The organism is Desertibaculum subflavum (assembly GCA_003576705.1).
GTDB lineage: Bacteria > Pseudomonadota > Alphaproteobacteria > Ferrovibrionales > Ferrovibrionaceae > Desertibaculum > Desertibaculum subflavum.
Map to the genome: position 1 here is coordinate 1 of QOZS01000018.1, position 56,866 is coordinate 56,866.

Genomic DNA, 56,866 nt, shown 5'->3' on the forward strand with positions numbered 1-56,866 from the left:
GCAGGCGCGGCGGCCGGCGCCGCAGCCGCGGGCCTCGGCGCCGCTTTGGGCGCCCCGCCGGCCAGCGCCGCGTCGATATCGGCCTTGACGATGCGGCCGTTCGGGCCGGATCCGGCAAGCGCCGCGAGGTCGATGCCGGCCTGCTCCGCCATCCGCTTCGCGAGCGGCGAGACGAAGATGCGGCCGCCGTCACGCGCCGCTGCGGCCGCCGGCGCCGCTTGCGCGGCGGCAGGCTTCGCCGCCGGCGGCGGTGCTTTAATATCGGCTGGCTTCTCTTCGGCGACTTTCGCCGGCGGAGCCTTCGCCTGCGAGGCCTTGGCCGCGGCGCCGACATCCTCGCCCTCTTCCGCCAGCATGGCGATCGGCGCGTTGACGGCGACGCCCTCGGTGCCTTCGGCGACCAGGATCCTGGCGACGGTGCCTTCGTCGACCGCCTCGACCTCCATGGTCGCCTTGTCGGTCTCGATCTCGGCGATGATGTCGCCGGGGCTCACCTTGTCGCCTTCCTTGACCATCCACTTGGCGAGCTTGCCCTCGGTCATGGTCGGCGAGAGGGCGGGCATGGTGATGGTGATCGACATCGCTGTTCTCCCCCGCCTTACGCCCGGTAGCAGACCTGTTTCGCCGCGGCGACGATGTCCTCCACCTGCGGCAGCGCGAGCTTCTCGAGATTGGCCGCATAGGGCATCGGCACATCGGCGCCGGCGACGCGGGCCGGCGGCGCGTCGAGCCAATCGAAGGCCTCGGCCGTCACCGCGGCGGCGATCTCGGCGCCGATGCCGGCATAGGCCCAGCCCTCCTCCGCCGTGACGATGCGGTTGGTCTTCTTCACCGAGGCGATGATCGTCGCGGTGTCGAGCGGGCGGAGCGTGCGGAGGTTGATCACCTCTGCCTCGATGCCTTCCTTCGCCAGGGCTTCCGCCGCTTCCATCGCCTTGCCCACCATGATGGAGAAGGCGACGATTGTGACGTCGCTGCCCGGCCGTTCGATCTTCGCCTTGCCGATCGGCAGCACGAAATCATCGATCTCCGGCACCTCGAAAGTGCGCCCGTACAGCACCTCGTTCTCGAGGAAGATCACCGGGTTGGGATCGCGGATCGCCGCCTTCAGCAGGCCCTTGGCATCCGCCGCCGACCACGGCGCGATCACCTTCAGGCCGGGGATATGCGCGTACCACGAGGCGTAGCATTGCGAATGCTGCGCCGCGACGCGGGCGGCGGCGCCGTTCGGGCCGCGGAACACGATCGGGCTCGATTGCTGGCCGCCCGACATGTAGAGCGTCTTCGCCGCCGAGTTCACCAGCTGGTCGATCGCCTGCATGGAGAAGTTGAAGGTCATGAACTCGACGATCGGCCGCAAGCCGGCATAGGCCGCGCCGACACCGAGACCGGCGAAGCCCTGTTCGGTGATCGGCGTGTCGATCACCCGCCGCGGCCCGAACTCCTCGAGCAGGCCCTGGCTCACCTTGTAGGCGCCCTGATATTCGGCGACCTCTTCGCCGATCAGGAAGACTTTCGCGTCGCGCCGCATCTCCTCGGCCATGGCGTCGCGCAGTGCCTCGCGCACCGTGATGGTGCGGGTCTTGGTTCCTTCCGGATAGTCCGGCGCGCCCATCGGCAGGTCGACCGTGGCGGGCTTTGCCTTCAGCGCAGCGGCCGGCTTCGCCGCGGGCTCGGCTGGCGGCTGCTTCGGCGCCTCAGCCTTCGGCGCCGGCGCCTTGGCGGCGGCACCGGCATCCTCGCCTTCCCCGGCCAGTGTCGCGATCGGCGTGTTGACCGCGATGCCCTCGGCGCCCTCCTCGACCAGCAGCCTGGCGACGGTGCCTTCGTCCACCGCCTCCACTTCCATCGTAGCCTTGTCGGTCTCGATCTCGGCGATGATGTCGCCCGGCTTGACCTGGTCGCCCTCCTTGACCATCCACTTGGCGAGCTTGCCCTCGGTCATGGTCGGCGACAGCGCCGGCATCAGAATCTCGATCGGCATCCCCGCCCCCTCAGGCCTCTATGTAGACGTCGGTCCAGAGCTCGGAGGGATCCGGCTCCGGACTCTCCTGCGCAAAGTCGGCGGCATCGGTCACGACAGCGCGCACCTCCTTGTCGATCTCTTTCAGCGCGTCCTCGGTTGCCGCGCCGCCCTCCAGGATGCGGCGGCGGATCTGGTCGATCGGGTCGTGCTCGGCCCGCATGCGCTGCACTTCGTCCTTGGCGCGGTATTTCTGCGGGTCGGACATCGAGTGGCCGCGATAGCGATAGGTCTTCATCTCCAGGATCATCGGCCCCTTGCCGGCGCGGCAATGCGCCACCGCCTCGTCCGCGGCCGCGCGCACCGCCAGCACGTCCATGCCGTCCACCGGCCTGCCGGGCAGGTTGAAGCTTTCGCCGCGGCGATAGAACTCCGCCTGCGCGCTGGAACGCTTCACCGAGGTGCCCATGGCGTACTGGTTGTTCTCGATGATGTAGATCACCGGCAGCTTCCAGAGCTCGGCCATGTTGAAGCTCTCGTAGACCTGGCCCTGGTTGGCCGAGCCGTCGCCGAAATAGCAGCAGGTGACGCGGTCGGTGCCGTCGTATTTCTGCGCGAAGGCGAGCCCGGTGCCGAGCGGCACCTGGGCGCCGACGATGCCGTGGCCGCCGAAGAACTGCTTCTCGCGGCTGAACATGTGCATCGAGCCGCCCTTGCCCTTGGAATAGCCGCCGATCCGCCCGGTGAGTTCGGCCAGCACTCCGCGGGCGCTCATGCCGGTCGCCAGCATGTGGCCGTGATCGCGGTAGCTGGTGATGACCCGGTCGCCCGGCTCCAGCGCGGCCTGCACGCCGACGACGACCGCTTCCTGCCCGATATAGAGGTGGCAGAAGCCGCCGATCAGGCCCATGCCGTACATCTGGCCGGCCTTCTCCTCGAACCGGCGGATGAGCAGCATGTCCCTGTAATATTTGAGCAAAAGCTCCTTCTCGGCGGCCGGCGCGACTTCGGTCGCTTCGGCCTTCCTGGCGGCACGAGCCATGGGACCGGAACCTCCTCCCTAGCGCTTCACGCCCTTGATCCGGGGCGGCCTTGCTCAATGCGGGCGCGGCGGTGTCAGTTCACCCTGAACCGCCGGGGGAAGGCAAGTTGCTTGAATTAACTGAAATCGAGTTAATCAGCGCCGATCGACGATGACCACCTCGTCGGGGCCGATCAGGTCGAGGACGCGGCGGGACTGCTCGTCCAGCATGTCGAGGTCGAGCGAGGTGCTGCGCAAGAGCTTGACCCGGCGCTCGAGCTTGAGCCGCTCCTCCGAGACGGAGGCATAGGCGGTTTCCGCCCGGCCGATCTCCGCCGACAGCCGGGCATAGGCTTTCAGGCCGCGATCGCCCTCGACCATATGGTAGCCGAAATAGCCGATCATCCCGGCGCACAGCACCGGGACAATGACGCCGCGCAGCCGGCGGCGGATCTCATGGATGATCAGCATGCGACTCGAATGAATCACGGTCGATTCGCCGGGTCAACATCGCCTGCGTAAGATTGCGGGATCTTTTTGGGAGAAGCCTCAGATGCCGCGCCACATCGTCTGCCTGTCGTTCGATTTCGACGCGCTGTCGCTGCCGATCGCGCGCGGCACGGTGACGCCGACGGCGATGTCGCGCGGCGAGTTCGGCACCGTCGCGGCGCCGCGCCTGGTCGATCTGCTGGGTGCCCACGGCATCCGCGGCAGCTGGTTCGTGCCCGGCCATACGCTCGAGACCTTCCCGGAGATCTGCCGCGCCATCCACCAGGCGGGGCACGAGATCGGCCATCACGGCTGGCGGCATATCGCGCCGGCGAGCCTGGACCGGGCCGGCGAGGAGGCCGAGCTCACGCGCGCCAACGAGGCGATCCGGAAGCTGACCGGGCGGTTCGCGCGCGGCTACCGCTCGCCGGCCTGGGATCTGAGCCCGCATACGGTCGAGCTCCTGCTCGCGCACGGCTTCGACTACGACAGCAGCATGATGGGGCACGACTACCTGCCCTATTTCGCCCGTGAGGGCGACCAGTACCCGGCGGATCAGCCGGCGGTGCTGGGCCGGCCGACCAACCTGCTCGAAATGCCGATCAGCTGGAGCCTCGACGACTACCCGCATTTCGAGTTCCAGATTTTCAAGCGCGGCGTGCTGCCGGGCCTGCAGACGGCCGACGGCGTGCTGCGCAACTGGTCGGACGACTTCGACTACCTGACCGAGATCCTCGACTGGGGCATCCTGACCTACACCTTCCATCCCTTCGTCATCGGCCGCGGCCACCGCATGAAGATGCTGGACCGCCTGATCCGGCACCTGAAAGCAAGGGGCGCCGTCTTCCTCACCATGGAGGAAGCCGCGGTGGAGGCGCGCGGCCGGTTGGAGGGTCGTCGCGCCGCCGCGGAGTGAGCCGGCACAAATATCCGTGAGAGGCGGTCCCGGCGGAAGAGACGCGCCTGGCCGGCGTTAGTGTCGGCTGGGGCTATGCGTCTCGACCAAGGAGGACTTCACGCATGGATGCGGATCTGTTGAGCTTGCGGCCGCTGGCCGCGCCGAACCGACGCGGTTTTCTCACCACGACGCTGATCGCGGGCTTCACCGTCGCCGCCGGGCCGGTGCAGGCGCAGACGGCGATCTCGACGCCCGCCACCGGCCTGACCGCCGGCGAGGTGGAGATTCCGGTCGCCGGCGGCAAGCTGCCGGCCTACCGCGCCATGCCGGCCAGCGGCGGGCCCTTCCCCGTCGTGCTGGTGGTGCAGGAGATTTTCGGCGTCCACGAATACATCAAGGACACCTGCCGCCGCTTCGCCAAGGAAGGCTATATGGCGATCGCGCCGGAGCTCTACGCCCGCCATGCCGATGTAAAGGCGCTGAACAGCATGGATGCCGCCCGCGCCGCCATGGGCAAGGTGCCGGACCAAGAGGTGATGGCCGATCTCGACAGCGCCGTCGCCTGGGCCAAGTCGACCGGCAGCGGCAATACCGACAAGCTCGCCATCACCGGCTTCTGCTGGGGCGGGCGCATCGTCTGGCTCTACACCGCGCACAACCCGAACGTCGATGCCGGCGTCGCCTGGTATGGCCGGCTCGAAGGCACGCCGAGCCCGATCAACCCGACGCATCCGATCGATCAGGTGGCGAAGATGCGCGGCGCGGTGCTCGGCCTTTATGGCGAGGCCGATGCGGGCATCCCGATGGCCAGCGTCGAGAAGATGCGGGCCGCGCTGAAGGCGGCCGGCAAGGCGGACGAGATCGTCACCTACAAGGACGCGCCGCACGCCTTCCACGCGGACTATCGCCCGAGCTACCGCAAGGAGCCGGCCGAGGACGGCTGGAAGCGCGCACTCGCCTGGTTCAAGAAGCACGGCGTCGCCTGAGCCACGCACCGTTGCTAGGGTGAGGGCGGCCCATTCGGGCCGCCCTTTTTCTATGTCCGCCGTGATCCTGCTCCTCGAATTCCTCGGCCGGCACGCGACGCGCTTCATGTTCGGCAGCGTGCTGCTGGCGCTGGCGCTGCCGGGGCTCGCCGCGCTGGCCCGGCCGTGGCTGATCCCGGGGCTGGTCATCCCGCTGGTGATCGCGCTGATGCGGCTCGATCTCGGCGCCGCGGTGCGCTACGGGCGGCGGGTCGGGCTGGTGGCGGCGCTGACCGCCTGGTTCGTCGTCATCTCGCCGGTGCTGGTGGCACTCGCCACCGCGCCGCTCGGCCTGCCGGAGGGGCTGCGCGCCGGGATCGTGCTGATGGCGGCGGCGCCGCCCTTGGTCTCCGCGCCGGCGCTCGCCTTCATCCTCGGGCTCGACGCGGCGCTCGCCGTCGTGGTCGTGGTGGTCGGGACCCTGGTCGTGCCGCTGACCCTGCCGCCGCTGGCGCTCGGCCTGCTCGGACTGGAGGTGAACCTGCCGGCAGCCGAGCTGATGGGCCGGCTCGGGCTCTTGGTCGGCGCGCCGTTCGCGCTAGCGCTGCTGCTCCGCCGGCTGATCCCGCAGGCCTGGATCCAGCGCAACGGCAAGCGGTTCGACGGCATCGCCGTCCTGTCGCTGATGGGCTTCGCGCTCGGCATCATGGCCGGCGTCACCGAGACGATAGCCGCCCGGCCGGGCTTCGCCGCGCTGACCATCGCCTGCGCCTTCGCGGCGAACCTGATCCTGCAGGCGGTCGGCGCGGTGGCGACGCTCTGGCTCGGAACGCAGCCGGCGCTGACCATCGGGCTCGCCACCGGCAACCGCAATATGGGCCTGGTGCTGGTGGCGCTGGCCGACCGCGGCGACCCGGCGATCCTGTTCTACTTCGCCATGGCGCAGTTCCCGATGTACATGCTGCCGGCGCTGCTGGCGCCGCTGTACCGCCGGCTCAGTGCTGCAGGCGGCGGCGGACCGAGCGGATCAGCCAGCCGATGAGCGGCAGCCGGGCGTAGAACTGGGCGCCGGAATCCCAGTGGTCGAGATGCACGGCGACCTTGCCCTCGGCCGTCAGGTGCACCTCGCTGACGCCCTCGACCCGCCAATCCGCCGCGCCGCCGAAGCGCCGGGGCCGGAAATGCATGCGCCAGAGGATGAAGCCGCGCGGGCCGCGCCGGGCGAGGTCGATCACCTCGAACCGCATCGACCTCGTGTCCTCGAAGCCCGACTGGAACACCTCGATCATGCGGTCGATCCCGGCGACGTCGTTGAACGGGTCGCGGAAATGAACGTCCGGGTCGCAGAGGCCGCGCAGGCCGTCGAGCGTCGCGGGGGTCAGGCCGAGGAAGAAGGCCGCGTAAGCCCGGAGCGCCGCGTCGAGCCGGCGGGCCCGAGCCCCGTCCTCCGCCGGATGATCGGGAAGTAGAGGCGGTAGGGCAGGATCCGCAGGCACTTGAGCACCCAGGTGAAGCGTCGGGGGAAGCTGATCTCGAAGCCCGAGCCGTCGAGGCCGCGGCAGATCCGGTCGGCGGCGGCCTCGGCCGAAATGAGGAACGGCATCGGGAAGCGGTTCTTGGCAGTGAGCGGCGTTTCGACGAAGCCGGGATTGACCAGGCGGAGGTCGATGCCGAGCGCCGCGAGCTCCGGCCGCAGCGCCTCGGCCATATTGATCAGCGCCGCCTTGCTGGCGCCATAGGCCGCGGCGGTGGGCAGGCCGCGCCAGCCGGCGACCGAGGCGACCACGGCGATCTGGCCGCGCCCCCGGCCCTGCATCGGCGGGATCAGCGCCTCGAGCCCGTGCACGGTGCCGATCACGTTGGTCTGCAAGAGCGCCTTGAACGGCGCCGCGCTGAACCGGTCGGCGGTGACCGGCTTGTGGGTGCCGGCATTGAGCACGGCGCGGTCGATCGGGCCGAGCGCGCGCTCGATCTCCGCCACGACGGCATGCAGGGCCGGCCCGTCGGTGACGTCGAGCGGATAGGCCGCGACGGTGCCGCGCGGCGCCTCGGCGGCGAGCCCGGCGAGGGCGTCGGCACCCCGGGCGCTGGCCGCGACCCGCCAGCCTTCGCGGGCCAGTTGCAGCGCCACGGCGCGGCCGATGCCGGAACTGGCCCCGGTGACCCAGGCGACGCGAGCGGGAGCCGTCGCCATGCCGAAACTAGAATCGGATGAAGGGGTTGAGCAGCCGGCCGAAAGTGCCAGTCAACTTGAGCGGCGCGTCGGTGACGGCGAGCGCGATGCAATCGGCATGCGCCCCGGCGACCGGCTGGTGGTCGACCGTATCGTCGGTCAGGGCGAGGTCGCCGGCGCCGTAATGGCCGGTCTTGTCGTCGAAATCGCCGCGCAGCACGAGCGTCATCTCATGGCCGCGATGGGTGTGCTGGGGCATCGCCTTGCCGGGGATGATGCGGAGCAGGCTGGCCATGCCCTGGTGGCCGGGCAGGTCGAGCTTGTACTCGTAGAGGCCGGCGATGACCTTGCGCCAGGGCAGGTTCTCCGCGTCGGCCGGCAGATAGGCGCGGAGCGGGCCGGGGATGTCGCGGTCGCGGGAGCCGGCGGTGAGCCGCTCCTCCGCCGGCGGGGCCGGCTGGTCGAGCCGGGCAAGCAGCCGGTCCAGCGCGCCGGCCTGCATGGCGACCGGCGGGGTCGCCTCGACCAGCGCGCCGCCGATGGCCTGGGCCCGGGCGAGCTCGGCCCGGCAGGACGGGCAGAGGGTGAGATGCGCCGCGGCGACCAGCGCCACCGCCTCGCTCAGCCCGCCGGTGGCATAGGCGAGCAGCAGCTCCTCGGAGAGGTGGTGCGCCGGCTGGCCGCCGGGCCGGAATTGTGGGATTGCTGCTGCCACCATGGAGAAGGCTCGTCACTCGCTCGAAGGGGCCGAAGCCCCAGGGTTACACAGCCTTACGCCCGGATGGGCGGATTGGATCACTGCGGCGGCGCATCTGTTCCTCTTCTCCCTCCCAAGCGCCGGAGCCGGCCGGGGCGGCGCTTCTGTTCCCCTCGCCCACCCGTCCGGCGGCGCATCTGTTCCGCGGCGCATCTGTTCCGCGGCGCATCTGTTCCGCGGCGTATCTGTTCCCTCTCGGCCGCCCGGCTCAGATCGCCTTCTCCGGCGAGGCGACCAGGGAGCAGCCGTTGATGCGCCAGGTGCCGTCGGCCTGGCGCTCCATGGTGTAGAGGGCGATCTGGGCCCGGCCGTCGGGCCCGACCACCAGCACCTGTTGCACCACGATCTCCGCCACGGTGACGAGCGCGCGGAACTCGACCTCGCGCGGGCGGTAGACCGCGGCGTATCCGTTCCGCACCATGCCGAGGAAGTTCTCCGGCGTGCCGAACATCTCGCGGATCGCCGGCGCGGCGAAGGCGAAGGCGGCGGCGGCATCGTCGCGCCCGAAGGCCTCGATCTGGCCGCGGATGGTGCGCTCGATGGCGGCACGGTCCGCCCCGGAGAGCTCGGCCTCGGCGGCGAAAGCGGCGGGCAGGCCGGCCGCCACCGTCAAGGCGCCGGCGGCCCCGGCGGCGAGCGACAGAAAAGCGAGCGCCGCCAGCGCGGCCTTGAACTTGCGCCTGACCAGCTTGCGCATGACCCACCCCCTTCGGGCGACCTTCGATCTCATTATACGCCGGCGCGGCGCGGCCGGATGCGGCGCGGACAGGGCCGGCGGGTTTGCATCTTGCGCCTATGGCTGCCTATGGCGGCCAATGAAAGCCTGTGGCGGCCTATGGGAGCCTATGATTGCCTATGGCGTCCTATGATTGCCTATGGGAGCCAATGGAATCCTATGATGGGGGGCGCACCCTTCAGATAAGTATCTGATTGAATAGGAAAATAATTTTCGGAGTGATCCCCGGGGTCAGTACGCGCGCCATCTGCGCCTGCCCGACTGAGTTTCGGACTGTCTGCGGACTCTCTGCACACATCAAAAGAGCGGGTCCGGGATCGGACGAACCGCGGATTATATATTGTACATAGAGGTAAATCAAGGGCGCGTGGCATGCCGGCTGTTCTGAAGCTTGGCCAGCGAGGTTGCGATCGATGGCCGGCCTATGCCAGTAGGCGCGCGCCCGCGATGGTTGCTACTGTTCTGGGCGGGGGCGCCAAAGACGAAGGGGGCCACTGTCCGAAGCAGTGCGAGCCGGAACACGGCAGCACGGCCTCTGCTTCGGCATCACTCATGAACCGACAGAACCGGGGATCACGTGCTAAGCGAACGGCATAAGGAAATAGCCGGCAAGATCTGGGAAATTGCGAACCGTCTTCGGGGACCCTATCGCCCGCCGCAGTACCGGCTCGTCATGTTGCCAATGGTGGTTCTGCGCCGCTTCGACTGCGTTCTCGAACCCACCAAGGACGCGGTTCTGGATGAACACAAGCGGCTTGTCGCGGCGAAGACGGCCGAGAACGCGCTGCCCCGCCTCCTGACCAAGGTGGTCGACGCGAAGCGCAAGCAGCCGCTCTACAACACCAGCCCCTATACCTTCGGAAAGCTGCTCGGCGACAGCGAGAACATCGCGCCCAACCTCGTCGCCTACATCAACGGCTACTCCGACACCGCGCGGCGCATCTTCGAGAAGTTCAAGTTCGGCGAGCAGATCGAAAAGCTCGATGCCAGCAACCGCCTCTTCAACATCGTCAAGGCGATGTCGGAGATCGACCTGCACCCCAACCGGATCAGCAATCTGGAAATGGGTTACGTCTTCGAGCACCTCGTCATGCGCTTCAACGAACAAGCCAACGAGGAAGCGGGAGACCACTTCACGCCGCGCGAGGTCATCCGCCTGATGACGCACCTCGTCTACACGGGCGAGGAAGATGTCTACAGGCCCGGCGTCTACCGCGAGATCTACGATCCCGCCTGCGGCACGGGCGGCATGCTCTCCGTCTCGGAGGAGACGATCCGCGCGGGCAACCAGGCCGCGAACCTAGGTCTCTATGGCCAGGAATACAACGACGAGTCCTGGGCGATCTGTTGCTCGGACATGCTCATTAAGGACGAAGAGACAGATCACATCGTCCTGGGCGACACGCTGGGCGATGGCAAGACGTTTGACGGCTTCCAGGGCCGGCAGTTCCACTTCATGTTCGCCAACCCGCCCTTCGGCGTGGAATGGAAGGACCAGCAAAAGGTCGTCACCAAGGAGCATGAGGAGCTCGGCTTCGGCGGACGCTTCGGCGCGGGCCTGCCGGCCATCAATGACGGCTCGCTGCTTTTCCTTCAGCACATGATCTCGAAGATGCACCCCTCGCCCGAAAACGGCGGGGACGGCTCGAAGATCGCGATCATCTTCAACGGCTCGCCGCTCTTCAGCGGCGATGCGGGCTCCGGCCCCTCGAACATCCGGCGTTGGATCATCGAGAACGATTGGTTGGACGCCATCGTCGCACTACCGGACCAGCTTTTCTACAACACCGGCATTTTCACTTACGTCTGGCTAGTGACAAACCGCAAGAAGCCCGAGCGCCGCGGCAAGGTTCAGCTCATCGACGGCACGCGCTTCTTCCAGAAGATGAAGAAGAGCCTCAACAACAAGCGGAACGAACTCTCCGAAGCGCATATCGACCGCCTGACGGAAATCTACGGCAACTTCCGGGATGGCGAAAAGGAGCGCGTCCAGATCAACGGTGAGCGGGAGGAGCGCGTTGTCTCGCGCATCTTCGAGAACCCCGAGTTCGGCTTTCTCAAAGTGACGGTCGAGCGCCCCTTGCGCCAAAATTTCGAAGCGACGCCGGAGCGCATCGCGCGCCTGGACGACCAAACGGCCTTCGCCAATCTCGCCGTATCGAAGAAGCGCAAGGACGCCGAGGCCGCCGCTGCCGAAGAGAAGGCAGGTCAGGAAGAGCAAGACGCCATTCGCGTCATGCTCGCCACGCTGGCGAAGGGCGGACGCTACATGGACCGTGAAGCGTTCGAGGCCGATCTCGATAGGGCGGCCAAGCGTGCCGGCCGGAAACTCCCGACGCCTATGAAGAAGGCTATCTTCGCGGCGCTGGGTGAGCGCGATCCGAAAGCGGAAATGTGCCGTGACAGCAAGGGCGCGCCAGAGCCAGACAGCGAATTGCGCGACACCGAGAACATCCCGCTGCCGCGCGGAACGAAGCTGCCTCTGCCCATGCAATTCGGGCCGGACATGCCGAATGATGAACTGCTCGCAGCGATGAAGCCCGCCATCGACGCCTACATCGAAGCGGAGGTGCTGCCGCACGTGCCCGACGCCTGGGTGGATTATTCCAAGACCAGGGTGGGCTACGAGATCCCGATCAATCGGCACTTCTACGTCTACAAACCACCGCGCCCACTCGCCGATATCGAGAAGGACATCATCACACTCGAAGGCGAGATCGCGGAGTTGCTCAAGGGGCTGACGTGATGAGCGTCCGTTCTGGTTCCCTTCGATACTTCGCGAAGATTAAGAATGGGAGCACGCCCGCTAGCGGCGAGCCGGCCTATTGGGACGGAGACATCGCGTGGGCTACTCCAGACGACCTGGGCAGACTCGCCGGAAATTTTATCTCGGAGACCAAGCGCAGCATCACGCCATTGGCCGTGGCGGAGAACAATCTGAACGTGGTGCCCCCTGATACGATTCTCTTATCTACCCGTGCTCCCATCGGTCACATGGCGATTGCGACTTCGCCGATGGCGTTCAATCAGGGCTGCCGAGCGCTTATTCCCCAGGCCGAAACCCACGGCCCATACCTCTTTTATCTGTTGAGATCGCGAGTGCCGGAACTCAACGCCTCCGCGAATGGGACGACTTTCGTCGAACTCTCGAGAGATGACCTAGCCTGCGTTCGAATCTCTCTTCCTTCTCTCGACATCCAAAAGCGCATTTCGGCTTTTTTGGATGAGAGAACGGCGCGGATCGATGCACTGATTGCGAAGAAGCAAGCGCTGCTCGCGCGATTGACCGAGAAGCGTCAGGCGATCGCCACGCGGGCGATCACGAAGGGTCTCGACCCTGCCGTCCCAATGAAGGACAGCGGCCTCGCCTGGCTTGGCCAAATCCCCGCGCATTGGGAGGTGCGTTCGCTGCGCTACGCCGTCGAGAATCTAAACAGGATGCGCGTCCCGATTGCTGCGGAGCTTCGAAAAGGCGTTGAGCGCCTTTATCCCTATTATGGCGCATCAGGTATCATCGATTATGTAGACGAGTTTCTTTTTGACTTTCCGACCGTGCTCGTCGCGGAAGATGGCGCCAATCTTCTGTCTCGTTCAACGCCGCTCGCCTTCTCCGCGTCGGGACAATACTGGGTGAACAACCACGCGCATATATTGCGCCCCATCGATCTGACTATCTGGTTCTGCACGTCGCAATTGGCGCTGTATCCTCTCGATCCTTACATCTCAGGATCAGCCCAACCAAAGCTGACCAAAGACAACCTTATGTCACTGCCGGTTTGGATTCCGCCGCTGGAGGAGCAGGTTCAGATCCAGGCGAACGTCGGCACGCACCTCGACGCGCTTGATCTAGTAGTGGAGAACTGCAGGATCAGTGTAGAGCGCCTAGTCGAATATCGTTCCGCGCTCATCACCGCCGCCGTCATGGGGCAGATCGAGGCGTAACGATGCCCCTCGATGCCACCAGCTATTTCGATCATCTCCGCGCCTACATCGCGCCTGCATACGTTGTGGACGACGGAACCACTGGAGCAGTCTCGCTGGTCGAGAAGTACTATCCGGAGGGATCGACGAAGAAGGCTACCCGCAAAGTCATACTGCCGTTTCAGGGTAGAGCCTTCGCCATCAAATTAGATGGCCGCAAAGAATCGCTGTTTCACTTCTTGGATGACAACGGCAAGCAGTGGTCCAAGCGGTGCGATTTTGTCGTTTTCCAATGCTTCCACCGCCATGTCAACGCCTTTCTGTTCGAGTTCAAGTCGCGCAGCCTTGAAGCACAATCGATCATCGATCAACTCAAAGCGGGTGTTAGCTGGTGCGCCAGTCTGCGACGCGTAATCTGTCAGTATACGGGGGATGATCGCGGTATTCGTGTTCGCAAGTTTGTGGTTACCGAGAACGAAAATCCGAGTCCGTATCTTGACGGAGCGGGGAAATACCTCGCCCGCGATCCATCCATTCGTCACTATCACTATGACCAGTTGAAAGGGCTGACGCTCGATACGTTAGAGAACGGCTCAGTACGGACCGTTTAAGGGGGATGCATGCCTGGCCACACAGAGCTCATTTTCGAGAGGGCGATTGAGGTGGGCCTCACCTCGACCGGCGGCTATCGAACGAGCAGCCCCAAGGCTTTCGACGCCGCCGTCGCGCTCTTCCCGGATGAAGTCCTCGCGTTCATCCGCGCCAGCCAAGCGGCGCGCTGGTCGGAACTCGAAGCCATGCTCAAGGACCGCACCGAGGCGACGGTTCTCGACAGCCTGACCAAGGAACTTACCACCAAGGGCGCACTCGGTGTCCTGCGGCACGGGTTCAAATGCTATGGCAAGCAATTCCGGCTCGCTTATTTCCGTCCCAACACCGGCATGAATCCTGAGGCACAGGCGCGCTACGCTGCCAACCGCTTCACGATCACGCGCCAGGTCGGGTTCCTCTCCGAGGTGCTGAAGCGCCCGGACGGTGGCAAGCGCAAATGCATCATCGATGTCGTGCTTTCCGTGAACGGATTGCCGGTGGTCACCGCGGAACTGAAGAATCCGCTCACCGGCCAGCGGGCGGAGGACGCCTGTGCCCAGTACAAGAACGACCGCGACGGGCGCGACCCGCTGTTTCGCTTCAAGGAACGCACGCTCGTTCACTTTGCGGTCGATCCCGACGAAATCTGGATGACAACGCAGTTAAAGGGGAGCGAAACGGTTTTCCTGCCTTTCAACCGTGGCCATAACAACGGCGCAGGCAATCCGCCTGTCGAGGGCGATTGGAAGACCCACTATCTGTGGGACGAGGTGCTGCAATCCGACAGCCTGCTCGACATCCTGCAGCGCTTCATGCACCTCGAAGTCACCGAGCGAACGATTCCGACCTCGACGGGCATGCGGACGATCCGCAAGGAAGCGATGATCTTCCCGCGCTATCATCAGCTCGACGCCGTGCGGAAACTTGTGGCCCATACCGGGAAGCATGGAGCGGGACGCAACTATCTCGTCCAGCACTCCGCGGGCTCCGGCAAGTCCAACACCATCGCCTGGCTCTCGCACCGGCTGGCATCGCTGCACGACGACAAGGATGAGAAGGTTTTTCACGCGGTCATCGTCATCACCGACCGGCGCGTGCTCGACCAGCAGCTTCAGAACACGATCTACCAATTCGAGCACAAGATGGGCGTCGTCGAGAAGATCGACGAAGACACGCAGCAGCTCGCCAAGGCGCTGGCCAATGGCACGCCCATCATCATCTCGACGATCCAGAAGTTCCCCTTCATTCGCCAGGCGATCCGAACGCTGGAGGCCAAAGGCGAAGGTGTGTCCATCGAGACGCGCGACAGGCGGTTCGCCGTGATCGTGGATGAGGCGCATAGCTCCCAGTCCGGCGAGACCGTCTCGGCGCTCAAAGGCATCCTGAACAAGGATGGCATTGCCGACGCCATCGCGAGCCAGGCCGGCGAGGAAGAGGACGACGATCTTTCCGAGGAGACGAAAGCCCGCATTCGGAAAGAGATGATGCAGCGGGCACGTCAGCCGAATCTGAGCTTCTTCGCCTTCACCGCAACGCCCAAATACAAGACCAAGGTCGTGTTCGATGAGCCCGGCCCGACCGGCGCATCGCCGTTTCACGAGTACACGATGAAACAGGCGATCGACGAGGGCTTCATCCTCGACGTGCTGGCGAACTACGTCACCTACAAGCGCTTCTTCGGGCTGGTGAAGCAGATCGAGGCTGACCCCGAAGTGCCGAAGCGGGAAGCGGCCAAGGCCCTGGGGCGATTTCTCGAACTGCATCCTGTGAATATCGAGCAGGTGATTACCGTCATCATCGAGCACTTTCGGCTGAAGGTGATGCGCGAACTCGGCGGCCGGGCCAAGGCGATGGTCGTGACCGGCTCGCGCCTGTCGGCGGTGAAGTACAAGAAGGCGTTCGATCGCTACATCCGCGACAAGGGTTATCAAGGCATCCGCGCGCTTGTTGCCTTCTCCGGAAGCGTCGAGGACGATGATGTGCCGGGTTCGTCCTATACCGAAGTCGGCATGAACGACGGGCTTCCGGAACGGGAACTGCCGGAGCGTTTTGCGAGCGACGAGTACCGGGTTCTCATCGTGGCCGAAAAATACCAGACCGGCTTCGATCAGCCCTTGCTCCAGACGATGTATGTCGTGAAGAAGCTGGCGGGGGTGCAGGCGGTTCAGACCCTCTCGCGACTCAACCGGACGGCGCCCGGCAAGTCGCGGGTCTTCGTGCTCGATTTCCAGAACGAGGAAGCCGAGATCTACAAGGCGTTCAAGCCGTACTATGAAGCGACGCCGATCGGCGACCTGATCGATCCGCACAAGCTGAATGAGCTGAGCCACAAACTCCTGCAGGCGGCGGTCTTCACGCCCGACGATATGCGCGAATTCTCCGCCGTCTGGTTCAGCGGCAAGCGCGACCATAGCGGGCGGGATCACAAGATCATGAACGCCGTGCTCGATCGCTGCGTCGAACGCTTTAAGGAGCTCGAGGAAGCCGCTCAGGAGGAGTTCCGCGGGCACCTTTCGGCCTTTCGGAACCTCTATGCGTTTCTCTCGCAGGTCATGCCCTATCACGACGAAGGCCTTGAGAAGACCTATGCCTTCGTCCGCAACCTCGCGGCCAAGTTGCCGTTGCCGGGCGATGGCAGGAAATTCACGCTGGATGACGATGTCGCCCTGAAATACTTCCGGCTGCAGGAAGCCGGTGAGAGGTGGATCGATCTCGGCGTCGGCGAGGCCGATCCGCTGAAGGGACCGACCGATGTTGGCACGGCGAGCAGCAAAGACGTTACCGTCGCCCTTTCGACCCTGGTCGACAGCCTGAACGAGCGCTTCGGTACGTCGTTCACCGAAGCGGATCAGTTGTTCTTCGATCAGGTGCGCGCCACGGCGGAGCACAATGAGAAGGTCGTCGAAGCTGCGCAGGCCAACAATCTGACGAACTTCTCGGCGTTCTTCGGGCGCATCCTCGACGACCTCTTTATCCAGCGCATGGAAGGGAACGACGAAATCTTCAACCGGGTCATGAGCGATCCGGCTTTCAGGAAGGCCGCGCAGGAGTATCTCGCGAAGGATGTCTATGAACGGCTGCGCCGGGGTGCAGAGAATTCTGAGTGAAGATCGGCCGTCGCGAGACGCGCTGATTCAGGATGTTCCCCCACTCCACCTCCCCGCCACCCGCCCCAGCGCCGTAAACCCGTCATAGATCAGCACCGCCAGCACGGCGACGATCAAGCCGCCCTGCAGCACGAAGGCGAGGTTGTTGGAGAGCAGGCCGGCGATGATCACCTCGCCCACCGTCTTCGCCGCCACCGTCGAGCCGATGGTCGCGGTGGCGAGGCCGATCACCACCGAGAGGCGGATGCCGGCGAGGATGACCGGCGCCGCCAGCGGCAGCTCCACGCGGGCGAGGCGCTGCGTCGCCGTCATGCCGGTGCCCTTCGCCGCCTCCACCACCGCGGGGCTGAGCGTGGTGAGCCCGGTCAGCGTGTTTTCGAAGATCGGCAGCAGGCCATAGAGGAACAGCGCGATCAGGGTCGGCGTCGCGCCGAAGCCCACCGCCGGCACGGCGAGCGCCAGCACGGCGACCGGCGGAAAGGTCTGGCCGATATTTACGAGGGCCCGCGAGAGCGGCAGGAACTCGGCCCCGAACGGCCGCGTCACCAGGATGGCGAGCGCCACGGCGAGCGCCGTCGCGCCGGCGGTGGCGAGCGCCACGAGGCCGAGATGGGCGAGCGTGAGGCCGAGCAGGCTGCCCTGGTTGTAGATCGCCGGCGCGCCGTTCTCGGTCAGCGGGCGGAACACCGGCTCGAACCAGTCGGGGCGCATGAGGAAGGCCGCGAGCAGGGCCAGCGCGGCGAGGCGGGCGAGCGTCGGCAGCGCGCGCATCACTCCGGCCGCGCCGCGCGCTTGCTGAGGCCCGCGACCGTCACCTTGCCGATGATGACGCCCTCCGCGCTCTGCACCGGCAGCGCCGGGCGGCCGGACCAGAGCAGAGCGGCGAGCGCGTCGCGCTGGGTCGCGCTCGCGGCGATCGGCTCGCCCTCCACGATGCCTTGCTCCACCGCCTCCGCCACGGGCTTGAGCGAGAGCAGCTTGAACGGCCGCTCGCCGGTGCCGACCAGCGCCTCGACGAAGGGTGTCGCCGGGCGGGCCAGGATCTCCGAGGGCGGCGCGTATTGCAGCACGCGGCCGGCATCCATCACGGCGATGCGGTGGCCGAGCAGCACCGCCTCCTCGATATCGTGGGTGACCAGGATGATGGTGGTGCCGAGCCGGGCCTGGAGGCTAAGCAGATCCGCCTGCGCCTTGGCGCGGATGATCGGGTCGAGCGCGCCGAACGGCTCGTCCATCAACAGCAGGTTGGGCCCGGCGGCGAGGGCGCGGGCGACGCCGACGCGCTGCTGCTGGCCGCCGGAAAGCTCGTGCGGATAGCGGGCCGCGAATTCGGCGGGGTCGAGCTGGAACAGGGTCAGAAGCTCGTCGACGCGGGCTTTGGTCTTGGCCCTAGGCCAGCCGAGCAGGGCCGGCACGGTGGCGATGTTCTGCGCCACGGTGCGGTGCGGGAACAGGCCGTGGCCCTGGATGACATAGCCGATGCGGCGGCGCAGCTCGTGCGGCGGGACGCTGCGGTGGTCGACGCCGTCGAGCTTGATCGTGCCGGCGCTCGGCTCGACCAGGCGGTTGATCATGCGGAGCAGGGTCGTCTTGCCGGAGCCGGAGGTGCCGACGATGGCGGCGATGCTGCGCGGCGGCACGGTGAGGGTGACGTCGCTCACCACCTCGGTCTCGCCGTAGCGCTTGCTGACGTGCTCCAGCTCGATCACACGCGGCTCCCCGGCGCGGCGGTGAGCTCGACCGCGGCGTCGAGCAGGATGGCGGCGGCGAAGGCGAGCGCGACCGTCGGCACCGCGCCGAGCAGCACCAGGTCCATCGCCGTCTGGCCCAGGCCCTGGAACACGAAGACGCCGAAGCCGCCGCCGCCGATCAGCGCCGCGATGGTGGCAAGCCCGATATTCTGCACCAGCACGATGCGGATGCCGGCGAGGATCACCGGCAGCGCGAGCGGCAGCTCGATCCGGGTGAGTCTTTGGCGCGCGGTCATGCCCATGCCGCGCGCGGCGTCGTTGGCGGCGGCGGGGACTTGCGCGAGGCCGACCACCGTGTTCGCCACCATCGGCAGCAGGGAATAGAGGAACAGCGCGAGCGCGGCCGGCGCGGCGCCGATGCCGCGGATGCCGATGACGGAGGCTCCCGGCAGGTTGGCGGCGATCCAGCCGAGCGGCGCGATCAACAGGCCGAACAGCGCGATCGAGGGGATGGTCTGGATCATGTTGAGCAGGTTCAGCACCGCGTCGCGCAAGCCGCTGACGCGGTGGCAGAGGATGCCGAGCGGGATGCCGGCGACGATTGCCGCGGCGAGCGAGCCGAGCGCGAGCGCCAGGTGGCGCGCGCCCTCGGCCCAGAAGCGGTCGGCACGGTTCGCGTATTCCTTCAGCAGCGAGAGCCCGTCCCAGGCGCCGAGCGCGAGCAAGAGCCAGATCGCGGCGGCCACCGCAGCGAGCGCCGCGATCCGTGCCGTGGCCGAGAGCTGGAGCCGGGTCAGCGCGTCGGCGGCGAGCAGCGCGAAGGCGAAGCCGAGCAGCCAGAAGCCCGAAGCCGGCGCCACGCGGGCATAGGCGTTGTCCGGCGGGGTCAGGTGATGCGCGGCGGTGCCGATCAGCAGGGCGAGCGTGGCGAGCGCCGCGAGCGCGGCGGCGAGCCGCGCGGGCGCCGGACTGCGCAGCATGGCGACCAGCGCGGCACCGGCCACGACCAGCAGCAGCGCCGTCGCCCACCCGGCCGGCAGCGCCTCCCAGATCGCCCGCCCCTCGCCCGGCACGATGCGGTTGGCGCGGAAAGTCGCGAACGGCGCCCCCGCCGCCGCCGCGGCGACGATGCCGATCACCAGGCCGAGCTTGTCGAAGGACGGCCTCGGCCGGTCCGGCGTTGCCACGGCTATTTGAAGAACGCGTTCTTCTTCAGGAAGTCCGCCGCCACCGCCTTGGCCGGCTCGCCGCCGACCTGCACGCGGCCGTTGAGCTGTTGCAGGGTGACGAGGTCGAGCTTGGCGAAGACCGGCTTCAGCCAGTCGGCGATCGCGGGATGCGCCTTCAGCACCGCCTCGCGGATGATCGGCGCCGGCTGGTAGACCGGCTGCACATGCTTGTCGTCCTGCAGCACGACCAGGCCGGAGGCGGCGATGCCGCCATCGGTGCCGTAGACCATGGCGGCATTGGCGCCGCTGGTCTGGTTGGCCGCCGCGGCGATGGTGGCCGCGGTGTCGCCGCCGGCCAAGGTGATCAGCTGGTCCGGCTTCAGCTTGAAGCCGTAGGCCGCCTGGAAGGCCGGCAGCGCCGCCGCGGAGTTCACGAACTCGGCCGAGGCGGCGAGCTTCACCTGGCCGCCGCCCGCGATGTATTTGCCGAAATCGGAGAGGGTGGCGAGCTTGTTCCCCTGCGCGAGATCCTTGCGCAGCGCGATGCCCCAGGTGTTGTCGGCCGGCGCCGGGGTCAGCCAGACGATCTTGTTGGCGTCGTAGTCGAGCTTTTTCGCCGTCGCATAGGCCTTGCCCGCATCCTTCCACAGCGGGTCGTCCGCCTTGTTGAAGAAGAAGGCGGCGTTGCCGGTATATTCCGGATAGATGTCGATCTCACCCGCGGCGATGGCCTTGCGCACGACAGGCGTGCCGCCGAGCTGGATGCGGCTGGTGGTCTTGACGCCGTTGCCCTCCAGCACCTGCGCGATGATATGGCCGAGCACGCCGCCCTCAGTGTCGATCTTGGACGCGACGACGACCTGCGCCTGCGCGGAGGTGCCGAGGACGAGCGCCAGGGCGGCGCCGAGCAGGATGGTTCGAAGGGTCATGCGGGCTCTCCTTCCTCGCTTCAGTGCACCGCCACCACCGACAACACCGCCGGCAGCCCCGCGGCGGCTTGCTTCCATTCGGCGCGGTCGCTGACGCGCCAGACCTCGCCGGTATCGGTGCCGATAATCACGCCGCCGGCTTCGGCCGGATCCGGCGCGAGGCCGTGGATGTTGGCGGCCGAAGGCGAATGCGCGCCGTCGCAGAGCGAGCGCCAGCTCTGGCCGCCGTCTTCGGAGCGATACAGCATGCAGTGGGCGCCGCCCTCGTCCTTGAAGCTGGAGAAGGCGGTCGGCGCGCTCGCCACCGTCAGGCCGTGGGGCGTGCGCGGGTCGATGCACATCGGGCGCGAATAGCGCGGCGTCACGCCGGCCCAGGCATAGCGCCACGTGTGGCCGCGATCGTCGGAGCGGAACACGCCGGCATTGCCCTCCACCATCGGCGCCACGCCGTTCAGCCGGCCATAGCCGGTGGAGGCGAACAGCGTCGCCGGCCGCGCCGGATGGGCGCACATCATGTGCAGGTCGGGATTGTCGCCGGGCAGCACCAGGCGCCAGCTTTCGCCTTCATCGTCGCTCGCCATCACGCCGCCGACCTCGACGCCGACGCGGATTCGGCGCGGGTCCTCGGCATCGATCACCAGGGCGCGGGCGCGGCCGGGCAGGCGCGGCTTGACCGGCACGCACCATTCCTGTGCTTCCGGCGTGCGCGCGAAGGATTTCACTTCCGTCCAGGTGGTGCCGCGGTCGGCGCTGCGGAACAAAGCGGCCGGCTGCGTGCCCGCGTAGAGCACTCCCTTGCCGGCGCCGCGCACCTGCCAGACCTCGTACTCGGCCATGCCGGCGAGCGACCAGCTCGCCCCGCCATCGTCGGAGCGATAGAGCCCGGCGCCGGTGGCGGCGAAGAGGCGGCCCTCCAGCGCCTGCAGGTCGCGCACGCCGCGACTTTCCAGCACGCAGGCCGCCTGGCCGCCTTCGGTGAGCTTGAACACGCCCTTGCTGGTACCTGCCAGGATGGTCATGGCGCCCTCCCCTGCTGCGGACAGGTTACGGAGCCTCGCCGCCGGGCCCAAGCGATTTCCTCGCCCGCCCGCTCAGTGGTCGTAATGCAGGGTCATCTCGGCGCCGTCGGCGGTGCGGCGGCCCTGGATGCGGTCGGCGCTCTGGCGCAGCAGATAGCCGGCGAGCAGGCGCTCCCCGTCCTCGCTCGCCACGATCTCGCGGGGGCTCGGCTTGCGGTCGGGAACGGTCAGCGGCGCGCCGGCATAGCGGATCCGGATGTCGAGGTTGAACTCGTCGAAGCTCGCCTCGATCTCGACGCCGCCGGGCGGGGCGCCGATGACTTCCAGCACCTGCACCGCGCCAAACACCGCGCGGCGGATCACGTCGCGCCGCGCCGCCCACCGGGCGCCGGCCTGGGTCAGGAACTGCTCGACCGCCTCGAAGCCGATGCGGCCCGGCTCGAGCCGCATGGACACGCGCTGGCGCACGCCGATGCGCATCACGAGATTGAGCGCCACGGCGCAGACGGTGCCGAGCACCAGCGAGTTGCCGAAGATCGGCCGCAGCACGAAAGGCACGCCCATCAGCGCCTCGTGATAGACGTCCGCCACCACCGCCATGGCGAAGGAAAAGCCGATGACGATGTTCTTGCGCGCGTCCAGCATGCGCGCGGTGATCATCTGCAGGCCGCTGGTGAAGACGAAGGCGGCGGTGAAGAACAGCGCCGCGCCCATCACCGGCAGCGGCATCGCCGCCAGAACCACCGCCGCCGGCGGCAGGAAGGCGAGCACGGCGAAGCCGATGCCGACGGCATAGCCGATGCTGCGGCTGGTCACGCCGGTCGCGCCGGAGAGGCCGATCGAGGAACTGTAGGTGTTGACGCCGCAGCTGCCGATCAGGCCGCAGAAGACGACGGCGATGCCGTTGGCGGAGACGCCGCCGGCGAGCGAGGCGAATTTCGGGCGGACCCAGTCGGCATCGTTGATCCGCTGGGCGTTCGACACGTCGCCCATCGCGCGCAGCGTCGCCGCGAGCGAAGCCACCGCGAAGGGCACGACCAGCAGCGGATCGAACGACCAGCCGACATGGTCGAGCCTGGGCAGGCGGAAGATGCTGATTCCGCCCGGAGGCATGGCCTTGGAAAATTCGAGCAGGCCGAGCGCGGCGCTCAGGCCATAGCCGACGATCATGCCGATCAGCACGCAGAACATCCGGCCATAGCCGCGGGACCAGACGTTTAGCACGATCATGGTGGCGAGCGAGAGACCGGCGACGATCACGTAATCAGGGTCGATCCGCTGCCGGTCGTTGAGGCCGAGGCTGTAGCGGGCGCCGAGGCCGGCAAGCGTCAGGCCGACCACGGCGATGACCAGCCCCGCGATCTCCGGCGGCAACAGCGCGCGCAGCCGCCGGAGCAGCGGCGCGATGGCGATCTGCATCAGCCCGCCGACCACCGTCATGCCGAAGACCAGCGCCAGCCCGCCCTGGCGCAGCGCGAACAGCGAGGGGCCGAGATAGATCGCCGTGAAGGCGGCCGGGCAGAGGAAGCCCGAGCCCGCATAGGGCGAGGCGAGGCAGAACACGACCGTGGCGGCGCCGAGGCCGAGCATCGAGAGCGAGACGAGGTCGAGGAACTGGTTGCCGACCAGCCCGGCCTCGCGCGCGAGGATGATCGGAAAGACCAGGGTGACGGCCATCAGCGCGATGTGCTGCGCCGCGGAGCCGACGACGATCGGCAACGGCGGTCGCTCGTCGACCCCGTAGATCAGCTCGGGCGGGCGGGTCATGAGGGGGCGCGGGACACGTTCAGCCGAGCTGCCGCAGCGCATCCTCGCGCGATTCGTGAATGGCGAAGACCTCGGTCAGGCCCCCCATCTCGAACAGCTCGCGCACATGGCCGGCAAGGCTGCAGAGCGCGAATCGCGCCGCCTGGCGCTCGGCCTCGTCGGTCGCCACCAGAAGCGCGCGGAAAGCGGCGCTGGTGAGGTAAAGCACAGCGCCGAGATCGACCAGGATCGACTTCTCGCCCGCCGTGATCAGGCGCGTGAGGGCGGCCATCACGTCGTTCGCATTGCTGCTGTCGATCCGGCCCGCAAGCGTCACCACGCACACGCTGCCGGCGCGCGTCTCGCCGATGCTGAGGGCGCTGTTGTTCATTCTTCCTTCCTCCCGCCGATGGCGCCTACCGCGCACGACTTGACGAGCCGGGTGTGGTTGCGCCCGGCGATGCGCTCGTAAGCGAACTGGTCCACCAGCTGCTTCACCATGTGAATGCCGAGCCCCCCCGGCCGTGGCCGTTTCCCGGCCGGCGGCGGCTCGGGAGCAGGCGCCGCGAGCGGGTCGAAGGCCCGGCCGTCATCGACGATCTCGAGCTCGACCTGGTCCGCGCCCGCGCGGATCCGCACCAGAATTTCATGCCGCCCCCCGTCATCCCAGGCGTATTTGATCAGATTGCTGACGACCTCGTCGAGCGCAACCTGAAGCTGCATCAAGGGACGCATTCCGATGCCGAGCTCGGCGGCGAGCGCGTCCAGCGCATCGCGCAGGGTGCCGATCTCCGCCATCTCGCTGCCGATACGGAGCTCGACCTCGCGCATCATGATGCCTCGCTCACGTGGCGGGGCCGGCCCAGGCGATCGGCGGCACGTCGCCCGCCGCCCCGGCGGGCCGCCAGCGCAGGGCGAGCGCGGTGACGTCGTCGGCCCGGGGCGCGCTGCCGGTAAAGACGTCGACCGCGTCCTTGACCGCGCGCACCATGTCGAGCGGCTCCGCCGCATTGGCCTCGCGCAGGAGTCGGCCCAGCCGCTCAATCGAGAACAGGTCGCCCTTGTCGTTCAGTGCCTCGAACACACCGTCGGAGCAGACGAACAGCGCATCGCCCGGCTGGATCGCCAATGTGCGGGTCTGATAGGCGGCCTGGCGGCGCACGCCCAGCGGCATGGCGGGCTTCGCGTCGATCTGCCGGGTTTCGCCGGTGGCGGAGACGAGGTGCGGCGGGGGGTGGCCGGCATTGACGAAGGAAACGAGGCCCGTACGGGTGTCGATCAGGCCCAGGAACAGGGTGACGAACATGCGGTCGTCGTTGTTCTGGCAGAGCTCGCGGTTCACCGCCTCGGCGACGAGGCCCGGATCGATCTCGTCGGCGCGCCATTCACGCCACAGATTGACCGAGATGCGGACCAGGCTCCGCGCGCGCGCCATGAACATCGCCGCCGAGGCGCCCTTGCCGGACACGTCGCCGACCAGGAAACAGAAGGCGTGCTCGCCGGCATAGAAGCAGTCGTACAGGTCCCCGCCGACCTCGCGCGCCGGCTGCATGACCGCATGCACGGCGACCGGGTGCGACGGCGAGCAGGCCGGAAACTGGTTCGGCAGCATGGCAAGCTGCAGCGCGCGGGCGGCATCCAGCTCCTGCTCCAGCCGGGCGAGATTGCGGCGCACCTCGTCGCGCAGGCGCTTCTTCTCCAGCGAGGCGCCGACCCGGGCCCGGAGCAATGTGGGATTGAACGGCTTGGTGAGATAGTCCTCGGCGCCGAGCTCGATGCAGCGGATGACGCTGTCCAGCTCGTCCAGCGCCGAGATCATGATGATCGGGATGTCGCGCAGCGCCGGCGTCGCCTTGACCTGTTCCAGCACCTCGTAGCCGTTCAGGTCCGGCATCATGATGTCGAGCAGGACGAGGTCGAAGCGCTCCGCGTTCAGCTTGTCGAGCGCCTCCCGCCCGTTGGCGGCGGTGGCAAGGTTGGTATAGCCCTCGCGGGTGAGCCGGCGGGTCAGCGTGTAGCGGTTGTCCTCGTTGTCGTCCACGACGAGGAGAGCGGGGTCGCCCACGGTCATGGCGCGCCGCCGCGGCCCAGTAGCGCCTGGATCTTGCCGAGCAGCCGCTCGATATCCACGGGCTTGGTATCGAAATCGTCGCAGCCGGCGGCGAGCGCCTTCTCCCTGTCGCCGGTCATGGCATGCGCGGTGAGGGCAATGACGGGGATATGCCGCGTCGCCGCGCCCGCCTTGATGCGCCGCGTCGCTTCCCAGCCGTCGAGCACCGGCAGGCTCAGATCCATGAGGATGATCTCCGGCCGTTCCGCCGCCGCCATCGCCACGCCCTGGGCGCCGTCGGACGCGACGATGACGGTATGGCCCTTGCGCGTCAGCCGGCCCTTCAGCACATAGACGTTGTCGTCGTTGTCCTCGACGTAAAGGATCCGGCTCATGCCACGGCCGCCCTTTCCCCGCGGCCGCGCCGGACGCAGCGGCCGAGGACATCGCGGACCTCGCGCAGAATCTCCTCGCGTCCGGTCTTCTGGATCACCCGCTCGACCCGGCCGTTGAGGCGGGCCCGGTCGTCCGCGGACAGGTCGCGGGCCGTGATCACGATGACCGGGAGGTCGCGCCACTCCGCCCTGCCCCGCACGGCTTCCAGGAACTCGAAACCATCCATCTGCGGCATCATCAGGTCGAGCAGCACGGCGTCGGGCAGCGCCTCCTCGAGCCGGGCGATGGCCACCTGGCCGTTATCGGCCTCGGCGGTGCGCCAACCCACATCCTCGAGCGCGACCTTCAGCCGGTGACGGCCGATCTCGTCGTCGTCGACGATCAGGATATGGCCGTCCGCAGCCTGGCCGACCTGGCGCAGGACGCGGATCAGGGTGTCGCGGTCGACCGGCTTGACCAGATAGTCGGTCGCGCCGAGCGAGAAACCGCGGTTCTTCTCGTCGACGATCGTCACCAGCACGACCGGGATATGCGCGAGCGCCGGATCGCCCTTGATGGCGGCGAGCACGGTCCAGCCGTCCAGATCCGGCATGTCGACGTCCAGCGTGATCGCCGCCGGGTCGAGCGCGCGCGCCAGCCTGAGGCCCTCCTGCCCGCCTTCCGCCGCGGCGACGTCGAAGCCCTCGCGCTCGAGGAAGCGACCGACCACGTCGCGCACGGTCTGATCGTCGTCGATCACCAGGATCAGCGGGCGGTCGGATGGCGGCGCGGCGCGCGGCGGTGCCGGCGCCGTCGATGGGGCCGGTGCGGCAGGCTCATGTTCGGCGACTTCGATCGGCAGCAGGATGGTGAACCGCGAGCCCTTGCCGGGCTCGCTCTCGACGGAGATGTCGCCGCCCATCATCTGGCAGAAGCGCCGGCTGATGGCGAGGCCGAGCCCGGTGCCACCGAACTTTCGCGTGGTGGAGGAATCGGCCTGGGAGAATTCCTGGAACAGCTTGCCAAGCTGTTCGGACGTCATGCCGATACCGGTATCCTCGACCGCAATCTCGATGCGGCTGCCGCCGCCGTCGTCATGTCTTGCCGACGATATGGTGACGGTGCCGTTCGAAGTGAACTTGCCGGCATTGCTCACCAGGTTGAGCAGCGCCTGCCTGACCCGCATCTGGTCGGCATAGATCGATCCGATCGGCCCGTGCCGGACGATCATCTTGTTGCCGTTCTTCACCGCCATCGGCTCGACCGTCTTGGCGACATCCTCGATCAGGGCGGCGACGGGGAAGGATTCCAGATGGATGTCCATCTTTCCGGCCTCGATCTTGGATAGATCGAGGATGTCGTTGATCAGCGCCAGCAGGTGACGCGCGGCCCGCAACACGCGGTCGAGCGGCTCGAACTCGTCCTCGCGCTTCAGGTCGCGGGCGTCCTCCTGCAGCATCTCGGTGACGCCGATGATGGCGTTGAGCGGCGTGCGCAGCTCGTGGCTCATATTGGCGAGGAAGGCCGACTTGGTCCGGCTCGCCTCCTGCGCCGCATCGCGGGCAACTTCGAGCTCGTGCACGAGATGCGCGAGCTCCGCCTCGCGCTGTTTCAGCTCCGTGATGTCGCTGTAGGTCGCGACCACGCCGCCATTCGCCGTGCGCTGCTCGCTGATCCTGATCCAGCGACCGTCGCTTCGCCGCTGAATGTGGGCGCCAGGGTTGCGATGAGCGTCGAGACGATCCTGCACCCACGCATCGACACGACCGGATGCCTCTGCGATCAGTCCGAGTTCGGCGGCGTGGCGGATGATGGTCTCGAACGGCGTACCGGCATTCATCACGCCGTCCTGCATCGGAAACAGATCCGTATAGCGCGAGTTGGACACGACCAGCCGGTCGTCGGCGTCATAGAGCGACAGCCCGTCCGAAATGGCCTCGATCGCCTCCGTCAGGCGGCGGCGGGCCTCGGTGATCTCGCGGAGGTTGGTCTCCTCCATCTGGATTGCCGTCGCGCGAAACACGGCGAGCGACATTGCCATCTGACCGATCTCGTCGCTGCCGCCCGGCGGGAGCGGAGAGCGGAGATCGCCTTCAGCCAAAGCGAGCATCCGATGGCTGAGCGAGGTCAGGCGCGCAATCAGGTTACGGCCGACGTAGAACCATACGATCAGCACCGAGCTCAGAAGGCTGAGCACGACCGCAATGATAACCACCCAGGCGCTGAAATTGACGACCGACGCAGCCTCGGCATTGGCATTGCGGATGTCCGTCGTCGCCTCCGCCACAAGCCGGTCGACGGTCCCGGTCAGCCGTTGGGACAGCTTGGCATTCTCGGTCAGGAGACGCGATGCTGTCTCGGTCAGGGTCAGCTCACGCTCGCGCAAGGCAAAGATGCTGAGATCACCGACCACGAAGGAGCGCAGCCGGTCGATCGACTCCTTGACGAGCGACCTGAGCCTTTGATCGAGCACCGGCAGCATGCGCTCGAGCTCGTTCAGCGATTGCTGCAATCGGAAGCGGCCGACATTCAGCGCCGACTGCGCCTCGGCAGTGGTGGCGCGCTGGAACTGGTCGCTGATCGACGAGGCAAGGACCTGCGACGTCTGCAGCGCGCGGAACCAAGCGAGCGCCTGCTCGAATTCGCGATCGGCGGCGACCCGCCGCTCCACCGGCACGCTGGAATCGATAGCCACGCGGCGCCACTGCGCGATCCGCCCGTCCATGACCGCGACCCAGGGCGTGAAGAGCTGCTGCAACCCGCCCGCGGCTGCCAGGGATTGCCGCAGGATCTCGCGCCGCTGCTCCACGGCGGCCAGCCTTTCGTCGACGAGGGAGTCGAGCTCGGCGAGATTGCTCTGCAGCTGCTGGATCTCGGTTTCGAGGGAGCGCAGTGCCGCGCTCTCCATACCCCCGGCTTTGAGTTCCGTGAGCAGCTTGTTGAGCGAGACGACCTCGCGCGAAATCTCCGCGGCCCATTCGAGCTTGTCGCTTTGGCTCGCCACATTCAGCAGGGCCGGCGCGGCGGCAACGATGCGCTCCGCATGGCGCGACACGGCCTGGGAGTTCAGAGCAACCGGGATCCGCTGCTGCGTGATCCGTTCCATCACGTCGCGGATCTCGCGGAACGAGTACAGCGCAGCGGTGGCGCCCAGGATGGCAAACGCACTGATGCCGAAGAACGCCAGCAGCAATCTGCCGCGCACGCCGATCCGGTCCCACACCCCAGTGGCGGGCGGCACCGCAGGCGCGGAAGCCGGACCGTTCACGGTTGGCCCTTGGTCGACCCGGAAAGCGCAATGTGGCGTGCATTGAGGAAACCGCGCTCCGCCAGTTCGGCCCAGCGTGCGGTGCGATTGCGGAACGCGCTGAAGCTGTCGTAGATGCGGCGCGTCATCGCATCCTTCTGTCCGATCTCCGCGACGATGTCCCGGCTCGCCTTGCCGAGCGCCATCAGCAGCGAATCATCGAATTTGCGGATCTCGACCGACTTGTCGTTGGTGATCTGCTCAAGCGCCTTGGCGTTGTTCGCGTTGAACTCGGCAAGCGAGGTCGTGTACTCGGCCGCCGCCACCATCGTGATCAAGTTCCGGTCCTCGCCGGTCAGCGAATCCCAGAGCTTCTTGTTGATTCCCGTCGAGAGCACTGTGCCCGGCTCGTGGAAGCCGGGGTAGTAGTAGTACTTGGACACCTTGTGCAGTCCCAGCACGAGGTCGTTCCAGGGACCGACCCATTCGCCGGCATCGATGGCGCCGGACTGCAGCGCCGGAATGATTTCGCCGCCGGGCAAGGCAACAACGACCGAACCCAGGCGGCGCAGCACCTCACCGCCCAATCCCGGCATGCGATAGCGCAGGCCCCGGTAGCTCTCAGGCCCCTGCACTTCCTTGGTGAACCACCCGCCCATCTGTACGCCGGTATTTGTCGAGAGCAGACCCTTGACGCCGTAGGAGGCGCTGAGCTCATCCCACAACGCCTGGCCGCCGCCGAAATGAATCCAGGCCGCCATCTCGTCGGCGGTCAGGCCGAAGGGAACCGCGGCAAAGAAGCTGAAGCCGGGCGACTTGGCTTCCCAGTAGTACTCGGCGGAGTGGTACATGTCGGCGACACCGGCGGCCACGGCGTCGAATGCCTCGAAGGCGCTGACCATCTCGCCGGCACCGAAAACCTTCACCTGCAGACGATTGCCGGATGCGGCGGCGATCGTCCGACCGATGCGTTCGGCACTGGTGCCGAGACCCGGCAGGCCCTTGGGCCAGCTGGTGACGAGCTTCAACTCGCGGATGCCCTGGGCAATTGCCGGTGCGGGAAACGCCGCCGCCGCGCCGGCGGCCAGCCCGCCGCGGACCAGGAACTTGCGACGATCGACAGATTTTTCAGCTCTTCCGGCAGAGCCGGACGCCACCACCATGCGAACGGACACGGTACCCCCCATTATTTTCTTTTTTGGCCCCTAGAACCGGACATTTAATCTACAAGCGCAGCACGTTGCAAACACCGATACCTGCTCTGGTGTTGGCAGCGCGGCCTTCTAGCTGCTCTCCGACGCTGCAATGTCGTTCGCAGACCACCGCGCCCTGATCCGAGCCGCCGCTGCGGCGAGGCGGCCCTCGCCGATGGCTTCCCTGATCTCGATCATCAGGTCCTGGAAATAGGTGAGGTTGTGCCAAGTGAGGAGCATCGGCGAGAGGATCTCCTTCGCCTTCTCCAGATGGTGCAGATAGGCGCGGCTGTAATGCCGGCAGGCCGGGCAGCGGCAGGCGGGATCGAGCGGGCCCGGATCCTCGGCATGGCGCGCATTGCGGATGTTGAGCGTGCCCGAGCGCGTGAAGGCCTGGCCGGTGCGGCCGGAGCGCGTCGGCAGCACGCAGTCGAACATGTCGATGCCGCGCTCGACCGCGCCGAGGATGTCGTCCGGCATGCCGACGCCCATCAGGTAGCGCGGCCGGTCGGCGGGGAGGTGCGGCACGGTGGCATCGAGCGTCGCCAGCATTGCCGCCTGGCCCTCGCCCACCGCGAGCCCGCCGACGGCATAGCCGTCGAAGCCGGTCCGGACGAGGCCGAGGGCGCTTTCGGCACGAAGCTCGGGATTGATGCCACCCTGCACGATGCCGAACAAGGCGTGGCCCGCGCGCTCCTGGAACGCCGCCTTGCAGCGCTCGGCCCAGCGGAGCGAGAGACGCATGGCGCGAGCCACTTCCGCGTCGGTCGCCGGCAGCTGGACCAGCTCATCGAGCTGCATGGTGATGGTGGCGCCGAGCAGGTGCTGGATCTCGACCGAGCGCTCGGGCGAGAGGTGCTGCTTCGAGCCGTCGAGATGCGAGCGGAAGGTGACGCCGTTCTCGTCGACCTTCCTGAGCTCCGACAGCGACATCACCTGGAAGCCGCCGGAATCGGTGAGGATCGGGCCGTCCCAGTGCATGAAGCGGCGCAAGCCGCCGAGCCGCGCCACCCGTTCCGCGCCGGGGCGCAGCATCAGGTGATAGGTGTTGCCGAGGATGATGTCGGCGCCGGTCTCGCGCACCGCTTCCGGCGTCATCGCCTTGACCGTGCCGGCGGTGCCGACCGGCATGAAGGCCGGCGTGCGGATCTCGCCATGCGCGGTGTGCAGCCGGCCCTGGCGCGCGGCACCGTCGGTGGCGAGGCACTCGTAGCGGAACTGCGTCATGCGGCGGCCCGCGTCAGCAGGCAGGCATCGCCGTAGGAATAGAAGCGGTAACCGTTGGCGATGGCATGCGTGTAAGCCGCGCGGGCGCGGTCGAGCCCGATGAAGGCGGCGACCAGCATGAAGAGGGTCGAGCGCGGCAGGTGGAAGTTGGTCATCATGAGGTCCACCACCTTGAACCGGTAGCCCGGCGTGATGAAGAGGTCGATATCGCCGTGGAAGGCCGCGCCGCCCGAGGCTTCCAGCACGCGCAAGGAGGTGGTGCCGATGGCGACCACGCGGCCGCCTTTCGCCTTCGCTTCCGCAATCGCCGCCGCCGTGGCGGCATCGAGCGTGCCCTGCTCCGCGTGCATCCGGTGATCGGCGGTGTCGTCGCTCTTCACCGGCAGGAAGGTGCCGGCGCCGACATGCAGGGTGACGAAGCGATGGGCGATCCCGCGAGCGTCCAGCGCATGCCAGAGTTCGGGCGTGAAATGCAGGCCGGCGGTCGGCGCGGCGACGCTGCCGGAGGCCTCGGCGTGCAGGGTCTGGTAGTCGGCGCGGTCCTGCGCATCGACCGGCCGGCGGCTCGCGATATAGGGCGGCAACGGCGGCACACCCCCGGCCTCGATGGCGCGGTCCAGCGCCTCGCCCGCGCGATCGAAGGCGAGCGTCACCTCGCCGCCGTCGCTCTTCGCCTCGACGGTGGCTGTCAGCTCGACGAATTCGACACGGTCGCCGACATGCAGCCGCTTGCCCGGCCGGGCGAAGGCGGCCCAGCGTGAGGCATCGAGCCGCTTGTGCAGGGTCGCCTCGATGCGCACCTCGCCGCGACGGCCGGCCAGGCGCGCCGGGATGACGCGCGTATCGTTGGCGATGACGAGGTCACCCGGGCGGAGCAGCGCCGGCAGGTCGCGCACAATCCGGTCCTCCAGCCGCGCGCCATCGACCACGAGCAGCCGCGCCGCATCACGCGGGCTCACGGGCCTGAGCGCGATCCGCTCCGGCGGCAGGTCGAAATCGAACTCGGCGACGCGCATGGATCAGCTCTATCCGCTGGCCCCCAAATCGTCATGCCCGGGCTTGACCCGGGCATCCACGGCTCTCGGCTGCGCTGAGACCACCGCGTGGATGGCCGGGTCAAGCCCGGCCATGACCCAGATTTGCGGGCACCCGCGCGATCACTTCCCCTTCGCGTCGGCGGCGACCTGCATCTTCACGATCTTGTCGGGATCGGTGACGGCGCCCGACTGGCCGGCGCCCTTCTTGATCAGGTCGACGAACTGCATGCCGTCGGTCACCTCGCCCCAGATCGTGTACTGGCCGTCGAGGAAGCTGGCATCGTCGAAGCAGATGAAGAACTGGCTATCGGCACTGTCCGGGCTCTGCGCGCGGGCCATGGAGACGGTGCCGCGCAGATGCCGGGCATTGGAGAATTCCGCCTTCAGCTTCTGGCCGGAGCCGCCGGTGCCGGTGCCGGTCGGGTCGCCGGTCTGCGCCATGAAGCCGCGGATCACGCGGTGGAACACGATGCCGTCGTAGAAGCCCTTCCGCGTCAGCTCCTTGATGCGCTTGACGTGGTTGGGTGCGAGGTCGGGGCGCAGCCGGATCACCACGCGGCCGTCCTTCAGGTCGAGATAGATGGTGTCTTCCAAATTCTGGCTCCAGGCAGAGGGTGATGAGAGCGCGGCGACGCCCGCCGCCATCGTTCCCAGAAAAGCGCGACGTTGCATTCCAACGCTCATTCCGCGACTCCTGCGTTGCGCCGGAGCTCGGCGCAGCGCGCGATCAGCTGCTCCGCCACGCGCGGCGAGACGAAGGAGCGGATGTCGCCGCCCAGCATGGCGATCTCCTTGACCAGGCGGGAGGCGATGAACTGGTGGTTGTCGGAGGCCATCAAGAACACGGTCTCGATCTCCGAGTTGAGCCGCCGGTTCATGCCGACCATCTGGAACTCGTACTCGAAGTCGGACACGGCGCGGAGCCCCCGGACGATGACCGAGGCGCCGATCTCCACCGCGGCATGCATCAGCAGGTTGTCGTAGCCGCGCACGTCGATGTCGCGGCCGGTCAGCTGCTTCGCTTCCTCGCGCACCATGGCGACGCGTTCCTCGACCGAGAACATCGGCCCCTTGCCGATATTGATGGCGACGCCGATCACCAGCTTGTCGACGATCTTCGCGGCGCGGGCGATGATGTCGTAATGGCCCTTGGTGATCGGGTCGAAGGTGCCGGGATAAAGGCCGATCCGCGTGCCCATGCCTGACTATGCTCCTTCTTCGGAGGCCGACGTTTCCTCGCCGCCGTTGCCATCTTCTCCGTTCGTGGCGTCGGCAAGCCTGGCCACCGAGACGACGCGCTCGCCCTCGGCAACCTTCAGCAAGGTTACCCCGGCGCTGCCGCGGCGGGCAATTCGGATATCGTCGACCGGGCAGCGGATCAGCTGGCCGCCGTCGGACATCATGACGATCTCGTCCTGGTCCTCGACCGGGAACACGGCCACCACCTTGTCGCCGCGCTTGCGGGTGTCGATGTTGGTGATCCCCTGCCCGCCCCGGCCGGTCAGCCGGTACTCATAGGCGGTGGTGCGGATGCCGAAGCCGTTCTGCGTCGCGGTGAGGATGAACTGCTCGGCGGCGCCGAGCTCGGCCAGACGCTCCTGGGGCAGCGAGACCTCGGCGACGCCCTGCTCCTCGTCCTCGGCCGCGCCGGCCTCCACTTCCGGGGCCTCGCCGGAAACCAGGCGGCGCTGCTGCGCGGCGTAGCGGAGATAGGCCTGGCGCTCCTCGGTGGTGGTTTCGATCGAGCGCAGGATCGCCATCGAGATGACCTCGTCGCCCTCGGCGAGCTTCATGCCGCGCACGCCGGTCGAGGAGCGCGACTGGAACTCGCGCACATCGGTGACACGGAAGCGGATCGACTTGCCGTCGCGCGAATTGAGCAGCACGTCGTCGGTATCCGAACAGGGCAGCACTTCGATCAGCTTGTCGTCGGCGTCGTCGCCCTCGAACTTCATGGCGATCTTGCCGTTCTGGTTGATCACCACGAAGTCGTCGAGCGCGTTGCGGCGGACATAGCCATGCGCCGTCGCGAACATGACCGAGAGCTTGCCCCAGGTCTCCTCGTCCTCCGGCAGCGGCATCACGGTGCGCACCTGCTCGCCTTCGGAGAGCGGCAGCAGGTTCACCATTGCCTTGCCGCGCGCCTGCGGCTCGGCCATCGGCAGGCGGTAGACCTTGAGCTTGTAGACCTTGCCGATATTGGTGAAGAACAGCACCGGCGCATGGGTCGAGGCGACGAAGACGCGCGTCGCGAAATCCTCGTCCCGCATCGACATGCCGGTACGGCCCTTGCCGCCGCGGCGCTGCGAACGATAGGCCGAGACCGGCACGCGCTTGACATAGCCCGCCTGCGTCACCGTGACGACCATGTCCTCGCGCTGGATCAGGTCCTCGATGTCGTGCTCGAATTCCTGCGCCTCGATGGTGGTGCGGCGCGGCGTGGCGAAGCGGTCGCGCACCTCGACCAGCTCTTGGCGCACGATGTCCATCAGGCGCGGCCGGCTCGCCAGCACCTCGAGATGATCGGCGATCTCGGCGCCGATCTTCTTCAGCTCGTCGGCGATCTCGTCGCGGCCGAGCGCGGTCAGCCGGTGCAGGCGGAGCTCGAGGATGGCGCGGGCCTGCTCCTCCGACAGCTTGTAGGTGCCGTCGACCACGCGGTGGCGCGGGTCGTCGATCAGCGCGATCAGCGGCGCGATGTCTTCCGCCGGCCAGTCGCGCGCCATCAGCCGCTCGCGCGCCGAGGTGGCGTCCGGCGCGGTGCGGATCAGGTGGATCACCTCGTCGATATTGGCGACCGCGATGGCGAGACCGACCAGCACATGGGCGCGGTCGCGCGCCTTGGTCAGCAGGAAGCGGATGCGGCGGACGACGACTTCCTCGCGGAACTCGACGAAGCAGGCGATCAGCTGCTTCAGGCTCAGCAGCTCCGGCCGGCCCCGATTCAGCGCCAGCATGTTGACGCCGAAGGTCGTCTGCAGCGGGGTGAAGCGATAGAGCTGGTTCAGCACCACATCGGCGATGGCGTCGCGCTTGACCTCGACGACGACGCGCACGCCCTCGCGGTCGCTCTCGTCGCGCACCTCGGCGATGCCCTCGATGCGCTTGGAGCGCACCGCGTCCGAGATCTTCTCCACCATCGAGGCCTTGTTCACCTGATAGGGGATCTCGGTGACGATGATGGCGTCGCGGTCTTTGCGGATCTCCTCGATCTTGACCCGGCCGCGCAGCACGACGGAGCCGCGCCCGGTGACATGCCCGGCGCGGATGCCGGCCTGGCCCAGGATCACGCCGCCGGTCGGGAAATCCGGGCCCGGCACGATCTCCATCAGCCGGTGGATCGTCACTTCCGGATCGTCGAGATAGGCGAGGCAGGCGTCGATCACCTCGCCGAGGTTGTGCGGCGGGATGTTGGTCGCCATGCCGACGGCGATGCCGCCGGAGCCGTTGACCAGCAGGTTCGGGAAGCGGGCCGGGAGGACCTTGGGCTCCTCGGTCGATTCGTCGTAATTCGGCTGGAAATCGACCGTGTTCTTGTCGATATCCTCGAGCAGGGCCTCGCCCGCCTTGGCCATGCGGATCTCGGTGTAGCGCATGGCCGCCGGCGGGTCGTCGTCCATCGAGCCGAAATTGCCCTGCCCGTCCAGCAGGGTGAGGCGCATGGAGAAATCCTGCGCCATGCGCACCATGGCGTCGTAGATCGCCTGGTCGCCATGCGGGTGATAGCGGCCCATCACGTCGCCGACGATGCGGGCCGACTTGCGGTAGGGCTTGTCCGACGTATAGCCGGAATCGTGCATCGCATAGAGGATGCGGCGGTGCACCGGCTTCAGGCCGTCGCGGGCATCGGGAAGGGCGCGGGCCACGATCACGCTCATCGCGTAACCGAGGTAGGACCGCCGCATCTCCTCCTCGATCGTGACCGGCTGCACGTCGCGGGCGGTAGGCGTCTCGTCAGACAATGAAATCAGCTCATCGATTGTTGGGGGAGCGCGACTCCGAAGGCCGCGTCAAGGGCTGCCAGCAACCTAGCAAAGATGCCGCGCTGCAGCAATCAGCGGTGCGCGATCCAGATCCCTATCACGACGGCCGCGAGCCCGGCCAGAGAGGCTCCGGTGACCGCCTCGGACAGCAGCAAAGCCCCCAGAAAGGAGGCGGTTACCGGGCTCAGCGACAGGAAGACCGTGACCCGGGTCGGGCTCGCATGCCGGAGCGCATAGAGCCAGAGGAAATAGCCGACCCCGCTGTTCAGCCCGATGAAGATGACGGCCCCCCAGCCCGGCGCCGTGATGGCGGGCCAGGCCGCGAAGAACCCCTCACCCGCCGCCACCACAGCGAGAAAGCCGACCGAGGCGAGCATGGCGAAGGAGCTGACCGCGATGGTCGGATAACGCTGCAGATAGGGCCGGTAGAGCACGCTGCAGAGCGCGCCGCAGATCGCGCTGCCCAGCACCGCGAGCTCGCCCCACCAGACGCCCGCGCCGGGCGCGAGCGCCTTCTCGCCGAGGGTGACGCCGACGCCCAGGATGGTCAGAGCCACGCCGATCGTCTTCGGCGCCGTGAGCGGCTCGCGCCCCAGCGCCGCCCCGATCAGCATGGTGATTAGCGGCATGGCGGCGAAAATCAGCGCCCCGCGCGCCGAAGGAATGAAGCGCAGGCCGAAATTGAGCAGGGCGATCAGGATGCCGAACTGGGTGATGCCGAGGATGGCGATCGGCACCACATCGGCCCGCGCGAAGCGCATGGCCTGGCCGGTTGCCAGCATGGCCGGGGCGAGGCACAGGAAGCCGATGGCATAGCGCATCAGGGCGAGCGAGCCGGGCCCGGTCTGGTCGACCACATAGCGGGTCGCCACCATGGCGGAGCCGACCAGCACGCCGCTCGCCGCCGCAGCGGCCACGGCGAGGCGCTGGCTCACGTGAGCTTCAGCTCCCAGGTCTCGCTGACCAGGTCCTGGCCGAAGGCGTGGTTCTGTTCCGACGCCACCATCTGGAACCCCGCCTGATCGTAGATATGGCGCGCCGCGGTCAGGATGCTCTGGGTCCAGAGCGTGATCTTCTTGTAGCCCCGCTCGCGCGCGAAGCGGATGCATTCGGCGACCAGGCGGTTGCCGATGCCGAGACCCCGCGCCCGCGGATCGACGATCAGCAGCCGCAGCTTGGCGACCGTCTTCGATTTGCGCACCAGGAAGACGGAGCCGACCGGCTCGCCGTCCTTCTCGGCGATCCAGCAGCGTTCGCAAGCCGGATCGAACTCGTTGATGAACTTCGCGGTGATCTCCGCCACCAGCGCCTCGAAGGTCTGCTCGAAGCCGTATTCGCGGGCATAGAGCGCGCCATGCGCCTGCACCACCCAGCCCATATCGCCCGGCTGGTGCGGCCGCAGGATGTAGGGCGCGCGGCGGTCCGGCGTAGTGCCGAGGGCGCCTTCGATCAGCCGCATCGCCGCCACCACGCGAACCTGGTCGGCCTCGCTGAGCTCGCGCAGCATGGCGCCGACCCCTTCCTGCGAGTGCGCGTTGACCGGCTCGAATGCCCTGCGGCCGGCATCGGTGAGGATCAGCTGCATCTGCCGGCCGTCATGCGGTGCGGCCACCTTCTTCAGCAGGCCGCGCCGCTCGAATCCGCGCAGGATGCGGCTGAGATAGCCGGGATCGATGCCGAGATCGCGCACCAGCTCGCTCGCCGTCGGCCGCTCGCGATTGGCGAGCTCGTACAGCACGCGGCCTTCGGCGAGGGAGAACGGCGTATCTAGATAGGCCTCGTCCAGCGCGCCGATGCGCGGTGTGTAAAATCGGGTGAAGCGGCGCACCGCCGCGATCCGCTGGTCGAACGTGCTCACGTAGCCCCCGACGGCCTAGCTGGCGATCAGTTGCTCCAGGCTACTTATTTACTTGCTTTTGTCAACTATCTCCGAGACCGAGAGCCTAGGTCCGCCGACGCTCTGCCGGATCGGCTCAGGTGAGTTCCAGTTCCCAGGTTTCGTCGCTGACCGGCTCCTTGCCGAAGCCACTGGCATCCTCCGCCGCCACCAGCTGGAAGCCGGCTTGGGCGTAGACCCGCCGCGCTGCGATCAGGATGCTCTGGGTCCAGAGTGTTACCCTCTGGTAGCCGCACGCGCGCGCGAAACGGACGCATTCGGCGACCAGCTCCTTGCCGACGCCGAGTCCGCGTGCCTGCGGGTCGACAAGCAGAAGCCGCAACTGAGCTACCGTTGCAGAATGCCGGACCAGGAAGACGGAGCCGATCGGCTTGCCGTCCATCTCGGCAATCCAGCAGCGCTCCCCGGCCGGGTCGAAGTTGTTGATGAATTTGGCGGCGATCTCCGCCACCAGCGCCTCGAAGCTCTGGTCGAAGCCGTATTCGCGCGCATAGACCGAACCGTGCGCCCGCACCACCCAGCCCATATCGCCTGGCCGGTGGGTCCTTAGTTGATAGCGCGGCTCTTCCGGCCTGGCGCCGAGCAGCGTCTCGATGATGCGCATGGCCTCGACCACCCGGCCCTGGTCCGGCCCGGACAGCCCGCGCAGCATGGCGCCCATGGCTTCGCGCGCCTGGGCGTTGAGCGGCGCGAAGGCGTCGCGGCCGGCATCGGTGATCCGAACCTGCACCTCCTGCGCGTCGGCCGGCGACGGCGCCCTGCTGACCAGGCCCTTGGCCTCGAAGGCGTGCAGGATGCGGTTCAGACAGCCGGCATCGATTCCCAGATCCCCGACCAGCTCCTCCGCCGTGGCGCGGCCGCGCTGGGCGAGCTCATAGAGCACGCGCCCCTCACCGAGTGAGAACGGTGTCTGCAGACAGCCATCGTCCAGCACGCCGATCCGGGCCGTATAGAATCGCGAGAAGCGGCGCATCGCCGCCACTTGCTGATCGAAAACCGACATGGCTACCTCCTGATGCTTGCTGAAGGCTAGCGAATCATTTGACTGAATCAACTAACTCACCGAGACGTGACGCCCACTCAGCCCGCCGTTACCATCGCCCGGTCTCTCACTGGTGAGTCGCGATGAACGCGCCGTTCCGCAAGCCCGAGGTGAAGCTGGGCTATTCCGCCTGCCCGCATGATTGCCCGTCGACCTGCGCCCTCGAAGTAGAGCTCAAGGACGAGCGCACCATCGGCCGCATCCACGGGGCCGCGGACAACCGCTACACCGCCGGCGTGATCTGCGCCAAGGTCGCCCGCTACGAGGAACGCGTGCACCATCCCGACCGCCTGCGCGTGCCGCTGCAGCGGATCGGCGAGAAGGGCGAAGGCCGGTTCCGCGAGATCGGTTGGGAACAGGCGCTGGATGAGGTCGCCGAGGCGTTCCAGCGCAAGACGGCGCAATACGGCTCCGAGACGGTCTGGCCCTACTACTACGCCGGCACCATGGGCTTGGTGCAGCGTGACGGCATCCATCGCCTGCGCCATGCCATGCGCTATTCCGGCTTCCTCTCCACCATCTGCGTCAACCTCGCCTGGGGCGGCTTCATCGCCGGCACCGGCAAGCTCGCCGGCGCCGACCCGCGCGAGATGGCGGATGCCGATGTCGTCGTGATCTGGGGCACCAACGCGGTCAACACCCAGGTCAACGTGATGACCCACGCGACCCGCGCCCGCAAGGAGCGCGGCGCAAAGATCGTGGTGATCGACACCTACCGCAACAGCACGGCGGAAGCCGCCGACATGCATATCTGCGTGCGGCCGGGCACCGACGGGGCGCTCGCCTGCGCCGTGATGCACGTGCTGTTCCGCGACGGCTATGCCGACCGGGACTACCTGCGCCAATACACAGACTGCCCGGACGAATTGGAGGCGCATCTGCAGCCGCGCGGGCCCGAATGGGCCTCCGCCATCTCCGGTGTGCCGGTGGCCGAGATCGAGGCTTTCGCGAAGCTGGTCGGCGAGAACAAGAAGACCTATCTCCGCCTCGGCTACGGCTTCTCGCGCCAGAGGAACGGCGCGGCGAACATGCACGCCGCGTCCTGCATCGCCGCGGTCACCGGCTCATGGAAATACAAGGGCGGCGGCGCCTTCCACAACAACGGCGCGATCTACCACTGGGACCGCTCGCTGATCGAAGGCCACAGCAAGCGCGATCCCAAGATCCGCATGCTGGACCAGTCGCGCTTCGGGCCGGTGATGGTGAGCGACAAGACAGATATCGGTGACGGCCCGCCGGTGACGGCGCTGCTGATCCAGAACACCAACCCGGCCCAGGTGACGCCGGAAGTCGACAAGGCGCAGCGCGGCATGCGCCGCGCCGATGTCTTCGCCTGCGTGCACGAGCAGTTCATGACCGACACGGCGAAGCTCGCCGATATCGTGCTGCCGGCCACGACCTTCCTCGAGCACGACGACATCTATCAGGGCGGCGGCCACCAATATATCCAGGCCGGGCCGAAGCTGATCGAGCCCTATGCGGAGGCGCGCGAGAATCACTACGTGATCTGCGAGCTTGCCCGGCGCCTCGGCGCCGAGCATGAGGGCTTCCACATGACCGCCGCCGAGATCGCCGACTGGACGCTCAAGGCCTCGGGCTGGCCCGGCTGGGAGGAGCTCAAGGCCGCGCGCTGGCACGATTGCCAGCCGGATTTCGAGACCGCGCATTACCTCAACGGCTTCGCCTATCCGGACGGCAAGTTCCACTTCGCGCCGGACTGGTCGATGATCGGACCGAACCACAAGGTGATGCCGCGCCTGCCGGACCATTTCGCGGTGATCGAGACGGCGACCGACGAGTGCCCGTTCCGCATGGTGACGGCGCCGTCGCGCAGCTTCCTCAATTCCAGCTTCAACGAGACGCCATCCTCGGTGAAGCGCGAGAAGCGGCCGAGCCTGAAGGTGCATCCCGACGATCTCGCGAAGCTCGGCCTCAACGCCGGCCAGCGCATCCGCATCGGCAACCAGCGCGGCAGCGTGGTGCTGCACGCGGAGGCCTTCGACGGCGTGCAGCGCGGCGTCGTCATCCACGAAGGCATCTGGCCGAACGGCGCCTTCGAGGAAGGCATGGGGATCAACATCCTGGTTGGCGCCGATGCCTGCCCGCCCAATGGCGGCGCCGCCTTCCACGACAACGCGATCTGGATCAAGGCGGCCTAGCGACAGCCCTCGCCGTTCCCTGGGGAGGGAACGCCTGAATGAACATATTCGTGCCGCTGAAGCGGCCGCGCATCGCGTCGATCTGGGCCGGGCTTCTGGTCTCCGCCACCGGCGATCAGTTTTACCAGATCGCCCTGGTCTGGATCGCGGCGAGCCTGGTCGGCAGCGAGGCCGGCTATCTCACCGCGACGCAGGCGCTGGCGGTCTGCGGCGTCGGGCTGCTCAGCGGCGTGCTGGTCGACCGCTGGGACAACCGGCGCACCATGATGGGCGCCGAGCTGGTGCGGATGCTGGCCCTGCTCTCGGTGCCGCTCGCCTTCGCAGCTGGCTGGCTCGGCATCGCGCAGCTCTACCTCGTCGCCATCGTCACCGCCTCGGCCCGCGCCTTCTATCAGCCGGCGCTGCAGGCCTCGCTGCCCGTGCTGGTCCCGGACACGGATGTGCGGCTCGCCACCAACAGCCTGCTGGACGCGACGCGTCGCTTCGCGCGCATCCTCGGCGCCGGCATGATCGGCACCGTCGCGCTGGTGCTGCCGCCCGAGCATTTCTTCGTTGTCGCCGCGGCGACCTGCCTGGTGCCGGTGCTGACCTTGGCGCCGCTCCGCGCCGCTTTCGGCCTGACGCCGCAGGCGATCCGCGGCGTCGGGGGCTTGCGCGGCTTCGGCATCGAGTTCGTCGAGGTGTTCCGCCAGATCGCCCGGCACGGTCCACTGCTCTGGTCGCTCGCCGGGTCGACCCTCGGCAACGGCGCCTGGAACATCGTCTTCGTGCTGGGCCTGGTGCTGCACGTGCAGAACGTGCTGCCGGGCGAGATCGGCGCCTATGGCTATGTCATGGCGGCCTATGGCGTCGGCAATGTCGCGGCGACGCTGGTGGTCGGCAGCCTGCGGCGCGTGTCGCTCGAGCGCATCATGCTGGCGAGCCGCATCTTCTATGGCGGCGGCATCGTGGCGCTGGCCCTGGCGCCGAATGTCGCAACCCTGAGCCTTGCCGCCGCCATCGCCTCGTTCGGCGGGCCGATGAACGACATTCCCTTCCTCGCCCTGATGCAGCGCCATTTCGCGGCGCGCCAGATCGGCCGCGTCTACGCCTTCCGCCTGGTGGTGGACAGCGTCGGCCTGCTGGCGGGATCCGTCATCGCGGCGCTGGCCTTCGCCGCTTTTCCGATACCCTGGGTGATCGGCGCGACCGGCATGGCGATGATCGCCTTCGGCCTGCTCGCGTCATGGCGCGGCGCCGAGGGCAAGGCGCTCAGTTGAAGCGGAAGCTGTCCATCGCCAGCGCGCCGTACATCACGCCTTGATGCAGGCGCTCGGCCTTCGCGCCCGGGGTCGCGGCGCCGAGCGCGAAATAGAGCGGCAGCAGGTGCTCGTCGGTCGGGTGGTTCTCGCGGGCGAAGGGCGCCTTGGCCCGGTAGTCGAGCAGGTCTTCGGTGCGGCCCTCGTCCATGGCCTGCACCATCCAGTCGATGAAGCCTTGCGCCCAGGGCGCGACCGGTACCTCGCCCGGTGTCCGCGTCAGCCCGCCGAGATTGTGGGTGAACGAGCCGGAGCCGAGCAGCAGCACGCCCTCCTCCCGCAGCGGCCGGAGCGCGGCGCCGATGGCGAAGTGGTGGCGCGGATCGGCCTTGGGCTGGACCGCGACCTGCGCCACCGGGATGTCGGCGGCCGGCCAGGCGAGCTTGAGCGGCGCCCAGGCGCCGTGGTCGAGGCCCCAATCGGTAACCCGCGCGGTGGCGATGCCGGCCAGATCGAGCAGCGCCGCGGCGCGCTCCGCCACATCCGGGGCGCCCGGTGCGGGATATTGCTGGCGGTAGAGCTCGGGCGGGAAGCCGTAGAAATCGTGGATCGTCTCCGGCTGCGGATTGACCGAGACCGCCGGCACGCGCGTATTCCAATGCGCCGACATGACAAGCACGGCTTTCGGCGCCGGGATCAGGTTGCCGAGCCCGGCCAGAAAGCGCCGCGCCGGTACGTCCTCCAGGATCAGCATCGGCGAGCCGTGCGAGACGAAGAGCGAAGGCAGCGCGGTCATGCCGGGGCGTAGGCGAGCGGCGGCCGGCGCCGCTGCAGCAACAACCCGCCGATCAAAAGCAGGTTGAAGGCGTTGAAGGCGACGCCGACCAGGAAGGCCGGCCGGTAGCTCGCCGTCAGGTCGAAGACGAGGCCGCCGAGCCAGCCGCCCAGCGCCATGCCGATAGTGCCGAACAGGATGACGACGCCGATGCGCCAGCCGGCCTCGGCCACGGGAAACAGCTCGCGAACCACCAGGGGATAACAGGGCACGATGCCGCCGAAGGCAAGGCCGAACGCGGCCGACACCACGTAGAGGCTGACCAGGCCGTCGACCAGGCTAAACAATGCCAGCACGCTCGCCTGCGCCGCGGAGCCGATCAGGATGGTGGTCAGGCCGCCGAGCTTGTCGGCGAGCCGGCCCCAGAAGACGCGGGCGGCAAAGGCCGAGGCGAGCAGCAGCGACAGCATCTCCGCGCCGCGCGCCGACTGGTAGCCGAGATCGCTGCAATAGGCGACCAGATGCACCATCGGCATGGCCATGGCGACGCAGCAGCCGATGATGGCGATCGACAGCACGCCCAGAACCACATTCGCCGGGAGGCCGAGCACGCGGGCGCCCTTCACCGGATCCGCCGCGACCTGGGAGGGCAGCGGCGCCGGCGGCGGCCGGCGCAGGATCAGCGCCAGCGGCGTGATGGTCAGAGCCGCGAAGACGCCGAAGGCGACGAGCGTCGTCCGCCAGCCATAGGCGGCAATGGCATAGGTGAAGATGGTGGGGAAAAGGGCGCCGGCGATGCTCTGTCCGCTGGTGACGATGGAGACCGCGACGCCACGCCGCTTGTCGAACCAGCGGGTGATGTTGGCGACCAGCGGCGTGAAGGTCGCGCCGTTGCCGAGAAAGCCGACGAAGAAGCCGAAGCCCAGGATCAGCTGCACCGCGCTGTCGCTGCTGGCGGCAACGATGGTGCCGATCAGGATCATGATTCCGGCCAGCGCCGCCGGCTTCCAGGCGCCGTAGCGGTCGGCGAACCAGCCCATCAGGATGCCGCCGAGCCCAGCACCGATCATGCCGGCGCCGATGGCGAGCGAGGGGATCCAGCGCGGCCAGTCATGCTCGGCCGCGATGGTCTTGAGGCCGACGGTCACCACATAGGGCGCGCCGAAGCCGACCGACATGATGGCGAGCGAGGCCGAGGCGATGGTCCAGCCCTGCGGCGTCTCTATCGTGTCCCTGGCAGCGGCCCTCGCCGCGGTGCCGACCGCCGAATCGTTCATCCAGGCGCCTCCCTTTGCGGCCATGCTAGCCGGCAATCCCGCCTTGTTCGACCGGCCCGGTTTGGCGGCAGACCCCTGGTTTCGGCATGGCCCTGGCGGCCCCGGACCCGCATAATCGGGTCATGGAAACCACGCAGATTCCTCACGAATCCGTGTTCGCCGGGACGAGCCTCCGGCGTTTCGCGCCGGCCGCCGTGATTGCCGCCAGCGTCGCCATGCTCGCCGGCGCCTTCTACTTTCAATACGTGATGGGTCTGGCCCCCTGCCCGCTCTGCATCTGGCAGCGCTGGGCCTATGCGCCGCCGATCCTGATCGGTCTTGCCGGCATTCTGCTGCCGCAGCATGCACGGCCGCTGGTGCTGCTGGCCGGCCTCGCCTTCCTGGCCGGCGCCGGCATCGCGGGCTTCCATACCGGGGTCGAGCTCGGCTGGTGGCAGGGGCTTGCGGAATGCAGCGGCACGACCGGCGGCGCCACCTCGCTGGAAGATCTGCGCAAGCAGCTGATGGCGGCGCCGCTGGTGCGCTGCGACGAGGTACCGTGGTCGTTCATCGGCATCAGCATGGCGGGCTGGAACATGATCGCCCAGGTCGGCTTCGCCGCCGCCTGCCTGTGGGCCGCGCGGAGGATGCCATGAGCGCGCCTCGCCGCTACGACCATCTCGGGCGCCAGCCGGGCGATCCCACGGCCGAGGAGGCGCGGGCGCGCATGATCCGCGTCGACCATGCCGGCGAGTACGGCGCCAAGCGCATCTATGCCGGCCAGCTCGCCGTGCTCGGCGACCATGCCTCGATCCGGCACATGGCGGTGCAGGAACAGAAGCATCTCGAAGCCTTCGAGAAGCTGATGGGCGAGAGCCGCGTGCGGCCGACCGTGCTGACGCCGCTCTGGCATGTCGCCGGCTTCGCGCTCGGCGCGGCGACGGCGCTGCTCGGCGAGAAGGCCGCCATGGCCTGCACGGAGGCGGTCGAGAGCGTGATCGACGAGCATTACCAGCGCCAGGCCGAGGCGCTGGAGCCGGGCGATGCGGCGCTCAAATCCACCATCGAGCAGTTCCGCGCCGAGGAAATCGAGCACAAGGAGACCGCGATCGCCGCGGGCGCGCACGAGGCGCCGGCCTATCCGGTGCTGACCGGCGCGATCAAGCAGGCTTCGCGGCTGGCGATCTGGCTGTCGGAGCGCATCTGAGGGAGGATCGTATGGCCGCCACCTATCCGGTCGAGAAGCGCGAGATGGTGGCGGAGACGCCGGATCTGCGCATGGTGATCCTGACGCTCGGACCCGGCCAGGAAGTGCCCTGGCACTGGCATACCAGCATCACCGACACGTTCTTCTGCCTCGAGGGTCCGATGGTGATCGAGACCCGCGCGCCGCGGGAGCGCTTCGAGCTGATGCCGGGCGGCACCTGCGCCGTGCCGGCCAAGCGGGCCCATCGCGTCAGCCCGAAAGAGGCGGGCGGCCGCTGCCGCTTTGCCATCCTGCAGGGTGTCGGGACCTATGACTTCAATCCGGTCGGCGGTTAGCCGCCGCTGATCAGCTCGCTGCCGCGGAAAGCCCAGCGGGTCATGCGGCGCTCGAAGGCGGCGCAGATGGCATAGAGCGCGACGCCCATCGCCGCCACCACCACCAGGCCGGCGAAGACCAGCGGCACGTCGAAGCGCGAGGAAGCGGTCAGCATCAGATGGCCGATGCCGTCGTTGGCCGCCACGGTCTCGGAGATTACCGAGCCGACGAAGGCGAGGGTGATGGCGATCTTCAGCGAGGCGAAGAGATAGGGCAGCGAGCGCGGGATGCCGGCCTTGGTCAACACTTCGAGCTTGGAGGCGCCGAGCGAGCGCAGCACGTCGCGCATCTCCGGCTCGATGGTGGCAAGCCCGGTCGCCACGTTCACCAGGATGGGGAAGAAGGAGATGATGAAAGCGGTCAGGATCGCCGGCACGGTGCCGATGCCGAACCAGATGACGAAGACCGGCACCAGCGCGACCTTGGGGATCGAGTTGAAGGCGATCAGCAGCGGATAGAGGCCGTTATAGACCAGCGTCGAGGCACCGACCGCGAGCCCGAGCAACAGCCCCGCCGCGATCGCCAGCACGAAGCCGATCACCGTGGTGAACAGCGTCTGCAGCGCATTCTGCATGATCGGGACCGGATACTCGCTCATGGCGCCGATGATCTTCGACGGCGCCGGCAGAATGAACTGCGGCACATTGAACAGCCGACAGGCCACTTCCCAGACCAGGAACATCGCCACGGTCACCAGCCAGGGCATCAGGATCTGCATCTGCCGGTTGCTGGCGTTCATGACAGGCGCACCTCGACGATCATTTCGCGGAGCTCGTGCACGATCTCGACGAAGCCGGGCTCGAACGTCATCTCGAGCGTGCGCGGCCGCGGCAAATCCACCTGCTTGCGCAGGATCACCCGGCCCGGCCGCTTGCTCATCACATAGACGGTATCGGCGAGATACACCGCCTCGCGCAGGTCGTGCGTCACCAGGACGGCGGTGAAGCGCTTGTCCAGCCAGAGCTGCTGCATGATCGCCCACAGCTCCTCGCGGGTGAAGGCGTCGAGCGCGCCGAACGGCTCGTCCAGCATCAGCAGGCCGGGCTCGTGGATGATCGAGCGGCACAGATTGGCGCGCTGTTGCATGCCGCCGGAGAGCTGCCAGGGGAACCGTGCGCCGAAACCGCCGAGGCCGACGGAAGCCAGGAGCTGCTCCGCTCTCGCGATATATTTCGCGCGCTCTCGGCGCAGCTCGCGCTTGTACGGCTCGACGATCTCGAGCGGCAGCATCACGTTGTCGAGCGTGGTGCGCCAGGGCATCAGGATCGAATTCTGGAACGCCATGCCGACGCCGCGGATCGGCTTGCTCACTCGGTCGCCACCGACGAAGACCGCACCGGCGGAGGGCGGCAAGAGGCCGGTGACCAGCTTCATCAGGGTGGATTTGCCGCAGCCGGACGGCCCGACCACCGCCACGAACTCACCCTTGGCGATCTGGATGTCGAGACTTTCGACCGCCAGGATCTGCTCGTCACCCTGGCCGTAGACGAGGCTGACGCCCCTCAGATCGACGAAAGGCTGCGCCGCCTCCCCCATGCCCTGAATACCCCTGCCGCGAACTTTCGTTGTGCTGTCCGGCACCATGCCGGTTTCGGGCCGCGCGGCCAAGCCGGCCGCTCGGTCAGGCAGGAACCGCCAAGCGGCGCGCTTCCAGCGCCTTCTTGTAGGCGGCGAGCTTCGCCTCCACCCGGCCGAAGGCCTGGCCGCGCTTGCGGTCGACGATCGAGCCGAAGGCCGGCAGAGTCTCGGCGAAATGGCAGGCGGCGGCGTGACCGGGGCCGAGCTGGCGCAGCGCCGGCTCTTCCTGGCGGCAGCGCTCCTCGGCATAAGGGCAGCGGGTGTGGAAGCGGCAGCCCGGTGGGGGGTTCATCGGGCTCGGCACGTCGCCCTGCAGCATGACGCGGCCGCGCTCGACCGCCGGATCGGGCACCGGGATCGCGGTCAGCAGCGCCTGGGTATAGGGATGCCGCGGCACGGCGAAAAGCGAGTGCTTGTCGGCGATCTCGACGATCTTGCCGAGATACATCACCGCCACCCGGTCGGCGACATGCTTCACCACCGCCAGATCATGCGCGATGAAGATATAGGCGAGGCCGAAACGCGCCTGCAGGTCGCGCAGCAGGTTGACCACCTGGGCCTGGATCGAGACGTCAAGGGCGGAGACCGGCTCGTCGCAGACGATCAGCGCCGGATTGAGCGCCAGCGCCCGCGCCACGCCGATGCGCTGGCGCTGGCCGCCGGAGAATTCATGCGGATAGCGCACCGCGTGCCACGGCGACAGGCCGACGACGCTTAACAGCTCCTCGACCTTGGCCTTGCGCTCGTTCGCGCTGCCGACGCCGTGCACTTTCAGCGGCTCGGCCAGCACCTCGCCTACCGTCATGCGCGGGTTGAGCGAGGCGAAGGGGTCCTGGAACACGATCTGCAACCGGCGGCGCATGCTGCGCATCTGGGCGGCCGGCAGGATGGTGAGCTCCTTGCCCTCGAAGCGGATCGAGCCCGAGGTCGGCTCGATCAGCCGGAGCACCATGCGCCCGGTGGTCGACTTGCCGCAGCCGCTCTCGCCCACCAGCGCCAGGGTCTCGCCCGGCATCAGGCTGAAGCTGACATCGTCGACCGCCTTCACCGCGCCGACCTGCTTCTGGAAGATGATCCCCTCGTGCACCGGGAAGTGCTTCACGAGGTTGATCACTTCGAGCAGCGGGGCGCTCACAGCACATGCTCCTCGAGCGGGGCGCGCCAGCAGGCGGAACGGTGGCCGGGCCGCACCTCGCGGAGCGGCGGTGCCTCCACGCGGCAGCGTTCGATGGCGAAAGGACAGCGCGGGTTGAAGCGGCAGCCCGTCGGCATCGAATAGGGATTCGGTACCGTGCCCTCGATGGTGGCGAGGCGCTCCTCCTCCACATGCAGCTTGGGGATCGAGCCCAGCAGGCCGAGCGTGTAGGGGTGCTGCGGGTCGTTGAACAGGTCGGCGACGCTCGCTTCCTCCGCCACGCGGCCCGAATACATCACCACGACCCGATGCGCGAGCTCGGCGATCACGCCGAGATCGTGGGTGATCATCATGATCGCCGTGCCGGTGCGGTCGCGCAGGTCGCGCATCAGTTCCAGGATCTGTGCCTGGATGGTGACGTCGAGCGCGGTGGTCGGCTCGTCGGCGATCAGCAGGCGGGGCTGGCAGGCGAGTGCAATGGCGATCATCACCCGCTGGCGCATGCCGCCGGAAAGCTGGTGCGGATAGTCGTCGATGCGCCGTTCCGGCGCCGGAATGCGGACCAGCTTCAGCATCTCGACGGCACGCATCCGCGCCTCCGCCTTGCCGACCTTCTGATGCAGCATGATGCCTTCGGCGATCTGGTCGCCGACGGTGTGCACCGGGTTCAGGCTGGTCATCGGCTCCTGGAAGATCATCGAGATCCGGTTGCCGCGGATCTGGCGCAGCTCGGAAGCCGACTTCCTGGCCAGGTCCTCGCCCTCGAACAGGATCTGCCCGGCAGCGATCTCCCCGGGCGGGCGCGGGATCAGGCCCATCACCGCCAGCGCCGTCACCGACTTGCCGCAACCGGATTCACCCACGATGCCGAGGGTCTCGCCCTTCCGGATGGTCAAGCTGACTCCGTCGACGGCCTTGAAGGTGCCTTCGGCGGAATGGAAATGGACGGCGAGGTCGCGGACCTCGAGAAGGCCGGTGGAATCGGTCATGTCACCGGCCGGATCATAGCGCGCCTCCCCGCCCTGTCGCGGCGGGGAGGCGATGTCGAAGGTCATTTGAATTCCAGCCCCAGGCCTTTGTAGAAGGCGCAGCCATAATTGCCATGCGCCTTCACCGGCTTGAGCTTGGCGCCGACGATGGCATAGAGCGGCTCGTGGTAGAGCGGGATCCACACCGCCGCATCGGCCACCTTCTCCTGCACCTTGGCATAGTTCTCGTACCGGACCTTCTCGGAGAGCGCGGCGGAGCCGGCCTTGAGCAGCTCGTCGGTCTCCGGATCCTTCCAGTTCATCCGGTTCGGCGTCGGCGTGTTGGCGGAGCGGAAGTAGAGATTGAGCGCATCGCCCGCCGAGACATAGGGGAAGCTCATGCCGAAGGCGTCGAATTCCTGGGTGGCGAGCTTGCCCCAGGCGACGGTGGCGTCGAACAGCTGGATCTGCATGTCGATGCCGACCTTGCGCAGGTCGCCCTGCACCGCCTCGGCGATCTCCTTCCAGGAGCCGGTAAAGCCGTACATCAGCGGCGAGAGCTTCTTGCCGTCCTTGTAGCGGAAGCCGTCGGCCCCCTTCTTCCAGCCGGCCTCGTCGAGCAGCTGGTTGGCCTTGGCGACATCCTCGCCGTAATCCTTGGTGTTGGCCGTCTTGGCGAAATCGAGCACGCCGGGCGAGATGTAGGTATTGGCCGGCTCGCCATAGCCGAAGGTCACGGCATCGGTGATCGCCTTCTGGTCGACCGCCAGGTTCATTGCCTTGCGCACGCGCGCGTCGCTGACAGATTCCTTGTCGACCTTGAAGCCGATGAAGAAGGTCCAGAAGTAGAAGTCGGCCTTCTGCACCGCGAATTTCTTGTCGGCCTGGAACTCCTGCAGCGACCAATAGGGCAGATAGCCGGACTGGCTGGCATCCGACTGGCCGGTCTTCATGCCGGCGACGCGGGTGTTCTCCTCGGGGATCACCTTCCAAACGATCTTGTCCACCTGCGGCGAAGTGCTCTTGTAGAAGCTCGGACCCCACTTGTAGCCCGCATGCTTGACCAGCACGGTCTGGTCGCGCGGCGTCCAGCTTTCGAAGCAATAGGGCCCGGTGCCGTTGAAGCCCTTGACGCCGAAATCGGCGCCCAGCGCCTTGACCTGATCGATATCGATGATGGTGTGGAAGGCCTGGGTCATCTGGTAGAGCAGCTCGGAGAAGGGCTGCTTCAGCTTGTAGTCGACGGTGTGGTCGTCGACCGCGACCACCTGATCCAGCTCGCCGGCGCGCCATTTCACCACGCCCTTGGTCTCCGGCGCCATCCAGCGCTCGTAGGTCGCCACCACATCCTTGGCGGTGAACTTCTTGCCGTTGCAGAAGGTGACGTCGTCGCGCAGCTTGAAGGTATAGACCTTGCCGTCCTCGGAGACCTTCCAGCTCTTGGCCAGCCCCGGCACCACGGTCTTCATGTCGTAGTCCAGATTGACCAGGGTGTCGCCGGCCATGAACAGCACTTCCGAGGTGGAGCGCGCGGTCGACCGGTGCGGATCGTAGCGATCGGTATCGATCTCGCGCACGATGGTGACCGTTTTCTGGGCGAATGCCGGCGCGGCGAGCGCCACGGCAAGGCCAAGCCCCAGAAGCGGAAGCGACAGGCGTCTGAACATGAGATTCTCAACTCCTCAAGGTGATGCGGGCGTTGAACGGGTCCTAAGCAAGGTTCGTGCTAATGGCGGAGCTTGGGGTCGAAAGCGTCGCGCAACGCGTCGCCCAGCACGTTGAAGGCGAGCACGATCAGGAAGATCGCCGCGCTGGGCACGGTGGCCGCATGCGGCGCGAAGGAGAGATAGCGCCGGCCCTCCGCCGCCATGCTGCCGAGCTCCGCCGCCGGCGGCTGGGCGCCCAGCCCGAGGAAGCTGAGCGCGGCGCCGAGCAGGATGGTCTGGCCGAGCTGCAGGGTCAGGTAGACCAGTACGGTCGAGATGCAGTTCCGAGCGAGATAGCGAGTGATCAGGGCGAAGTCGCTGAGCCCGATCGCCCTGCCCGCTTCCATGAAATCCTGCTGCATCACCTGCGTCGCGGCGCCGCGGCTGATCCGCGCCACGGTCGGCACCGCGGCGACGCTGAGCGCGGCGACCAGGCTGTCGAGGCCCGGACCGAGTACCGCCGCCAGGGCGAGGCCGAACAGGATCGACGGGAAGGAGAGCAGCACGTCGACCACGCGCATGATCACGTTGTCGAGCCGGCGGTAGAAGGCGGCGAGGATGCCGAGCGTCGCGCCGACGAAGCCGCCCATCGCCACCGCCGTCAGCCCGATCACCAGGGTGGCGCGGAGGCCGAACAGCATGCGGGTGATCATGCTGCGGCCCTGGCTGTCGGTGCCCAGCAGGAAATCGCCGCCGGGCGGCTTCAGGCGCAGCCGCATGTTGTTGGCGTAAGGGTCGGTCGGCGCGATCCAGGGCGCCAGGATCGCCGCCGCCACGACCAGCAGCAGGAAGGCGGCCGCCAGCACGGCCGGCTTGTCGCGCAGCAGCCGGCGCCAGGGCGAGTTGGCTCTCGGACCGCGCGTGACGGCGGGCGCGACGGCGGCTTCGGCGATTGCCGTCATCGCCGCGCGATGCGGGGGTCGAGCATGGCGTAGAGCACGTCGACCAGGATGTTGATGGCGATGAACGAGACCGCAAGGATCAGGATGGCGCCCTGGGCAAGCGGAAAATCCGCCGAGGTGATGGCGCCGACCGCCATGCGGCCGACACCGGGCCAGGCGAACATCGTCTCGGTCACCACGGCACCGCCGAGCAGGAAGCCGATCTGCAACCCGACCAGGGTGACGATCGGGATCATCGCGTTGCGCAGCGCGTGGTGCATGACCACGCTCCCCTCGGCGACGCCCTTGGCCCGCGCGGTGCGGACGTAGTCGGCGCCCAGCACGTCGAGCAGCGCGGTGCGGGTCATGCGCGCCACCGGCCCGACGAAGACGCCGCCCAGGGTCACCGCCGGCAGCACGATGTGGCGCAAGCCGTCCAGGCTCCAGAGCGGCCCGCCGCGGCCCTGGAACGGCAACAGCTCCAACGCCGTGCCGACATACTGGATCAGGATCAGGCCGAACCAGAAGATCGGCATCGACACGCCGGCGACCGAAAACGCCATGATCACGCGGTCGAGCAGCTGGCCGCGGCGCACCGCCGCGAGCGTGCCGAGCAGGATGCCGAGCGGCACCGCCCAGACCAGGCTCGCCAGCATCAGCTCGATGGTCGGGCCGATGGTGTTGCCGATTTCCTCGATCACGGCGGTGTTGGAGATCATCGACCGGCCGAGATCGAATTGCAGGACCCGACCGAGGTAGAGGACGAATTGCAGCCAGACCGGCTTGTCGAGACCCATGGATTCGCGTAGCGCCTGCACTTCGGCCGGGGTCGCGGTCGGCCCGGCGAGAACGGTCGCCGGATCGGTCGGCACCACCTGCAGCAGCAGGAAGCCGATCAGCAGCACGCCCAGCAGAACCGGCGCGGAAATCAGCAGTCGATGGGCAATATGACGAGACAAGAGCGCGGCACGGTTGTCGCTTCAACTGCCCGCAGCGAAAGCAACAACAGTGCCAACGGGTGGATTTTCAGCGGGAGGCAGCTATGCGCGGGAGCAGTCTCTCTCTTATGACCGCGCTACAACTTTCCATCGTCGTGCCCGGGCTTGTCCCGGGCATCCACGGCTTCCCGCCGCACCGTCGCCACCGCGTGGATGGCCGGGCCAAGCCCGGCCACGACGGCCTACGCAGACCTCCTCAAATGCGCCGTCACTCCGCCGCCACGGCCATCTTGGTTTCGCCGGCTTCCGCGAGCTTGCGGTCGAGGCGGGCGATCAGCTGGTCCAGTTCCTTCATGTCGTCGGCGTCGAGGCTGGCGCCGGGGGCGCGGACATGGGCGGAGGCGATCACGCCGCGCCGGCGCAGCACTTCCTTGCGGACGGCGAGGCCGATGCCGGGTTGCTGCTCGTGGCGGACCAGCGGCAGATAGAGGTCGTAGAGATCTTCCGCCGCCTCCGCGTCGCCGGCGAAGAAGCGGTTGCAGCATTCGACCAGCATTTCCGGGAAGGCGAAGCCGGTATTGGCGCCGTCGGCGCCGCGGCGCAACTCCTGCGGCAGGTAGAGCGCCGAATTGCCGACCAGGATGGAGACGCGGCGCTTCCGCTCGCCCGAAGCCTCGGCGGCACGCAGCTTGGTCAGCTTGCGGTGGCCCGGGCAGTCCTCGTGCTTGAAGATCTTGATCGACGGGAACTTGTCCAGCAGGCGGTTCACCAGGGGCGAGGACATGTAGACGCCGGTCAACTGCGGGTAGTCCTGCAGCACGATCGGCACCTGCTCGCCCAATGTGCGCACGACGCTCGCAAAATAGCCTTCCACCGCCTCGTCGGTGCGGAGACCGGTCATCGGCGAGACCATCACGCCGGCGGCGCCCAGGCCCATGACCCGGTCGACCAGCGACTTCATCAGGCCGAGCGCCGGCAAGGAGGCACCGACGATCACCGGCACCTTGCCGGCGACCCGCTTCAGCACCCGGTCGGTGAAGGCGACCGATTCCTCGAAGGAGAGCTTCGGCGCCTCGCCCAGCACGCCCAGGATGGTCATGCCGGTGACGCCGCAGCGCAGGTAGAAGTCGACCATGCGGTCGGCGCTCTCCAGGTCGAGCGCACCGCTATCGGCGAACGGCGTGGCGGCGATGATGTAGACGCCCTTGGCGCTCTCATCGATCAGCTTGGTCATCTGGGCGGCCCCGAATTTGCTTTCGCTTGGCCCTGTTCTAGCGAAAATGGGCCCGACCGGGGCCAGAAATTTGCGCCGGCAAGGTATGCAGAGGTGCGGCGATGGCGGGTTACGAGCTGGTGATCAAGGGCGGCAAGGTGGCCACGGCCGCCGATACGTTCATGGCCGATATCGGCATCCGGGGCGGCAAGATAGCCGCGCTCGGCGACGACCTGGCGGGCGACCGGGTGATCGACGCGCGCGGGAAGCTGGTCCTGCCCGGCGGCATCGACAGCCATGTCCACGTGGCGCAGCGCTCCGGCATGGGCGTCGACACCGCCGACGATTTCGCCTCCGGCAGCACCTCGGCCGCCTGCGGCGGCACCACCACCATCATTTCCTTCGCGGCGCAGCAGCGCGGCCAGTCGTTGCGCCAGGTGGTGAAGGATTATCACGCCAAGGCCGAAGGCCAGGCGCTGATCGACTATGCCTTCCACCTGATCATCTCCGATCCCACCGAGCAGGTGATGGGCCAGGAGCTGCCCGGCCTGATCCGCGACGGCTATACGTCGTTCAAGATCTACACGACCTACGACGCGCTGAAGCTGACCGATCGCCAGGTGCTCGACGTGCTGTCGCTGGCCCGCCGCGAGGGAGCCATGGTGATGGTGCATGCGGAGAACCACGACATCATCGCCTGGCTCTCCGACAAGCTGGTCCAGGCCGGCCGCATGGGCCCGCCCAGCCACGGCATCGCCCATGCCGCGATCGCCGAGCGCGAGGCGACGGGGCGGGTGATCTCGATGGGCGAGCTGCTCGACGTGCCGCTCCTCATCGTGCACGTTTCCGGCTGCGAGGCGATCGAGGAGATCCGCAAGGCGAAGGCGCGCGGCCTCAAGATCTACGGTGAGACCTGCCCGCAATATCTCTTCCTCTCCGCCGAGGATCTGGAGAAGGAAGGCTTCGACGGCGCCATGTGCATGTGCTCGCCGCCGCCGCGCGAAGCCGCCAATCAGGAGAGCGTCTGGACCGGGCTCACCACCGGCGTGTTCGACGTGTTCTCCTCCGACCATGCGCCCTATCGCTTCGAGGGGCCAGGCGGCAAGGTCGCCGGCATGAAGGCCGGTGGCTTCAAGAAGGTGCCGAACGGCGTGCCGGGCATCGAGATCCGCGTGCCGATGCTGTTCTCCGAGGGCGTGCTGAAGGGGCGGATCGACCTCAACCAGTTCGTCGCGCTCACCTCGACCAACCACGCCAAGCTCTATGGCCTGCATCCGCGCAAGGGCACCATCGCCGTGGGTGCGGATGCCGATATCGCGATCTGGGATCCGGCGATCGAGCGCACCATCACGCACTCGATGCTGCACGACGCCATGGACTACACGCCCTATGAGGGCCGCAAGGTGACCGGCTGGCCGATGACGGTGCTGTCGCGCGGCGAGGTCGTGGTCGACCAAGGCGAGCCGGTGGCGAAGATCGGCCGCGGCCAGTTCCTGTCCTGCGACAAGCCCGACGCCGCCCGCCCGCGCGGCCACCTCCCCTTCACCCCCGAAATCGCCAAGTCGATCCTGTTCTGAGGAGCCTTCGCATGCCCGCATTCAAGCTGACGCCGCGCCTCGTCACCGTCGGTGGGGCGCAGCTCGGACCGATCCAGCGCGCCGAGAAGCGCGAGGCGGTGGTGGAGCGGCTGATCGCACTGCTGCGCGAGGGCCATCGCAAGGGCTGCCGGATCGTGGTGTTCCCCGAACTCGCGTTGACGACTTTCTTCCCGCGCTGGTTCATGCCGGACTGGAAGGAGGTCGAGACCTTCTTCGAGCGCGAGATGCCGAACAAGGCGGTGCAGCCGCTATTCGACGAGGCGAAGCGGCTGAAGATCGGCTTTTATCTCGGCTATGCCGAGCTCACCGCGGACGGACATCACTTCAACACCGCGATCCTGGTCGACGACACCGGCAAGATCGTCGGCAAGTACCGCAAGGTGCATCTTCCCGGCCATTCTGAGAACGAGCCGGAGCGGCCGTTCCAGCATCTGGAGAAGCGGTATTTCGAGCCGGGCGATCTCGGCTTCCCGGTCTGGCGCTCGATGGGCGGCATCATGGGCATGTGCATCTGCAACGACCGCCGCTGGCCGGAGACCTATCGCGTCATGGGCCTGCAGGGCGTCGAGCTGCTGATGCTCGGCTACAACACGCCGGCCATCAACGCCTGGGC

52 protein-coding genes (1 of these 52 cut by a window edge) are annotated in these 56,866 nt (G+C 67.5%); 14 read left to right on the forward strand and 38 right to left on the reverse strand.

Going from position 1 to position 56,866, the window contains the following annotated elements; all coding sequences use genetic code 11:
- From DT074_RS11375 to DT074_RS11390, 4 genes are all read right to left on the reverse strand, one after another.
- Nucleotides 1-581: biotin/lipoyl-containing protein (locus tag DT074_RS11375; protein WP_119419972.1), on the reverse strand; the 581-nt coding region annotated here is incomplete at its 3' end.
- 17 nt (nucleotides 582-598) lie between these two features.
- Nucleotides 599-1,984, reverse strand: a complete 1,386-nt coding sequence (locus tag DT074_RS11380) for a pyruvate dehydrogenase complex E1 component subunit beta (RefSeq protein WP_119419973.1) — start codon at nucleotides 1,982-1,984, stop codon at nucleotides 599-601.
- A 10-nt stretch (nucleotides 1,985-1,994) separates the two neighbouring features.
- Entirely contained in the window at nucleotides 1,995-3,005 is a 1,011-nt protein-coding gene (pdhA, locus tag DT074_RS11385) for a pyruvate dehydrogenase (acetyl-transferring) E1 component subunit alpha (RefSeq protein ID WP_119419974.1), read from the reverse strand.
- 135 nt (nucleotides 3,006-3,140) lie between these two features.
- Nucleotides 3,141-3,455, reverse strand: a complete 315-nt coding sequence (locus DT074_RS11390) for an FtsB family cell division protein (protein ID WP_119419975.1) — start codon at nucleotides 3,453-3,455, stop codon at nucleotides 3,141-3,143.
- An 82-nt stretch (nucleotides 3,456-3,537) separates the two neighbouring features.
- Between DT074_RS11390 and DT074_RS11395 the strand changes: the two genes are divergently transcribed.
- From DT074_RS11395 to DT074_RS11405, 3 genes are all read left to right on the forward strand, one after another.
- The gene (locus tag DT074_RS11395; RefSeq protein WP_119419976.1) at nucleotides 3,538-4,389 is read left to right on the forward strand and encodes a polysaccharide deacetylase family protein; all 852 of its coding nucleotides are present in this window, start codon (nucleotides 3,538-3,540) and stop codon (nucleotides 4,387-4,389) included.
- Nucleotides 4,390-4,493: 104 nt separating this feature from the next.
- A complete protein-coding gene (locus DT074_RS11400) occupies nucleotides 4,494-5,357 on the forward strand; it encodes a dienelactone hydrolase family protein (protein ID WP_119419977.1) in 864 nt (287 codons plus the stop codon).
- 61 nt (nucleotides 5,358-5,418) lie between these two features.
- Complete coding sequence (locus DT074_RS11405) at nucleotides 5,419-6,378, forward strand: hypothetical protein (RefSeq protein ID WP_162914827.1); 960 nt, start codon at nucleotides 5,419-5,421, stop codon at nucleotides 6,376-6,378.
- On the opposite strand, the gene DT074_RS11410 is transcribed toward DT074_RS11405, so the two are convergent.
- The 4 genes from DT074_RS11410 to DT074_RS11425 form a co-directional block, all read right to left on the reverse strand.
- Nucleotides 6,332-6,832, reverse strand: a complete 501-nt coding sequence (locus tag DT074_RS11410) for a nuclear transport factor 2 family protein (RefSeq protein WP_162914828.1) — start codon at nucleotides 6,830-6,832, stop codon at nucleotides 6,332-6,334. The genes DT074_RS11405 and DT074_RS11410 overlap by 47 nt on opposite strands.
- A complete protein-coding gene (locus DT074_RS11415; RefSeq protein WP_119419980.1) occupies nucleotides 6,715-7,530 on the reverse strand; it encodes an SDR family NAD(P)-dependent oxidoreductase in 816 nt (271 codons plus the stop codon). Before DT074_RS11415 ends, DT074_RS11410 begins: the two co-directional genes overlap by 118 nt.
- A 7-nt stretch (nucleotides 7,531-7,537) precedes the next feature.
- Nucleotides 7,538-8,227, reverse strand: a complete 690-nt coding sequence (locus DT074_RS11420) for a ChrR family anti-sigma-E factor (protein WP_119419981.1) — start codon at nucleotides 8,225-8,227, stop codon at nucleotides 7,538-7,540.
- A 247-nt stretch (nucleotides 8,228-8,474) separates the two neighbouring features.
- Nucleotides 8,475-8,963 (reverse strand): DUF4864 domain-containing protein, encoded by a 489-nt coding sequence (locus DT074_RS11425; protein ID WP_119419982.1) that lies wholly within the window; start codon nucleotides 8,961-8,963, stop codon nucleotides 8,475-8,477.
- A 616-nt stretch (nucleotides 8,964-9,579) separates the two neighbouring features.
- Here DT074_RS11425 and DT074_RS11430 point away from each other — a divergent pair.
- Genes DT074_RS11430 through DT074_RS11445 form a run of 4 tightly spaced genes read left to right on the forward strand, consistent with a single transcriptional unit; the run spans nucleotide 9,580 to nucleotide 16,621 of the window.
- Nucleotides 9,580-11,748 carry a type I restriction-modification system subunit M gene (locus tag DT074_RS11430; protein ID WP_119419983.1) on the forward strand — a complete coding sequence of 723 codons (2,169 nt, stop codon included), beginning with the start codon at nucleotides 9,580-9,582 and terminating at the stop codon, nucleotides 11,746-11,748.
- Entirely contained in the window at nucleotides 11,748-12,944 is a 1,197-nt protein-coding gene (locus DT074_RS11435; RefSeq protein WP_119419984.1) for a restriction endonuclease subunit S, read from the forward strand. Before DT074_RS11430 ends, DT074_RS11435 begins: the two co-directional genes overlap by 1 nt.
- Nucleotides 12,945-12,946: 2 nt before the next feature.
- Nucleotides 12,947-13,534, forward strand: coding sequence for a hypothetical protein (locus tag DT074_RS11440; RefSeq protein ID WP_119419985.1), 588 nt, complete (start codon nucleotides 12,947-12,949; stop codon nucleotides 13,532-13,534).
- Between the two features lie 9 nt (nucleotides 13,535-13,543).
- A complete protein-coding gene (locus DT074_RS11445) occupies nucleotides 13,544-16,621 on the forward strand; it encodes a type I restriction endonuclease subunit R (protein ID WP_119419986.1) in 3,078 nt (1,025 codons plus the stop codon).
- Between the two features lie 27 nt (nucleotides 16,622-16,648).
- On the opposite strand, the gene DT074_RS11450 is transcribed toward DT074_RS11445, so the two are convergent.
- The 20 genes from DT074_RS11450 to DT074_RS11550 form a co-directional block, all read right to left on the reverse strand.
- Nucleotides 16,649-17,392, reverse strand: coding sequence for an ABC transporter permease (locus tag DT074_RS11450; protein ID WP_119419987.1), 744 nt, complete (start codon nucleotides 17,390-17,392; stop codon nucleotides 16,649-16,651).
- On the reverse strand, nucleotides 17,392-18,330 hold the full coding sequence (locus tag DT074_RS11455; RefSeq protein ID WP_119419988.1) for an ABC transporter ATP-binding protein: 939 nt from the start codon (nucleotides 18,328-18,330) through the stop codon (nucleotides 17,392-17,394). The genes DT074_RS11450 and DT074_RS11455 overlap by 1 nt, the downstream gene beginning before the upstream one ends.
- The gene (locus tag DT074_RS11460; RefSeq protein WP_119419989.1) at nucleotides 18,327-19,499 is read right to left on the reverse strand and encodes an ABC transporter permease; all 1,173 of its coding nucleotides are present in this window, start codon (nucleotides 19,497-19,499) and stop codon (nucleotides 18,327-18,329) included. Before DT074_RS11460 ends, DT074_RS11455 begins: the two co-directional genes overlap by 4 nt.
- Before the next feature lie 2 nt (nucleotides 19,500-19,501).
- Nucleotides 19,502-20,410 carry a glycine betaine ABC transporter substrate-binding protein OsmF gene (gene osmF / locus DT074_RS11465; RefSeq protein ID WP_119419990.1) on the reverse strand — a complete coding sequence of 303 codons (909 nt, stop codon included), beginning with the start codon at nucleotides 20,408-20,410 and terminating at the stop codon, nucleotides 19,502-19,504.
- 20 nt (nucleotides 20,411-20,430) lie between these two features.
- Complete coding sequence (locus DT074_RS11470; protein WP_119419991.1) at nucleotides 20,431-21,429, reverse strand: WD40/YVTN/BNR-like repeat-containing protein; 999 nt, start codon at nucleotides 21,427-21,429, stop codon at nucleotides 20,431-20,433.
- 72 nt (nucleotides 21,430-21,501) lie between these two features.
- The gene (locus DT074_RS11475; protein ID WP_162914829.1) at nucleotides 21,502-23,196 is read right to left on the reverse strand and encodes a uracil-xanthine permease family protein; all 1,695 of its coding nucleotides are present in this window, start codon (nucleotides 23,194-23,196) and stop codon (nucleotides 21,502-21,504) included.
- Between the two features lie 19 nt (nucleotides 23,197-23,215).
- Nucleotides 23,216-23,566, reverse strand: coding sequence for an STAS domain-containing protein (locus tag DT074_RS11480; RefSeq protein WP_119419993.1), 351 nt, complete (start codon nucleotides 23,564-23,566; stop codon nucleotides 23,216-23,218).
- Nucleotides 23,563-24,006, reverse strand: coding sequence for an ATP-binding protein (locus DT074_RS11485; protein WP_162914830.1), 444 nt, complete (start codon nucleotides 24,004-24,006; stop codon nucleotides 23,563-23,565). The genes DT074_RS11480 and DT074_RS11485 overlap by 4 nt, the downstream gene beginning before the upstream one ends.
- 13 nt (nucleotides 24,007-24,019) lie before the next feature.
- On the reverse strand, nucleotides 24,020-25,246 hold the full coding sequence (locus DT074_RS11490; RefSeq protein WP_119419995.1) for a SpoIIE family protein phosphatase: 1,227 nt from the start codon (nucleotides 25,244-25,246) through the stop codon (nucleotides 24,020-24,022).
- Nucleotides 25,243-25,620, reverse strand: a complete 378-nt coding sequence (locus DT074_RS11495) for a response regulator (protein WP_119419996.1) — start codon at nucleotides 25,618-25,620, stop codon at nucleotides 25,243-25,245. Before DT074_RS11495 ends, DT074_RS11490 begins: the two co-directional genes overlap by 4 nt.
- Nucleotides 25,617-28,805 carry a response regulator gene (locus DT074_RS11500; RefSeq protein WP_162914831.1) on the reverse strand — a complete coding sequence of 1,063 codons (3,189 nt, stop codon included), beginning with the start codon at nucleotides 28,803-28,805 and terminating at the stop codon, nucleotides 25,617-25,619. Before DT074_RS11500 ends, DT074_RS11495 begins: the two co-directional genes overlap by 4 nt.
- Before the next feature lie 59 nt (nucleotides 28,806-28,864).
- Nucleotides 28,865-30,022, reverse strand: a complete 1,158-nt coding sequence (locus DT074_RS11505) for a TRAP transporter substrate-binding protein (RefSeq protein WP_368744613.1) — start codon at nucleotides 30,020-30,022, stop codon at nucleotides 28,865-28,867.
- 108 nt (nucleotides 30,023-30,130) lie between these two features.
- The gene (gene tgt / locus DT074_RS11510; RefSeq protein ID WP_119419999.1) at nucleotides 30,131-31,267 is read right to left on the reverse strand and encodes a tRNA guanosine(34) transglycosylase Tgt; all 1,137 of its coding nucleotides are present in this window, start codon (nucleotides 31,265-31,267) and stop codon (nucleotides 30,131-30,133) included.
- Nucleotides 31,264-32,283 carry a tRNA preQ1(34) S-adenosylmethionine ribosyltransferase-isomerase QueA gene (gene queA, locus DT074_RS11515; protein ID WP_119420000.1) on the reverse strand — a complete coding sequence of 340 codons (1,020 nt, stop codon included), beginning with the start codon at nucleotides 32,281-32,283 and terminating at the stop codon, nucleotides 31,264-31,266. Before queA ends, tgt begins: the two co-directional genes overlap by 4 nt.
- Nucleotides 32,284-32,424: 141 nt before the next feature.
- Nucleotides 32,425-32,949, reverse strand: coding sequence for a peptidylprolyl isomerase (locus DT074_RS11525; protein ID WP_368744623.1), 525 nt, complete (start codon nucleotides 32,947-32,949; stop codon nucleotides 32,425-32,427).
- 35 nt (nucleotides 32,950-32,984) lie between these two features.
- Nucleotides 32,985-33,503, reverse strand: a complete 519-nt coding sequence (coaD, locus tag DT074_RS11530) for a pantetheine-phosphate adenylyltransferase (RefSeq protein ID WP_119420003.1) — start codon at nucleotides 33,501-33,503, stop codon at nucleotides 32,985-32,987.
- Between the two features lie 6 nt (nucleotides 33,504-33,509).
- A complete protein-coding gene (gene gyrA / locus DT074_RS11535) occupies nucleotides 33,510-36,272 on the reverse strand; it encodes a DNA gyrase subunit A (protein WP_438503678.1) in 2,763 nt (920 codons plus the stop codon).
- Between the two features lie 86 nt (nucleotides 36,273-36,358).
- Nucleotides 36,359-37,222, reverse strand: a complete 864-nt coding sequence (locus DT074_RS11540) for a DMT family transporter (RefSeq protein ID WP_368744615.1) — start codon at nucleotides 37,220-37,222, stop codon at nucleotides 36,359-36,361.
- Complete coding sequence (locus tag DT074_RS11545; protein WP_119420004.1) at nucleotides 37,219-38,145, reverse strand: bifunctional helix-turn-helix transcriptional regulator/GNAT family N-acetyltransferase; 927 nt, start codon at nucleotides 38,143-38,145, stop codon at nucleotides 37,219-37,221. Before DT074_RS11545 ends, DT074_RS11540 begins: the two co-directional genes overlap by 4 nt.
- Nucleotides 38,146-38,260: 115 nt before the next feature.
- Nucleotides 38,261-39,187, reverse strand: a complete 927-nt coding sequence (locus tag DT074_RS11550; protein ID WP_119420005.1) for a bifunctional helix-turn-helix transcriptional regulator/GNAT family N-acetyltransferase — start codon at nucleotides 39,185-39,187, stop codon at nucleotides 38,261-38,263.
- 122 nt (nucleotides 39,188-39,309) lie between these two features.
- Between DT074_RS11550 and DT074_RS11555 the strand changes: the two genes are divergently transcribed.
- Nucleotides 39,310-41,385: a molybdopterin-containing oxidoreductase family protein gene (locus tag DT074_RS11555; protein ID WP_119420006.1), complete on the forward strand. Its 2,076-nt coding sequence runs from the start codon at nucleotides 39,310-39,312 to the stop codon at nucleotides 41,383-41,385.
- Between the two features lie 38 nt (nucleotides 41,386-41,423).
- On the forward strand, nucleotides 41,424-42,644 hold the full coding sequence (locus tag DT074_RS11560) for an MFS transporter (RefSeq protein WP_119420007.1): 1,221 nt from the start codon (nucleotides 41,424-41,426) through the stop codon (nucleotides 42,642-42,644).
- Here DT074_RS11560 and DT074_RS11565 read toward each other — a convergent pair.
- Nucleotides 42,637-43,419: a DODA-type extradiol aromatic ring-opening family dioxygenase gene (locus DT074_RS11565; RefSeq protein WP_119420008.1), complete on the reverse strand. Its 783-nt coding sequence runs from the start codon at nucleotides 43,417-43,419 to the stop codon at nucleotides 42,637-42,639. The genes DT074_RS11560 and DT074_RS11565 overlap by 8 nt on opposite strands.
- The gene (locus tag DT074_RS11570) at nucleotides 43,416-44,675 is read right to left on the reverse strand and encodes an MFS transporter (RefSeq protein WP_162914832.1); all 1,260 of its coding nucleotides are present in this window, start codon (nucleotides 44,673-44,675) and stop codon (nucleotides 43,416-43,418) included. The genes DT074_RS11565 and DT074_RS11570 overlap by 4 nt, the downstream gene beginning before the upstream one ends.
- A gap of 122 nt (nucleotides 44,676-44,797) precedes the next feature.
- On the opposite strand from DT074_RS11570, the gene DT074_RS11575 reads away from it, so the two are divergent.
- The 3 genes from DT074_RS11575 to DT074_RS11585 are packed head-to-tail and all read left to right on the forward strand — an operon-like array spanning nucleotide 44,798 to nucleotide 46,196.
- Nucleotides 44,798-45,310 carry a disulfide bond formation protein B gene (locus DT074_RS11575; protein WP_119420059.1) on the forward strand — a complete coding sequence of 171 codons (513 nt, stop codon included), beginning with the start codon at nucleotides 44,798-44,800 and terminating at the stop codon, nucleotides 45,308-45,310.
- Nucleotides 45,307-45,861, forward strand: coding sequence for a demethoxyubiquinone hydroxylase family protein (locus DT074_RS11580; protein ID WP_119420060.1), 555 nt, complete (start codon nucleotides 45,307-45,309; stop codon nucleotides 45,859-45,861). Before DT074_RS11575 ends, DT074_RS11580 begins: the two co-directional genes overlap by 4 nt.
- Nucleotides 45,862-45,872: 11 nt before the next feature.
- Nucleotides 45,873-46,196 carry a cupin domain-containing protein gene (locus tag DT074_RS11585; protein ID WP_119420010.1) on the forward strand — a complete coding sequence of 108 codons (324 nt, stop codon included), beginning with the start codon at nucleotides 45,873-45,875 and terminating at the stop codon, nucleotides 46,194-46,196.
- Here DT074_RS11585 and DT074_RS11590 read toward each other — a convergent pair.
- The 8 genes from DT074_RS11590 to DT074_RS11625 form a co-directional block, all read right to left on the reverse strand.
- The gene (locus DT074_RS11590; protein WP_119420011.1) at nucleotides 46,193-46,975 is read right to left on the reverse strand and encodes an ABC transporter permease; all 783 of its coding nucleotides are present in this window, start codon (nucleotides 46,973-46,975) and stop codon (nucleotides 46,193-46,195) included. The genes DT074_RS11585 and DT074_RS11590 overlap by 4 nt on opposite strands.
- Nucleotides 46,972-47,772, reverse strand: a complete 801-nt coding sequence (locus tag DT074_RS11595; RefSeq protein WP_119420012.1) for an ABC transporter ATP-binding protein — start codon at nucleotides 47,770-47,772, stop codon at nucleotides 46,972-46,974. The genes DT074_RS11590 and DT074_RS11595 overlap by 4 nt, the downstream gene beginning before the upstream one ends.
- An 85-nt stretch (nucleotides 47,773-47,857) precedes the next feature.
- A complete protein-coding gene (locus tag DT074_RS11600) occupies nucleotides 47,858-48,949 on the reverse strand; it encodes an ABC transporter ATP-binding protein (RefSeq protein ID WP_119420013.1) in 1,092 nt (363 codons plus the stop codon).
- On the reverse strand, nucleotides 48,946-49,938 hold the full coding sequence (locus DT074_RS11605) for an ABC transporter ATP-binding protein (protein WP_119420061.1): 993 nt from the start codon (nucleotides 49,936-49,938) through the stop codon (nucleotides 48,946-48,948). Before DT074_RS11605 ends, DT074_RS11600 begins: the two co-directional genes overlap by 4 nt.
- Before the next feature lie 62 nt (nucleotides 49,939-50,000).
- On the reverse strand, nucleotides 50,001-51,584 hold the full coding sequence (locus tag DT074_RS11610) for an ABC transporter substrate-binding protein (RefSeq protein WP_162914833.1): 1,584 nt from the start codon (nucleotides 51,582-51,584) through the stop codon (nucleotides 50,001-50,003).
- 59 nt (nucleotides 51,585-51,643) lie between these two features.
- Nucleotides 51,644-52,525: an ABC transporter permease gene (locus tag DT074_RS11615; RefSeq protein WP_119420014.1), complete on the reverse strand. Its 882-nt coding sequence runs from the start codon at nucleotides 52,523-52,525 to the stop codon at nucleotides 51,644-51,646.
- Entirely contained in the window at nucleotides 52,522-53,463 is a 942-nt protein-coding gene (locus DT074_RS11620; protein ID WP_119420015.1) for an ABC transporter permease, read from the reverse strand. Before DT074_RS11620 ends, DT074_RS11615 begins: the two co-directional genes overlap by 4 nt.
- A 247-nt stretch (nucleotides 53,464-53,710) precedes the next feature.
- The gene (locus DT074_RS11625; RefSeq protein ID WP_119420016.1) at nucleotides 53,711-54,676 is read right to left on the reverse strand and encodes a dihydrodipicolinate synthase family protein; all 966 of its coding nucleotides are present in this window, start codon (nucleotides 54,674-54,676) and stop codon (nucleotides 53,711-53,713) included.
- Between the two features lie 101 nt (nucleotides 54,677-54,777).
- On the opposite strand from DT074_RS11625, the gene hydA reads away from it, so the two are divergent.
- Together hydA and DT074_RS11635 are read left to right on the forward strand one after the other, a co-directional pair.
- Nucleotides 54,778-56,232 (forward strand): dihydropyrimidinase, encoded by a 1,455-nt coding sequence (gene hydA / locus DT074_RS11630; protein WP_119420017.1) that lies wholly within the window; start codon nucleotides 54,778-54,780, stop codon nucleotides 56,230-56,232.
- A gap of 11 nt (nucleotides 56,233-56,243) precedes the next feature.
- Nucleotides 56,244-56,866: the 5' portion of an N-carbamoyl-D-amino-acid hydrolase gene (locus DT074_RS11635; protein ID WP_119420018.1), read on the forward strand. It continues 340 nt past the right edge of the window; 623 of the gene's 963 nt are visible here — the first part of the coding sequence; it begins with the start codon at nucleotides 56,244-56,246; the stop codon falls past the right edge of the window.

Bases quoted from the DNA above. Each gene is read 5' to 3' on its own strand.
- DT074_RS11380 (WP_119419973.1), bottom strand. From the start codon at position 1,984: ATGCCGATCGAGATTCTGATGCCGGCGCTGTCGCCGACCATGACCGAG.
- pdhA (WP_119419974.1), bottom strand. From the start codon at position 3,005: ATGGCTCGTGCCGCCAGGAAGGCCGAAGCGACCGAAGTCGCGCCGGCC.
- DT074_RS11390 (WP_119419975.1), bottom strand. From the start codon at position 3,455: ATGCTGATCATCCATGAGATCCGCCGCCGGCTGCGCGGCGTCATTGTC.
- DT074_RS11395 (WP_119419976.1), top strand. From the start codon at position 3,538: ATGCCGCGCCACATCGTCTGCCTGTCGTTCGATTTCGACGCGCTGTCG.
- DT074_RS11400 (WP_119419977.1), top strand. From the start codon at position 4,494: ATGGATGCGGATCTGTTGAGCTTGCGGCCGCTGGCCGCGCCGAACCGA.
- DT074_RS11415 (WP_119419980.1), bottom strand. From the start codon at position 7,530: ATGGCGACGGCTCCCGCTCGCGTCGCCTGGGTCACCGGGGCCAGTTCC.
- DT074_RS11420 (WP_119419981.1), bottom strand. From the start codon at position 8,227: ATGGTGGCAGCAGCAATCCCACAATTCCGGCCCGGCGGCCAGCCGGCG.
- DT074_RS11425 (WP_119419982.1), bottom strand. From the start codon at position 8,963: ATGCGCAAGCTGGTCAGGCGCAAGTTCAAGGCCGCGCTGGCGGCGCTC.
- DT074_RS11435 (WP_119419984.1), top strand. From the start codon at position 11,748: ATGAGCGTCCGTTCTGGTTCCCTTCGATACTTCGCGAAGATTAAGAAT.
- DT074_RS11440 (WP_119419985.1), top strand. From the start codon at position 12,947: ATGCCCCTCGATGCCACCAGCTATTTCGATCATCTCCGCGCCTACATC.
- DT074_RS11445 (WP_119419986.1), top strand. From the start codon at position 13,544: ATGCCTGGCCACACAGAGCTCATTTTCGAGAGGGCGATTGAGGTGGGC.
- DT074_RS11450 (WP_119419987.1), bottom strand. From the start codon at position 17,392: ATGCGCGCGCTGCCGACGCTCGCCCGCCTCGCCGCGCTGGCCCTGCTC.
- osmF (WP_119419990.1), bottom strand. From the start codon at position 20,410: ATGACCCTTCGAACCATCCTGCTCGGCGCCGCCCTGGCGCTCGTCCTC.
- DT074_RS11470 (WP_119419991.1), bottom strand. From the start codon at position 21,429: ATGACCATCCTGGCAGGTACCAGCAAGGGCGTGTTCAAGCTCACCGAA.
- DT074_RS11475 (WP_162914829.1), bottom strand. From the start codon at position 23,196: ATGACCCGCCCGCCCGAGCTGATCTACGGGGTCGACGAGCGACCGCCG.
- DT074_RS11480 (WP_119419993.1), bottom strand. From the start codon at position 23,566: ATGAACAACAGCGCCCTCAGCATCGGCGAGACGCGCGCCGGCAGCGTG.
- DT074_RS11485 (WP_162914830.1), bottom strand. From the start codon at position 24,006: ATGCGCGAGGTCGAGCTCCGTATCGGCAGCGAGATGGCGGAGATCGGC.
- DT074_RS11490 (WP_119419995.1), bottom strand. From the start codon at position 25,246: ATGACCGTGGGCGACCCCGCTCTCCTCGTCGTGGACGACAACGAGGAC.
- DT074_RS11495 (WP_119419996.1), bottom strand. From the start codon at position 25,620: ATGAGCCGGATCCTTTACGTCGAGGACAACGACGACAACGTCTATGTG.
- tgt (WP_119419999.1), bottom strand. From the start codon at position 31,267: ATGACGCAGTTCCGCTACGAGTGCCTCGCCACCGACGGTGCCGCGCGC.
- queA (WP_119420000.1), bottom strand. From the start codon at position 32,283: ATGCGCGTCGCCGAGTTCGATTTCGACCTGCCGCCGGAGCGGATCGCG.
- DT074_RS11525 (WP_368744623.1), bottom strand. From the start codon at position 32,949: ATGGCGGCGGGCGTCGCCGCGCTCTCATCACCCTCTGCCTGGAGCCAG.
- coaD (WP_119420003.1), bottom strand. From the start codon at position 33,503: ATGGGCACGCGGATCGGCCTTTATCCCGGCACCTTCGACCCGATCACC.
- DT074_RS11550 (WP_119420005.1), bottom strand. From the start codon at position 39,187: ATGTCGGTTTTCGATCAGCAAGTGGCGGCGATGCGCCGCTTCTCGCGA.
- DT074_RS11555 (WP_119420006.1), top strand. From the start codon at position 39,310: ATGAACGCGCCGTTCCGCAAGCCCGAGGTGAAGCTGGGCTATTCCGCC.
- DT074_RS11560 (WP_119420007.1), top strand. From the start codon at position 41,424: ATGAACATATTCGTGCCGCTGAAGCGGCCGCGCATCGCGTCGATCTGG.
- DT074_RS11565 (WP_119420008.1), bottom strand. From the start codon at position 43,419: ATGACCGCGCTGCCTTCGCTCTTCGTCTCGCACGGCTCGCCGATGCTG.
- DT074_RS11570 (WP_162914832.1), bottom strand. From the start codon at position 44,675: ATGAACGATTCGGCGGTCGGCACCGCGGCGAGGGCCGCTGCCAGGGAC.
- DT074_RS11575 (WP_119420059.1), top strand. From the start codon at position 44,798: ATGGAAACCACGCAGATTCCTCACGAATCCGTGTTCGCCGGGACGAGC.
- DT074_RS11580 (WP_119420060.1), top strand. From the start codon at position 45,307: ATGAGCGCGCCTCGCCGCTACGACCATCTCGGGCGCCAGCCGGGCGAT.
- DT074_RS11585 (WP_119420010.1), top strand. From the start codon at position 45,873: ATGGCCGCCACCTATCCGGTCGAGAAGCGCGAGATGGTGGCGGAGACG.
- DT074_RS11590 (WP_119420011.1), bottom strand. From the start codon at position 46,975: ATGAACGCCAGCAACCGGCAGATGCAGATCCTGATGCCCTGGCTGGTG.
- DT074_RS11595 (WP_119420012.1), bottom strand. From the start codon at position 47,772: ATGGGGGAGGCGGCGCAGCCTTTCGTCGATCTGAGGGGCGTCAGCCTC.
- DT074_RS11605 (WP_119420061.1), bottom strand. From the start codon at position 49,938: ATGACCGATTCCACCGGCCTTCTCGAGGTCCGCGACCTCGCCGTCCAT.
- DT074_RS11610 (WP_162914833.1), bottom strand. From the start codon at position 51,584: ATGTTCAGACGCCTGTCGCTTCCGCTTCTGGGGCTTGGCCTTGCCGTG.
- DT074_RS11615 (WP_119420014.1), bottom strand. From the start codon at position 52,525: ATGACGGCAATCGCCGAAGCCGCCGTCGCGCCCGCCGTCACGCGCGGT.
- DT074_RS11625 (WP_119420016.1), bottom strand. From the start codon at position 54,676: ATGACCAAGCTGATCGATGAGAGCGCCAAGGGCGTCTACATCATCGCC.
- hydA (WP_119420017.1), top strand. From the start codon at position 54,778: ATGGCGGGTTACGAGCTGGTGATCAAGGGCGGCAAGGTGGCCACGGCC.